Origin of the sequence: Citrobacter braakii (assembly GCF_002075345.1) — a bacterium.
Taxonomy (GTDB): Bacteria; Pseudomonadota; Gammaproteobacteria; order Enterobacterales; family Enterobacteriaceae; genus Citrobacter; species Citrobacter braakii.
In genome coordinates, this window is record NZ_NAEW01000022.1 from 1 (window position 1) to 44,113 (window position 44,113).

Annotated in this window: 40 protein-coding genes; 9 read left to right on the forward strand and 31 right to left on the reverse strand. The window is 53.5% G+C overall.

The genetic code is table 11. The features are described 5' to 3' along the window. Positions 1–74 precede the first annotated feature (74 nt). On the reverse strand, positions 75–1,583 hold the full coding sequence (locus tag BZK42_RS24470; RefSeq protein WP_080860678.1) for a sugar ABC transporter ATP-binding protein: 1,509 nt from the start codon (positions 1,581–1,583) through the stop codon (positions 75–77). Between the two features lie 114 nt (positions 1,584–1,697). Between BZK42_RS24470 and BZK42_RS24480 the strand changes: the two genes are divergently transcribed. Both BZK42_RS24480 and yjdP read left to right on the forward strand, forming a co-directional pair. Then, complete coding sequence (locus tag BZK42_RS24480) at positions 1,698–3,962, forward strand: hybrid sensor histidine kinase/response regulator (protein ID WP_080860679.1); 2,265 nt, start codon at positions 1,698–1,700, stop codon at positions 3,960–3,962. 69 nt (positions 3,963–4,031) lie between these two features. Further along, positions 4,032–4,361 carry a DDRRRQL repeat protein YjdP gene (yjdP, locus tag BZK42_RS24485; protein WP_016155470.1) on the forward strand — a complete coding sequence of 110 codons (330 nt, stop codon included), beginning with the start codon at positions 4,032–4,034 and terminating at the stop codon, positions 4,359–4,361. A 69-nt stretch (positions 4,362–4,430) separates the two neighbouring features. Here the strand turns inward: yjdP and phnP are convergent, their stop codons facing one another. From phnP to BZK42_RS24565, 16 genes are all read right to left on the reverse strand, one after another. Continuing rightward, positions 4,431–5,189, reverse strand: coding sequence for a phosphonate metabolism protein PhnP (gene phnP / locus BZK42_RS24490; protein WP_016155471.1), 759 nt, complete (start codon positions 5,187–5,189; stop codon positions 4,431–4,433). 8 nt (positions 5,190–5,197) lie between these two features. Next, positions 5,198–5,632, reverse strand: coding sequence for an aminoalkylphosphonate N-acetyltransferase (gene phnO / locus BZK42_RS24495; protein WP_016155472.1), 435 nt, complete (start codon positions 5,630–5,632; stop codon positions 5,198–5,200). Continuing rightward, entirely contained in the window at positions 5,619–6,173 is a 555-nt protein-coding gene (phnN, locus tag BZK42_RS24500) for a ribose 1,5-bisphosphokinase (RefSeq protein ID WP_016155392.1), read from the reverse strand. Before phnN ends, phnO begins: the two co-directional genes overlap by 14 nt. A 2-nt stretch (positions 6,174–6,175) precedes the next feature. After that, entirely contained in the window at positions 6,176–7,312 is a 1,137-nt protein-coding gene (gene phnM / locus BZK42_RS24505) for an alpha-D-ribose 1-methylphosphonate 5-triphosphate diphosphatase (protein WP_016155393.1), read from the reverse strand. Further along, positions 7,309–7,995 (reverse strand): phosphonate C-P lyase system protein PhnL, encoded by a 687-nt coding sequence (gene phnL / locus BZK42_RS24510; RefSeq protein WP_016155394.1) that lies wholly within the window; start codon positions 7,993–7,995, stop codon positions 7,309–7,311. The genes phnM and phnL overlap by 4 nt, the downstream gene beginning before the upstream one ends. A gap of 116 nt (positions 7,996–8,111) precedes the next feature. Next, positions 8,112–8,870, reverse strand: a complete 759-nt coding sequence (gene phnK, locus BZK42_RS24515) for a phosphonate C-P lyase system protein PhnK (protein WP_003844769.1) — start codon at positions 8,868–8,870, stop codon at positions 8,112–8,114. Then, entirely contained in the window at positions 8,867–9,658 is a 792-nt protein-coding gene (phnJ, locus tag BZK42_RS24520) for an alpha-D-ribose 1-methylphosphonate 5-phosphate C-P-lyase PhnJ (RefSeq protein ID WP_049259807.1), read from the reverse strand. The genes phnK and phnJ overlap by 4 nt, the downstream gene beginning before the upstream one ends. Before the next feature lie 46 nt (positions 9,659–9,704). Further along, positions 9,705–10,772 carry a carbon-phosphorus lyase complex subunit gene (locus tag BZK42_RS24525; protein WP_080860681.1) on the reverse strand — a complete coding sequence of 356 codons (1,068 nt, stop codon included), beginning with the start codon at positions 10,770–10,772 and terminating at the stop codon, positions 9,705–9,707. After that, positions 10,772–11,356, reverse strand: coding sequence for a phosphonate C-P lyase system protein PhnH (phnH, locus tag BZK42_RS24530; RefSeq protein ID WP_003031824.1), 585 nt, complete (start codon positions 11,354–11,356; stop codon positions 10,772–10,774). The genes BZK42_RS24525 and phnH overlap by 1 nt, the downstream gene beginning before the upstream one ends. After that, positions 11,353–11,805: a phosphonate C-P lyase system protein PhnG gene (gene phnG, locus BZK42_RS24535; RefSeq protein ID WP_019077841.1), complete on the reverse strand. Its 453-nt coding sequence runs from the start codon at positions 11,803–11,805 to the stop codon at positions 11,353–11,355. The genes phnH and phnG overlap by 4 nt, the downstream gene beginning before the upstream one ends. Continuing rightward, on the reverse strand, positions 11,806–12,531 hold the full coding sequence (phnF, locus tag BZK42_RS24540) for a phosphonate metabolism transcriptional regulator PhnF (RefSeq protein WP_016155397.1): 726 nt from the start codon (positions 12,529–12,531) through the stop codon (positions 11,806–11,808). Positions 12,532–12,551: 20 nt separating this feature from the next. Further along, complete coding sequence (gene phnE / locus BZK42_RS24545; protein ID WP_016155398.1) at positions 12,552–13,331, reverse strand: phosphonate ABC transporter, permease protein PhnE; 780 nt, start codon at positions 13,329–13,331, stop codon at positions 12,552–12,554. A gap of 104 nt (positions 13,332–13,435) precedes the next feature. Then, positions 13,436–14,452 carry a phosphonate ABC transporter substrate-binding protein gene (phnD, locus tag BZK42_RS24550; RefSeq protein WP_016155478.1) on the reverse strand — a complete coding sequence of 339 codons (1,017 nt, stop codon included), beginning with the start codon at positions 14,450–14,452 and terminating at the stop codon, positions 13,436–13,438. Positions 14,453–14,532: 80 nt separating this feature from the next. Further along, positions 14,533–15,321 carry a phosphonate ABC transporter ATP-binding protein gene (phnC, locus tag BZK42_RS24555; RefSeq protein WP_016155400.1) on the reverse strand — a complete coding sequence of 263 codons (789 nt, stop codon included), beginning with the start codon at positions 15,319–15,321 and terminating at the stop codon, positions 14,533–14,535. Positions 15,322–15,453: 132 nt separating this feature from the next. After that, a complete protein-coding gene (gene yjdN, locus BZK42_RS24560; RefSeq protein WP_016155401.1) occupies positions 15,454–15,900 on the reverse strand; it encodes a VOC family metalloprotein YjdN in 447 nt (148 codons plus the stop codon). Between the two features lie 141 nt (positions 15,901–16,041). Then, positions 16,042–16,377: a zinc ribbon domain-containing protein YjdM gene (locus tag BZK42_RS24565; protein ID WP_003031835.1), complete on the reverse strand. Its 336-nt coding sequence runs from the start codon at positions 16,375–16,377 to the stop codon at positions 16,042–16,044. 539 nt (positions 16,378–16,916) lie between these two features. On the opposite strand from BZK42_RS24565, the gene crfC reads away from it, so the two are divergent. Beyond that, complete coding sequence (crfC, locus tag BZK42_RS24570) at positions 16,917–19,274, forward strand: clamp-binding protein CrfC (protein ID WP_080860682.1); 2,358 nt, start codon at positions 16,917–16,919, stop codon at positions 19,272–19,274. Continuing rightward, the gene (locus BZK42_RS24575; protein WP_080860683.1) at positions 19,271–20,164 is read left to right on the forward strand and encodes a diguanylate cyclase regulator RdcB family protein; all 894 of its coding nucleotides are present in this window, start codon (positions 19,271–19,273) and stop codon (positions 20,162–20,164) included. Before crfC ends, BZK42_RS24575 begins: the two co-directional genes overlap by 4 nt. 30 nt (positions 20,165–20,194) lie before the next feature. Here BZK42_RS24575 and kdgT read toward each other — a convergent pair whose 3' ends face one another. Further along, entirely contained in the window at positions 20,195–21,193 is a 999-nt protein-coding gene (kdgT, locus tag BZK42_RS24580; protein ID WP_016155482.1) for a 2-keto-3-deoxygluconate transporter, read from the reverse strand. A gap of 699 nt (positions 21,194–21,892) precedes the next feature. Here kdgT and proP point away from each other — a divergent pair. Continuing rightward, positions 21,893–23,395 carry a glycine betaine/L-proline transporter ProP gene (gene proP / locus BZK42_RS24585; RefSeq protein ID WP_016155405.1) on the forward strand — a complete coding sequence of 501 codons (1,503 nt, stop codon included), beginning with the start codon at positions 21,893–21,895 and terminating at the stop codon, positions 23,393–23,395. Between the two features lie 82 nt (positions 23,396–23,477). After that, positions 23,478–23,567 (forward strand): LpxT activity modulator PmrR, encoded by a 90-nt coding sequence (gene pmrR, locus BZK42_RS24590; RefSeq protein ID WP_016155406.1) that lies wholly within the window; start codon positions 23,478–23,480, stop codon positions 23,565–23,567. Here the strand turns inward: pmrR and pmrB are convergent. The 7 genes from pmrB to melR all read right to left on the reverse strand — a co-directional run bounded on the left by pmrB (position 23,561) and on the right by melR (position 33,119). After that, a complete protein-coding gene (pmrB, locus tag BZK42_RS24595) occupies positions 23,561–24,643 on the reverse strand; it encodes a two-component system sensor histidine kinase PmrB (RefSeq protein ID WP_016155407.1) in 1,083 nt (360 codons plus the stop codon). The genes pmrR and pmrB overlap by 7 nt on opposite strands. Then, the gene (pmrA, locus tag BZK42_RS24600) at positions 24,644–25,312 is read right to left on the reverse strand and encodes a two-component system response regulator PmrA (protein WP_016155408.1); all 669 of its coding nucleotides are present in this window, start codon (positions 25,310–25,312) and stop codon (positions 24,644–24,646) included. 4 nt (positions 25,313–25,316) lie between these two features. Further along, the gene (gene eptA, locus BZK42_RS24605) at positions 25,317–26,954 is read right to left on the reverse strand and encodes a phosphoethanolamine transferase EptA (RefSeq protein ID WP_049043178.1); all 1,638 of its coding nucleotides are present in this window, start codon (positions 26,952–26,954) and stop codon (positions 25,317–25,319) included. Positions 26,955–27,099: 145 nt separating this feature from the next. Further along, entirely contained in the window at positions 27,100–28,437 is a 1,338-nt protein-coding gene (gene adiC / locus BZK42_RS24610; RefSeq protein WP_016155410.1) for an arginine/agmatine antiporter, read from the reverse strand. 127 nt (positions 28,438–28,564) lie between these two features. Further along, complete coding sequence (locus BZK42_RS24615) at positions 28,565–29,326, reverse strand: AraC family transcriptional regulator (RefSeq protein WP_080860684.1); 762 nt, start codon at positions 29,324–29,326, stop codon at positions 28,565–28,567. 315 nt (positions 29,327–29,641) lie between these two features. Continuing rightward, a complete protein-coding gene (adiA, locus tag BZK42_RS24620; protein WP_016155412.1) occupies positions 29,642–31,909 on the reverse strand; it encodes an arginine decarboxylase in 2,268 nt (755 codons plus the stop codon). A 277-nt stretch (positions 31,910–32,186) separates the two neighbouring features. Continuing rightward, a complete protein-coding gene (gene melR / locus BZK42_RS24625) occupies positions 32,187–33,119 on the reverse strand; it encodes a transcriptional regulator MelR (RefSeq protein ID WP_016155413.1) in 933 nt (310 codons plus the stop codon). Between the two features lie 269 nt (positions 33,120–33,388). On the opposite strand from melR, the gene melA reads away from it, so the two are divergent. The 3 genes from melA to BZK42_RS24640 all read left to right on the forward strand — a co-directional run bounded on the left by melA (position 33,389) and on the right by BZK42_RS24640 (position 36,524). Next, on the forward strand, positions 33,389–34,744 hold the full coding sequence (melA, locus tag BZK42_RS24630; protein WP_115191088.1) for an alpha-galactosidase: 1,356 nt from the start codon (positions 33,389–33,391) through the stop codon (positions 34,742–34,744). Between the two features lie 92 nt (positions 34,745–34,836). Further along, entirely contained in the window at positions 34,837–36,267 is a 1,431-nt protein-coding gene (gene melB, locus BZK42_RS24635; RefSeq protein ID WP_080860697.1) for a melibiose:sodium transporter MelB, read from the forward strand. Between the two features lie 2 nt (positions 36,268–36,269). Next, complete coding sequence (locus BZK42_RS24640; RefSeq protein WP_016155416.1) at positions 36,270–36,524, forward strand: SemiSWEET transporter; 255 nt, start codon at positions 36,270–36,272, stop codon at positions 36,522–36,524. A 26-nt stretch (positions 36,525–36,550) separates the two neighbouring features. On the opposite strand, the gene BZK42_RS24645 is transcribed toward BZK42_RS24640, so the two are convergent. From BZK42_RS24645 to BZK42_RS24665, 6 genes are all read right to left on the reverse strand, one after another. Further along, positions 36,551–37,168 carry a DUF2238 domain-containing protein gene (locus BZK42_RS24645; protein ID WP_080860699.1) on the reverse strand — a complete coding sequence of 206 codons (618 nt, stop codon included), beginning with the start codon at positions 37,166–37,168 and terminating at the stop codon, positions 36,551–36,553. Positions 37,169–37,315: 147 nt separating this feature from the next. Beyond that, positions 37,316–38,962 carry a class I fumarate hydratase FumA gene (gene fumA / locus BZK42_RS24650; RefSeq protein ID WP_080860701.1) on the reverse strand — a complete coding sequence of 549 codons (1,647 nt, stop codon included), beginning with the start codon at positions 38,960–38,962 and terminating at the stop codon, positions 37,316–37,318. A 96-nt stretch (positions 38,963–39,058) separates the two neighbouring features. Next, entirely contained in the window at positions 39,059–40,399 is a 1,341-nt protein-coding gene (gene dcuB / locus BZK42_RS24655; protein WP_080860704.1) for an anaerobic C4-dicarboxylate transporter DcuB, read from the reverse strand. Positions 40,400–40,517: 118 nt separating this feature from the next. Next, positions 40,518–40,820: a hypothetical protein gene (locus tag BZK42_RS28540; RefSeq protein ID WP_131341598.1), complete on the reverse strand. Its 303-nt coding sequence runs from the start codon at positions 40,818–40,820 to the stop codon at positions 40,518–40,520. Positions 40,821–41,117: 297 nt separating this feature from the next. Further along, complete coding sequence (dcuR, locus tag BZK42_RS24660; RefSeq protein WP_016155419.1) at positions 41,118–41,837, reverse strand: two-component system response regulator DcuR; 720 nt, start codon at positions 41,835–41,837, stop codon at positions 41,118–41,120. After that, positions 41,834–43,465, reverse strand: coding sequence for a sensor histidine kinase (locus BZK42_RS24665; protein WP_080860706.1), 1,632 nt, complete (start codon positions 43,463–43,465; stop codon positions 41,834–41,836). The genes dcuR and BZK42_RS24665 overlap by 4 nt, the downstream gene beginning before the upstream one ends. Positions 43,466–44,113: the final 648 nt, after the last annotated feature.

The following is a 44,113-nucleotide window of genomic DNA, read 5'->3' on the forward strand; positions in this document are numbered from 1 at the left end:
TCTCTGGATGCGGAATGCATCTTTCCTGGGCACTATGATGCCGTAAATCTGAGGGGAGCCACACTTCACTTCTGTTACTCCCCGCTCTGGTTCAACATATGGTGGGAAGTGCTCATCTTATTTTCCTGGGTAATACTTTGCCCGTTCAGCTCACCGGCAATGCTGCCTTCCCGCATGACGTACACGCGATCGCTCATACCGACAACTTCCGGCAATTCGCTGGAGATCATCAGGATCGCCACGCCTTTGCGCGCCATGTCGTTCATGATCCGGTAGATCTCGCTTTTGGCGCCAACATCCACGCCGCGCGTGGGTTCATCGAGGATCAAAATGCGTGGGCCGATCGCGACCCAGCGAGAAATCAGCAGCTTTTGCTGATTACCGCCGGACAGCCCGCCCGCGCGTACCTGGGCGTGCGGAACGCGGATGTTGAGCAATTGGATGGCGTCATCGGAAATAGCCTGCGCCTTTTTGCGATCGAGCATGCCCCAGTTGGCGTCACGTTCCAGCGTCGCCATGGTGATGTTCTCTGCTGCCGCCAGCTCTAAAAACAATCCCTGCTCTTTGCGGTTTTCCGTCAGAAAGCCAATGCCGTGGTCAATCGCCTCGCGAGGGGAGTGGATCACCACCGGTTCACCGTCTACTTCAATCATGCCGCCGATGGCTTTACGCACGCCAAAAATCAGTTGAGCCAGTTCAGAACGCCCGGCGCCGACTAACCCGGCAAGTCCGACGATCTCCCCGGAGCGCACCAGCAAACTGCACGGCTGGACTTTATGGCCGTCGGTCAGGTGGTGGACGTTGAGGCGCGCTTTACCTAAGGGAATATCGCGCTCTTTGTTGAACAAATCGCTTAACGGTCGGCCCACCATCATGCGCACCAGCTCAGAGGCGTTGAGTTTGTCGCGGGTCAGGCTGCCTACATATTGCCCGTCGCGCAGGACGCTGACGCGGTCCGAGAGTTCATACACCTCCGCCATGCGGTGGCTAATGTAGATAATCGCCATCCCCTCATCGCGCAGGCGCATGATCAGTTCAAACAAGCGGTGGGTTTCACGTGAGGAGAGGGCGGCAGTGGGTTCATCCATCACCAGAATGCGGCTGTTACGGTGCAGGGCGCGGGCGATTTCCACCTGCTGCTGTTCGGCGATGGTCAACGTCATCACGCGATCGCTGGCCTTAAACTGGGCGCCGAGCCGGTCGATGACTTTCTGCGACTGCATCACCATCTCTTTACGCTGGACCAGACCGCCGCGCGACAGCTCGCTGCCTAGAAAGATATTTTCCGCCACCGTCAGGTTCGGCGCGAGCTGCATCTCCTGGTAAATCAGCGTGATGCCTGCGCTGAGCGCGTCTTTTGGTCCGCGAATGTGAAACGGCTGACCGTCGATCAGGATCTCACCGCTGGTGGCGGTATACGCGCCCGCGAGGATCTTCATCAGAGTGCTTTTTCCCGCGCCGTTCTCACCCATCAGGGCATGAATCTCACCCGGCCAGACCGTTAAATCGACCCCTTTCAGCGCGTAAAATTTACCAAATGCTTTGGCAATGTTGCGCATCTCCAGAACCGGTGTCCTGCTCATAGCGGATCTCCTGTGGGGTGGCCGATATCAGCAGTCCATCACAGGAATGTAAATGCAAAATGTCAGAAGCCGTTCATATTTGTCATATTGCGATTTTTCTTCACGGAGCGTGATATGCCGCAACCAGGACGTCACTTTTTCGCCAGTGCGCGCGGACGATTGCTGTTCTTCAATCTGCTGGTGGTGACGGTCACGCTGATGGTAAGCGGTGTGGCGGTGCTGGGGTTTCAGCATGCCAGTCAAATCCAGGAACAGGTGCAGCAGCAAACTGTTGACGACATGACCGGCAGCATGAACCTGGCGCGGGATACGGCGAACGTGGCGACGGCGGCGGTGCGGCTGTCGCAGGTGGTCGGCGCGCTGGAATACAAAGGTGAAGCGGAGCGGCTGCAGGAGACGCAACGGGCGCTGAAGCATTCGCTGGAACAGTTGGCCACCGCGCCGTTGGCGCAGCAGGAGCCGGCGCTGGTCGAGCGTATTATCCAGCGCAGCCAGGAGCTACAAAGCAGCGTGGAAGGTATGCTGCAGCGCGGGCAACGGCGACATCTGGAACGTAACGCCCTGCTCAGTTCGCTGTATCAGAATCAAAGTTATTTACGTCATCTGCAAACGCTGACCGGCGCGCAGGATGACGTGCTGCTGGGGCAGATAGACCGCTTAATTGTTGCCGCCATTGAAACACCCACGCCGCGTTCGGTGGTGAAACAACTGGACGGCGTGATGCCCGCGCTGCCTGTGCAAAATAGCAATCCGCTGATTACCAACATCCTCACCGACTTCAACCAGGAGTTGCATAAGCTGGAGCCGCTTTCTTCCGCGCTGGAGCAGAGCGATTTGGCGATCAACTGGTATATGTTTCATATCAAAGCGCTGGTGGCGATCCTCAACAGCGATATCAACCGGTATGCTTCGCAGGTGGCGCTGATCTCCGAACAGCGGGTGGCGCAAAGCCATCAGGAACTGCAATCCGGCGCGTTGTTTATTTTGGTGTTTGCGCTGTTGGCGGTGGTGATCACCGGTTTTGCCGGCTGGTATATCTACCGTAATCTCGGTTCTAACCTGACGGCCATTTCGCGGGCGATGACCCGGCTGGCGCACGGTGAATCGGACGTTAGCGTCCCGGCCCTACAGCGGCGCGATGAGCTGGGCGAGCTGGCCCGCGCCTTTAGCGTCTTCGCCCGTAATACGGCATCGCTGGAGCACACCACCCGACTGCTAAAAGAAAAAACCAGCCAGATGGAAATCGACCGCACCGAGCGCCAGGGGCTGGAGGAAGCGCTGTTGCACAGTCAGAAACTGAAGGCGGTAGGGCAACTGACAGGCGGATTAGCGCACGATTTCAATAACCTGCTGGCAGTCATTATTGGCAGCCTGGATCTGGTGAACCCAGACTCCCCCGATGCGCCACGGGTCAATCGGGCGCTAAAAGCCGCCGAGCGCGGGGCGCTCCTTACCCAGCGGCTGCTGGCCTTTTCGCGCAAACAGTCGTTGCATCCCCATGCGGTGGAGCTGAAAACGCTGCTGGAAAATTTGGGCGAACTGATGCGCCACTCTCTTCCGGCTACGTTGACGCTGGAGATTGAAGCCCAGTCTCCCGCCTGGCCCGCGTGGATTGATGTCAGCCAACTGGAGAACGCCATTATTAATCTGGTGATGAATGCCCGTGACGCCATGGACGGGCAGGCGGGCACGATTAAAATCCGTACCTGGAATCAGCGGGTCACGCGCAGCGATGGGCGTAAGCAGGATATGGTGATGCTGGAAGTTGCCGACCAGGGAAGCGGGATGTCGCAGGAGGTGAAAGCTCAGGTCTTCGAGCCGTTTTTCACCACCAAACAGACCGGCAGCGGCAGTGGGCTGGGGCTGTCTATGGTCTACGGTTTTGTGCGCCAGTCCGGTGGCCGCGTGGAGATTGAAAGCGCTCCTGGGCAGGGAACGACGGTCAGATTGCAGCTTCCTCGCGCGGTTGTGCCGGTGCAGACACCGGTGGAGACAATCGCACAGCACACCCCGACTCGCGGTGAAAAACTGGTGCTGGTTCTCGAAGATGAAGCCGATGTGCGCCAGACGTTATGTGAGCAATTACACCTGCTGGGCTACCTGACGTTAGAGGCCGCCAACGGCGAACAGGCTATGCATATGCTGGCGGCTTCATCCGAGATTGATATTTTTATCAGCGACTTAATGCTGCCCGGCGGTTTAAGCGGTGTGGATGTGATTAATCATGCGCTGGCACATTATCCACAACTGAACATCCTGCTGATTAGCGGCCAGGATTTACGTCCGGCGCATAACCCGGCGCTGCCGGATGTGGCGTTATTGCGTAAGCCCTTCACCCGGGGAGAACTGGCGCAGGCGCTGCGGCATTCGCGTAATTGAGATTCCTCCGCTACCCGCGCAAATACGCTTTGATTACCGTGGGGCGAGTTTCTTGATGAGGCTGGTTTTATGCAACGCTCCGCGACATTCTTACTTTTCACTCTGCTGATGATGACCACCGTATCGGCGCAGGCGGATATTATCGATGACGCCATCGGCAATATTCAGCAGGCAATTAACGACGCCTACAAACCGGACAGCGGGCGGGATTATGACGACTCTCGTGATGAAAGCTGGCAGCGACAGATGAGTGACGATCGTCGCAGGCAGTATGATAATCGCCGCCGCCAGTTTGAAGACCGCCGCCGCCAACTGGATGACCGCCAGCGCCAGCTCGATCAGGAACGGCGTCAGTTAGAAGACGAAGAGCGCAGAATGGAAGAAGATTATGATCGTTAGCGCAATTTTTCGCTGGCAAGGTTATAGGGAGCAGAGACCTGTTAACAAGTGTTTTAGTGCGATGTAAACCTACCTCAGCACAATCTCCATTCCGTCATACCCGGCTTCGAGCCCTGTCGGTAGCGGATTCTCCATCATCCACAAATCAAACTGATGACTGATATGCGTCAGGATCACCCGTGGGCAGCGGATAACCTCGTTCAAGGCGATAACGGTATTTACATCGCTGTGATTGCGCGGCGGCTCGGCGCGCGGGGCGTGGCTGCAGTCGATGATAATCACCTGAGGCTGGTTATTGTGGAGAAACTTCAGCGTCTTGTCGGGAAGTCCGGCGGTATCGGAGAGCCACGCCACGCGGCTGTGCGCGGTCTCCAGCAGATAGCCAAACGTCAGCTTTGAGTGGTTGAGCGGGAGTGGCGTAACCTGCAACCCTTGCAGGTTAAACACCACGAATGGCGCGACGGTATGGCTAAAATCGAGGATGCCAGGGTGCTTAAACAGATCGTCGCATCCCTGTTCATCCGGCGGACCGTACACCGGGATAGTCGCCCCCACGCCCCAGCGCAGCGGAAACAGCCCCTGCACGTGATCCATATGGTAGTGGGTGAGCAGAAACTGCTGGAAGCTGCCTGCTGGCCAGTCGTCCATCAGATGCGGGATCCCCGCGTCCAGCAGCGTCAGCGCATTGTTAAATTTGACCACCCCGCTACAAGGGCGTCGACGGTATTGCGCCTGTAAGCGTGCTCGTTGGCAGGCCGCACAGTCACATCCAAATGCTGGCACCAGTTGCGCGCCGCCGGTTCCCGTCAGCGTAATGGTCAGACTCATGGCTCCCCCTACAACGGTTTGGTGAAGCGAAAATGGCTCATGGTATAGCCTTCGCGCTGGTAAAAGCGGTGCGCGTCAAGGCGTTGGGTACTGGTAGAAAGCTCGGTTATTTCTGCGCCCGCTTCGCGCGCGGTGGCTTCGGCCCAGGTCAGTAACTGACTACCCACTTTTAGTCCTCGCGCCTGTGGCATCACCACCAGTTCCTGGATCTCGCCAATCCAGTTGGCGTGGTGCAGATGAAACTGCAGGTGCAGACCGATCAAGCCGACGACCTGTCCGTCGAGCAGCGCCAGCTGGTAGTGCATATTGGGATCTTGCAGATTTGCGGCGTAGCCGGCGCTAAAGGCCTGCAGGTCGAATTGGCCCTGTTTCAACTCACAGATAAGCGCGTAAACCGCATCGGTATCGTATAGCGTGGCGCGGCGTAATTCACAGACAGACATGTTTCTTCTCCTTGCGTCCCATCAGGGTGAGCAGTGTATCGACAGACTGTAGCAAACTTCCATCATTGTTCAGGACGTGGCAGTCATACGGCGTGTAGCGCGCCGCGCGTTCAAGGCGGGCAGCGATTTCCGTTTCGCTCTCCCGCCCACGTGCCTGCAGGCGCTGGCGTAAAATGGCCGGGGAAACCTGTAAGCAAATGGGAAGTAAAGAAGCGCCGTAACGGGCCTGCGCCTGGGGCAGATGCGCGCGCGAGCCATTGACCACCACATCAAAACCGGCGTGCAGCCAGAGGTCAATCTCTACGCCGACGCCGTAATAGAAGCCGTTGGCATGCCAGCTCAGCGCCAGCAGGTTCTGCCCGGCGCGGGTAAAAAACTCTGGTTCGCTGAGGGCAATATGGTTTTCATTCCCGGCGTTGGCGGCGCGGGTGATGTAACGGTGCGCCACCAGCAGTTGCGCAGGTTCCTGCTGGCGAAGTTCTGCCAGTAGACTGTCCTTACCGGAGCCGGACGGCCCCATCAGCCAGATCAGTTTCCCCATAGTCAGAATACCCTTTTGCCCTGACGCCAGACGTGGTCGATATGGATGTGATCGCCTTTGCGATGCGCCAGCACCAGATCCGCGCGTTTACCTTCGGCTACAACGCCACGATCGTCGAGATTTAATGCCCGCGCCGGATTGCGGGTCACCAGACGAATGGCCTGCGGCAGCGTAAAGCGGTTGGCGTCATCGTCTGCCACGCGAAATGCCGCATCGAGCAGGCTGGCGGGGTAGTAGTCGGAGGAGAGAATATCCAGCAGCCCCAGCTCAGCCAGCTTATGCGCCGCCACGTTGCCGGAGTGAGAACCGCCGCGCACGATGTTGGGCGCGCCCATCAGTACGTTCATACCATGCTGGCGCGAGGCCTCTGCGGCGGCAAAGGTAGTAGGAAATTCGGCAATCACGCTGCCAAGTTGATGCGATTCCAGCACATGATCGCAGGTGGCATCGTCATGGCTCGCCAGCGCTATCTGGCGCTCACGACACATCTGAGCAATCGCTGTGCGGTTGGGTTGCGACCAACGAGCAGCCAGAGCTAACTGTTCTTCTTCGTAGCGGGCCATTTGCTCGTCGGTAAGTGAATACTTGCCCTGATAGTACTCGCGGTACTTCTCGCGATTGGCGAACTGACGCTGGCCGGGGGAGTGGTCCATCAGCGATACCAGCGTCACCGGCTCACGACTGACCAGTTTTTCAAACAGCGGTAGGGTGGTGTGATGCGGCAGCTCGCAGCGCAAATGCAGGCGGTGCTCGGCGCGATTGACCCCGCGCTTTTGCGTCTCTTCCACCGCGTTGATCATCTTCTCCAGATTTTCCAGACGGTCGCCACCGTCGCGCACATCGCCAATCGCCACCGCGTCCAGCACGGTGGTAATGCCGCTGGCCACCATCAGCGCGTCGTGGCTGCTCATCGCCGAGTGGGCGGGCCAGTCTACCTTCGGGCGCGGGGTGAAAAACTTGTCGAGATTGTCGGTATGCAGCTCGATAAGCCCTGGCAGCAGCCAGCCGCCTTCTCCGTCCATCGCTTGGGCCAGTTGGCTCTGACTTTCGGCAAAGGCGCGGATCGTTCCGCCCTCAATTTCCAGCGATCCTTGCACCACTTCATCTTCCAGCACCAGCTTTACATTATTGATAATCATGCTGTTGTTCCCATCAGGTGCAGGCGATCCGCGACGCGGTCGCGCACGGTTTGATCGTGAAAAATGCCGACAATTGCCGCGCCGCGGGCTTTCGCTTCTTCGATCAATGCGACGACGGCGGCGCTGTTTTTGGCGTCCAGCGAGGCGGTGGGCTCATCGAGGAGTAGAATCGGGTAATCGACGATAAACCCTCGGGCGATATTGACGCGCTGCTGTTCGCCCCCGGAAAACGTCGACGGCGCCAGATGCCACAGCCGCTCCGGCACGTTCAGGCGGGTAAGCAGGTTAGCCGCTTTGGCTGCGCACTCCTCGCGCGACACGCCGAGATCCAGCAGCGGCTGCATCACCACATCCAGCGCAGAAATCCTTGGGATCACGCGCAAGAACTGGCTGACCCAGCCGATGGTTGAACGGCGAACTTCCAGCACTTTACGCGCCGGAGCCTGCACCAGATCGACCCATTCGCCGCTGTGGCGGATGTGGATGTGTCCTTCATCCGGCAGGTAGTTGGCGTACAGCGAACGCAGCAACGTGGATTTGCCGCTGCCAGAGTGACCGTGCAGCACCACGCATTCGCCTTTTTTAACTTCCAGCGTGGCGTCTTGCAGCACCGGCAGACGCACGCCGTTTTGCTGATGCAGTACAAAGGTTTTACTGACGTTTTCAACGCGAATCGCGTTCATTTTTAGCCTCTTTAAGCATTTTTGCGTTCGATTGCCTGATGGCGCTTCGCTTATCAGGCCTACAACCGATGCCGATCCGTAGGCCGGGTAGCGAAGCGCCACCCGGCAAGACAAAATCAGTTTTGCAAAACAGATGACACCAGCAACTGGGTATACGGATGATGCGGATCGTCGAGTACGCGGTCGGTTAACCCACTTTCCACCACCTGACCCTGCTTCATCACCAGCAAACGGTCGGCCAGCAGGCGTGCTACGCCCAGATCGTGGGTGACAATAACCACTGCCAGATCCAGTTCCACCACCAGGCCGCGCAGCAGGTCCAGCAGTTTGGCCTGTACGGAAACGTCCAGACCGCCGGTGGGCTCGTCCATAAACACCAGTTTGGGATGGGTGACGAGGTTGCGGGCGATCTGCAGTCGCTGCTGCATGCCGCCGGAAAAGGTGGTTGGCAGGTCGTCGATACGCGAGGCCGGGATCTCCACTTCCTCCAGCCAACGCTGCGCGGTGGCACGAATATCGCCGTAGTGGCGCGCCCCGGTGGCCATCAGGCGTTCGCCGATATTGCCGCCAGCGGAGACCTGACGGCGCAGGCCATCCAGCGGATGCTGATGCACCACGCCCCATTCGGTGCGCAGCAGACGGCGACGGTCGGCCTCGTTCATGCCGTACAGCGAACGGTTCTGATACAAAATCTCACCGCTCTGCGGCGTCAGCCGTGAAGAGATCGATTTCAGCAGCGTGGTTTTGCCGGAACCGGACTCGCCGACGATACCCAGCACTTCACCAGGCCACAGGTCAAAAGAGACATCGCTGAAGCCCTTGCCCGGCGCGTAGAGATGGGTCAGGTTGTTGACTGAAAGCAGCGGTTGCGTCATTTGCTGAGGGCCTCACTCTGTTGGCGGCAGTAGTCGGTGTCGGAGCAGACAAACATGCGTTTGCCGGTGTCATCGAGCACCACTTCATCGAGATAGCTGTGGGTTGAGCCACAGATGGCGCAAGGCTCATCCCAGCTCTGCACGGTAAACGGGTGATCGTCGAAATCGAGGCTTTCCACGCGGGTGTAAGGTGGAACGGCATAGATGCGTTTTTCGCGGCCTGCGCCAAACAGTTGCAGGGCCGGCATCATGTCCATCTTCGGATTGTCGAATTTTGGAATTGGCGACGGGTCCATGACGTAGCGGTCGTTGACCTTCACCGGATAGGCGTAAGTGGTGGCGATATGACCGAAGCGGGCGATATCTTCATACAGTTTCACCTGCATGATGCCGTACTCTTCCAGCGCGTGCATGGTGCGGGTTTCCGTTTCGCGCGGCTCGATAAAGCGCAACGGCTCGGGGATCGGGACCTGGAAGATAATGATCTGGTCTTCCACCAGCGGCGTTTCCGGGATGCGGTGGCGGGTCTGGATCAGCGTCGCGTCTTCCGTGCGCTCGGTGGTGTTCACCCCGGTCACGCGTTTGAAGAAGTTGCGAATCGACACGGCGTTAGTGGTGTCATCCGCGCCCTGGTCAATTACCTTCAGCACGTCCGGCTCGCCAATCACGCTGGCGGTGAGCTGAATGCCGCCGGTTCCCCAGCCGTAGGGCATCGGCATTTCACGTCCGCCAAACGGCACCTGGTAACCGGGGATCGCCACCGCTTTCAGAATCGCGCGGCGGATCATGCGTTTGGTCTGCTCATCAAGATACGCAAAGTTGTAGCCGGAGAGGTTAGTGGTCACGGGGGGCCTCCTGTTGCAGGCGTTTGAGCAGTTCCAGCTCGGCCTGGAAATCGACGTAATGGGGAAGTTTGAGGTGCGAAACAAAACCCGCCGCCTCGACGTTATCCGCATGCGCCAGCACGAACTCTTCGTCCTGCGCCGGTCCCGTGACCGATTCATCGTATTCGGCTGCCTGTAGGGCGCGGTCCACCAGCGCCATCGCCATCGCTTTACGTTCGCTCATGCCGAACACCAGCCCGTAGCCGCGGGTAAAATGGGGGGATTCGTTTTCTGGCGCGACAAAACCGTTGACCATTTCACATTCGGTCATCAGCAATTCACCGACGTTCACCGCAAATCCCAGCTCTTCCGGTACGGTTTCCAGTGCCACATAGCCGCTGCGGATTTCAGCGGCAAACGGGTGATTGCGCCCGTAGCCGCGTTGGGTGGAGTAGGCCAGCGCCAGCAGATATCCCTCATCGCCGCGCATCAGCTGTTGCAGACGTGAAGCGCGTGAACAGGGGTAAACCGGTGGCGTGCGGGTAATGTCGTCGGGCGTGGCACCATCATCCTCTTCACGCTTTGCCAGTCCCTGGTTGGCCAGCAGGGAAAAGACGTGCGGAGAGGCGTCCTGCGCGTCGTCTGCGCTGCGCAGGGGTGGCGTTTCGCCATTGGCCAGCAGGGTAAAATCCAGCAGGCGATGGGTGTAGTCATAAGTGGGACCTAACAACTGCCCGCCGGGAATATCCTTGTAGACCGCAGAGATTCGGCGCTCAAGGCGCATTTCTGCACTGTTAACCGGCTCGCTGACCGCCACCTTTGCCAGCGTAGTGCGGTAGGCGCGGAGCAAAAAGATGGCTTCGACGTTATCGCCGCTGGCCTGCTTCAGCGCCAGCGCGGCCAGTTCGCGGTCGGCGATACCGCCTTCGGTCATCACCCGGTCGACGGCCAGGTTCATCTGTTGTTCGATTTGCGCCACGCTCAGTTCAGCAATGGTCTCATCGCCCCGGCGTCGGTTTTCCTGCAGGGCGTGGGCGTTGGCTATCGCCTTTTCGCCCCCTTTGACGGCGACGTACATCAGCACACCTCCACATGGGTAGTTCGCGGAATAGCCAGCAGGCGTTCGCCGCAGGTGAGGATCAGGTCGACCCCCAGCGGGAAAGGATGCGGGCGTTCGGTGAGTTCGTGAATCAGGCATTCCGGTAGCTGTGGCGCGATCATGCGCTCTTCAGCGATACCGGCACCGGTCAGACGCAGCATGCGTCCACCGCTTAAGCCAGAGACCTGCACAATCAGCGTGGCGCTGGTTTCTGGCGCGACGGCGGAACCGGCGGAGAGGGCGTTAAGCTGTTCGCTGCTGATGCGTTCGTCGGCGACGGCAAAGGCCGCCAACTGCGGCTGATCCACCAGCGGCGCGTTGGTGTGAAAACGCAGATTCTGCCGGGCGATATCGTTATCCATCGACGGCGCCAGCCAGACTGGCGTGTCGCCATCGACCAGGGTCAGTAGCACGCTGGTGGTTGCCAGGCCCAGTGGCTGCCAGCCGTGTTTCAGTTGATGCAGGGCGACGATCACGCCCGGCTCACTCATGGCCTTCAGCAGGCGACGAAAGCTCTGCTGAGCATCCTGAACAGGTAAATTAAAAGCGGTTTGTAAGGTCATGCGTTATCTCCGCGTACCAGCGTGAAGAAGTCGACCCGGCTGGCGTTGACTTCGGCACGGCGTGCGCTAATCAGCGCATCGCGTTCCGCTTCCAGCGGGGCAATTAAGGTTTCCATTAGGCTCTGGAAATGCGTTTGTTCCTGCAGCAGCGCGTCAATGACCGCGCACTGCTCGGCGTGTTGTTTGTTGCGTCCCAGCAGGTAGCTGTAGCCCAGCGTGCCGCTCTTCAGGCGTACCACTGCGCGGGTAAGCGTGGTATCACCGGCAAAGAAGCGGTTGCCGGTGCCGCCCATGCGAGCCTGGAGCTGCATCAGTCCGCTTTCCGGTGCGCGGATAAGTTCATAGTCTGGCGTCAGTTTGAGCGCGTGGATGCGGGCGTTCAGGGCATCGGCATTGCTGTAAGCCAGCGCGCGCATCCAGCGCTGGCGGGTAGCGGTATCGAAATGCATTCAGTGCTCCATAGTGAATTCGATCATGTCGGCGCGGGTCAGGCTAACGGAGTATTCCGCCGCGTGTTCTTCGCCTTCACGGTGGTTCAGGGTGCGCACGCACAGCAGCGGCGCCATATTGGGGATTTCCAGCACTTTGCTCTCTTTAGCCTGTGCGCGGCGGGCGCTGATGCGCGTTTGTGTGCGCAGGAGCGTCAGACCGGACTGTTCGCGCAGGTAGTCGTGCAGTGAGCCGTTGTTAAAGCCCTGCAGCAGCGGCCATAGCGTGAGGTCGGAAAAATAGTGGTCGATCTGGCACAGTGCGATACCGTTTACCCGACGCAGGGTGCGCAGATGAATCACGTTATCGCCCTCGTTAATGCTGAGCGCATCGGCAATGTGGCTGGAGGCCGGGCGCAGCACCGCCAGCAGTTTTTCGCTGGTGGGGTGGCTACCCTGGTCCAGCAGGTTCTGGCTAAAGCGCGCCTGGGCATTAAGCGGGTAATCGAATGGGCGCATCAGCACCAGTACGCCGATGCCCTGGCGACGCTGGACCCAACCACGCTCAACCAACTGGTCAATAGCGCGGCGCAGGGTGTGGCGGTTTACCTCGTAGCGCGCGGCAAGCTGATGCTCGGCGGGCAGATAGTCACCGCAGCGATAATGATGACGAAGCTCCTGCTCAAGTCTCGCGGCAATTTCCTGATAACGCGTTGGATAACTGGTCGGATGTGTAGACAAGTGCATAGCAATCAATGCCTCGCTAATCAGATAAAGTGCTTACGCAAACGCTGGGAAAGGAAATCCAGCAGGCTGACGGTGACGATGATTAACACCATCAGAGCGCAGGTTTGCTGGAACTGAAAGCCGCGAATCGCCTCCCATAAAGTCACGCCAATACCGCCCGCACCCACCATTCCGACCACCGTGGCCGAGCGGACGTTGGATTCAAAGCGATACAGCGAGTAGGAGATAAGCAGCGGCATGACCTGTGGCAGAACGCCGTACAGAATCTCTTCAATTTTGTTGGCCCCAGTGGCGCGAATGCCTTCTACTGGACCTGGCTCAATGGCTTCTACCGCTTCCGAAAGCAGCTTGGAGAGCACCCCGGTGGTGTGGATAAACAGTGCCATTACCCCGGCGAACGGACCTAAACCCACGGCGACCACGAACAGCATGGCGAAGACCATTTCATTGATGGCGCGGCAGGCGTCCATCAGGCGACGCATCGGCTGGTAAATCCACCACGGTACGAGGTTATCGGCGCACATCAGGCCAAAGGGAATCGACAGCACAACGGCGAGGGCGGTGCCCCAGACGGCAATTTGCAGGGTGACGGCCATTTCACCGAGATAGTCCTGCCACTGACTGAAGTCTGGCGGAAAGAAGTCGGCGGCGAAGGTCGCCATATTGCCGGAATCCTGGATCAGCGTGAGCGGAGCCATTTCGGCACCTTTCCACGAGACCACCAGCACGGCGAGAAGAATGGCCCAGCTCAGCAGTGAGAACCAGCTACGTTTGGGCGGGGCGACGGTGATGGTTTGCATGTTTAGCTCCGTGCGTAGGTTATCGCCGGATGGCAGCGCTTGCGCCTTATCCGGCCTACAGAACATCGTCTGCCCGGTAAGCGAAACGCCACCGGGCATTAGGTTTACTGCACCGCTTTAGTCACGCTGGTCATGGCGCCCAGGGCGGCGGTCAAACGGTCAAGGTCGTCGAGCTGCGCTTTCAGCGCCGAGGTTTTGCTGCTTTTCTCTTCCTCGTTCAACCCTTTGTTGCCCTTCACGCCCTGCATCTCTTTAAACAGCGCCAGTTGGCGAATCGGTACCAGTTGCAGGTCGCTGGAGGCACGGAACGGTGCCCATCCCAGGCGTTCCAGTACGGTTTTCTGTTCCGGCGTTTTGCCGTAATTCATAAAGAAGTCGTACACCTTGTCCTTGGTGGTTTCGGAGAGGTTTTTGCGCCAGACGATCGGATCGCCCGGGATCAGCGGTGACTTCCAGATAACCTTCAGCTCTTTCAGTTTTTCCGGCGCGGAGGTTTTCAGCTTGTCGAGGTTTTCGGTGTTGTTGGTGGCGACATCGACCTGTTTGTTGGCGACGGCCAGCGCGTTGGTTTCGTGTCCGGCGTTAACGGTGCGTTTGAAGTCGCTGGCGGAGATGTTGTTTTTGGCGAAGACGTAGTAACCGGGGACGAGGAAGCCTGACGTTGAGTTAGGATCGCCGTTGCCGAATGTCAGATCCTTACGTTTGGCGATCAGATCGTTCAGGTTGTTGATCGGACTGTCTTTGTTAACGATCAACACGCTCCAGTATCCCGGGGAGCCGTCGGCAGCGACGGTTTGGGCAAACACTTGTCCGTTAGCGCGATCCACCGCTTCCATTGCCGAGAGGTTGCCGTACCAGGCGATATCAACTTTGTTAAAACGCATTCCCTGAATGATCCCGGCGTAGTCCGGGGCGAAGAAGGCGTTCACTTTCACGCCCAACGATTTTTCCATGTCCTTCAGGAACGGTTCCCACTGTGGCTTCAGGTTTTGCTGTGATTCGGTCGAAATAATGCCAAAGTTCAGCGCTTTTTCTTGCTCTTCGGCCTGCGCCGGGCTGAACAAGGTGCTGATGCTGAACATGCTGGTAAAGGCCAGCGCGGCAACGGTCTTATAGCTCATGTTGTTTCCTTAATTAGTCTTTGTTCCAGGCTATTTCACTTGCCAGCCTGGCTGCGCCAATAACGCCTGGTTTTTTAGAACTATGCAGCCTGCGCGTTCTGTTCGACGCGGTTCATGCTGCGGTAGAGATGGTCAAAACGATCGTTATCAAAATGCTGGCTGCTGCCATCAAAGAAGACGTTGCCCTGACGAAGCGCGACAATGCGTTCGCAGTAGCGCAGGGCGTAATCCACCTGATGCAGCGTGACGACCACGGTGATGCCGTCGGTCTGGTTAATGTCGCGTAGGGTGTCCATCACGATGCGTGCGGATTCCGGGTCCAGCGAGGCTATCGGCTCGTCGGCAAGGATCACTTTGGCTTGCTGCATCAGCGCGCGGGCAATCGCCACGCGCTGCTGTTGCCCGCCCGAAAGCGTGGAAACGCGCTGGTATGCAAAGTGCGCCATGCCAACGCGGGTCAGCGCCTGTAATGCACGCTGTTTCTGTTCCTGGCTAAACCAGCTAAAACAGGTGCGCCAAAACGGCGTGCTGCCGAGTGCGCCAATCAGGACGTTTTCCAGTACCGTCAGGCGGTTAACCAGATTGAACTGCTGGAAGATGTAGCCGGTGTGGGCGCGGCTTTTGCGGATATCGCGCGCCAGGCGGCCTTCATGTTGAACGGTGCGACCCAGCAGTTCGACGTGGCTACCCGGGGATTTATCACCGACGATCAAACCGCTTAAATGACGTAAAAGGGTGGATTTGCCAGAGCCAGATGGCCCAAGCAGAGCCACCATCTCACCGGAACAGATGTTCAGATCAACCGCATTGAGCGCCTGATGTTGATTGAAGGACTTGGAGAGTTTTTCGACGCGAATAATCGTTTGCATGATGCGGCCTCCCTTAAAAAGTGGCCCCATCGTGGCGGATTAATGTGACGTTTTCGTTAAGGGATGGTTACTTGGTGATGAAGAGTTGAGCGATTTTTGATGACAGTACGGGAGGGCTGGCCTCCCGTTGGATTACTCTGTAGGTTGCTGCTGTTTGACGACGTTGATCATCCACGGTACGCCATACCGATCGCTCACTTTACCGAAACCATGAGCCCAGAAGGTTTCCTGCCAGTCCATTTCGATTTTTCCGTTTGCTGCCAGGTTATCAAACCAGCGTTTGCCTTCGTCGACGTTTTGCGTGTCGAGTACCAGTGTAAAGCCAGAGTAGTGGGCATTTCCGTCGGGGGCGCTATCGCTCATCATGATGTCGCTGCCCGCAACGCGCAGGTTGGCGTGGGCAATGGCGGTATCGGGGAATTTCATGCCTGAAGGGCAACCCTCTTCGCTGTTCTGCGCCGGTTTGGGCATTTCACCGAAGTTGATTTTGTAGAGTAGCTCAGCGCCTAATGTTTTTTGGTAGTAGGCGATAGCATCAGCGCAGTTGCCTGCGAAGGAGATATAGGGACTTAACGGCATAATCTTTACCTCAGGTAAAAGAAACCAGTTAAGTGTAGTTATCGTCTGCAAAAATAAGCCAGGCGGGAAGTATGAGCTTCCCGCCTGGCAGATGAGCTGGCGTCGGCCTGATTGACGTATAGCGCCATCAGGCAATTTGCATCAGTTCTTTTTCACAAACTCAGATTTCAGCTTCATTGGGCCAAAGCCATCGATTTTGCAATCGATGTTGTGGTCGCCTTCAACCAGACGGATGTTCTTCACTTTGGTCCCGATCTTCAACATGGAAGAGCTACCTTTTACCTTCAGGTCTTTCACTACGGTAACGCTGTCGCCGTCAGCCAGCAGGTTGCCGTTGGCATCTTTAACGATCAGTTCGTCGCTGTCCTGAGCCGGTTCAGCATCGTTCCATTCGTGAGCGCATTCCGGGCAGATGAACATGCCGTTATCTTCGTAAGTGTATTCGGAGTTGCATTGTGGGCAGTGTGGTAATGACATGTGGATTTCCTCAAAAGTCAGCAGGGGCAAATGCGCCCAAAAATGGCAGATTGCCGAAAAAGGCCGCAATTATACATAAAATCCCTGCTTTTGTCGGGACTACTGCGTGATTATGCAAAATGATCTGCTGTAAAGACCCTTTGCTTTTACCTCAATGAAAGTATGGCGGAATATTTTTTAAGGGAAATTGCTACGCTTAGGTATTTAAGATAAGGTGAGGCGAAATATCTGATATTCATAGGTAACGTTGCTTACGGATGCCTAAGCCATTGTGATTGAATATCATTGACCCCCTTAATTTTAGTAGGGGGATTACGCGGGTATTTTTTAAAACTGAACTACGCTGTTTATCTTTCTTACTTATTACATAAGTGAGAGGCATCCGGCCAGCGGTTATACACCAAATTTATTTTAATAATATCAGTTGGTTGTTTTGATTTTAATTATTTCTACACGTAATTATAAAAGCCAAAAAATCTATAAATAAAACGATTGGGCTAAATAAAAGTAATGCCATTTGCGTTAAGGAAGAATTTTCCATGCACACACAGACAATATATGAATTAAGTCAGGAAGCGGAACGCTTGCTGATGCTCTCGCTTGAACATCTCAGGCAATTGCAAAAATTGCCTATGACGTCGTTGGATGATGTCGCGCTAAAACAAGGAGAGCATAGCAGACAGGTGGTTCAGCCCCTGCATTTCAGCGCGCGTGGCATGGATGTCCAGCAGGCAACGCTCAATAATGAACTGCGTAAGATTACGCGTCTGGAAATGGTGCTGGCGATTGTCGGTACCATGAAAGCGGGAAAATCGACGACGATTAACGCGATTGTAGGGACCGAAGTTTTACCTAATCGTAATCGTCCCATGACGGCGCTACCAACGCTAATTCGCCATACGCCGGGGCAGAAAGAGCCGGTGTTGCATTTTTCACATGTCACGCCTATCGATGCCTTAATGAAGGTTTTACAGCAGCGCGTACGCGAGTGCGATCGCCAGCGTCTTACGCAGACCCTGGAAATTGATAAGGATATGAATGTCCTGCTGCAGCATATTGAAAACGGCGTGGCATTTGAGCGGTATTATCTTGGCGCACAGCCTATTTTCCATTGCCTTAAAAGTCTGAATGACCTGGTGCGTTTGTCAAAAGCACTGGAAGTGGATTTTCCTTTTGCCGCCTATGCCGCGATTGAGCATATTCCGGTTATCGAGGTCGAATTTGTCCATTTGGGCGGTCAGGCGAGCTATCCTGGGCAATTAACCCTGCTGGATACGCCGGGGCCGAATGAGGCCGGGCAACCGCATCTACAAAAGATGCTGAATGAACAGTTGGCGCGGGCTTCTGCGGTACTGGTGGTGATGGATTACACCCAACTGAAATCGATTTCCGATGAAGAAGTGCGCCACGCTGTCATGGCGGTCGGCAAGTCAGTGCCGCTGTATGCGCTGGTGAACAAATTCGATCAGAAAGACCGCAACAGTGACGATGAAGAGCAGGTGCGGGCATTAATTTCCGGCACGCTGATGCAAGGTGGGATTGCCCCGGAGCGAATCTATCCGGTTTCTTCGATGTGGGGGTATCTGGCGAACAGGGCGCGTCATGAGCTGATGGCTCGCGGGCGGCTGCCGGATCACCAGGTGCAACGTTGGGTACAGGATTTTGCCGAAGCGGCGCTTGGCCGACGCTGGTGCACCAACGATCTTGAGGATACGGAGCACATCCGCCATGCAGCCGATCTGTTGTGGGAGGATTCACTGTTTGAGCAGCCGATCCAGAAAGTGATTCATGCCGCTTACGCCAATGCTTCGCTGTATGCGCTACGCTCAGCGTCGCATAAGTTATTGAACTATGCGCAAAGCGCGCACGAATATCTGGAGTTTCGCGCCCATGGGTTAACGGTTGCCTATGAAAAACTGCGGCTGAACATCACGCATATTGAAGAGGATATGCAGCAGTTAGAAGTGAGTCAGGGGCGGGTGAGTGATGAAGTCAGTCATGAGGTCGAGCTGGCGCTGGAGGCTGCCGCGGCCTATCTCAATGAGCAACAGACTGAGATTCTGTGCGGCATCAACACGTTCTTTATCAAAGAAAACGTCCTGATGATGTCACAACATGGCCAGGGGGCTGGCGTTTCCTCGGCAGAAATGGCCGGAGAAATGCTGGTGTTGCACGATGAGGGGCAGGCGAAAATCGTGCTGGATAAAATGCGCTCGTCCTGTGAAGTTGTCTTGCTGGCAGCGCAGGAAAGCATCAGTCGGGATTTAGCTCTGCGCTTTGAACAGCTTGAGTCGACGCTGTCCCGGGCGCTAAATGACGCCATACGCCCCATTGAGCAGCGGGTGAAAGAGGAGCTGAACCACGCTGGTTTTCGTGCGCGGATCCGTTTTCCGGCGTTTCATGCGGCGATGTTTAACTTCAACACCCGCCAGTTGTTTAACGAGGCCATTGAGCAGGATATTCCGGCGGAAAATGCGCCGTCAACTGGCGGTGTGGTGCGTGATACCTTCTCTCGCTGGTTGAATCAGCCCAACTGGGGATGGAATGAGTACGTCGAAACAAAAACGCGTTATCTCATTGATATGGGCGCACTGCATAAGAACCTTGTGCACTATGTCACCCAGTTTTGCCAACAAATTCGTAAAGCTTTAGCTGCGCAGGTCGATATTTCCGTTACGGCAGGCATGGCCACGTTTTTTGCTGATTTTTCACTGTGTTTGACGCAATTACAGGCGAGCCTGCGTGAGAGTCTGACCCTGCGCCAGCAAAATGAATCTGCGGTGAATGCCTTGAACGAACAACTGCAGCATCGCATTACGACTGCGGCATGGCTTTATGAAGATTCCCGCTTGCTGCGCGACGATATCAATACCCTTTTTGCAACCGAGCACACATGACTAACGTGTTACTGGAAGGCCCCGGGCGGACGCTGGAGTGTGTCTACCCGAAGTTTATGGTCGATCTGGTTCAGGGAGATGAAACCAAACGTTCCGGTGGTTTTCTGCAACAGCAGCAGCGGCTGCGTGCGCGTCTGACGCAGGAGGTGCTATCCCAGACGCAGCTGCGAGCATGGGTGTTGGCAGGTGTGTCCAGCGAGCATCTGGTGATGCGTCTAAAACTGGTGGAAAAACTGGCGGGCATGATCGATCCGGGCCATCTGGCGCTGGTACGGATCGCCGAAGGGTTGATGTTTTTACAACAAACCGAACACCCGCGTGAACTCTCCACGCCTGGTCTTCAGCAGCAGATAAATTCACTCGCTGACTGGTTTACCCAGCGCGGCGCTTATAAAGAGAAGGCGGTAACGCAACGCGGCCTGACGGTGCAAGCGGGCGAACATAGCGAGCAAATTTTTACCCGCTGGCGGGCTGGCGCGTATGACGGCTGGTCGTTACCTGGACGCTGTTTTGTGGCGTTAGAGGAGCTGCGCTGGGGAGCCTTTGGTGACGCCTGCCGGTTAGCAAATGCCGATGTGGTGTCAATGCTAAAAGACAACCTGCGAACGATGGCTGCTCAGGCGCTGGCAGACAGCGTGAATGCGGCCCCCGCCACGCGTCATTACTATCATCATTGGCTCAGCACGCCGGTTGTTGGCGGCTCGGCTGAGCACAACGATATGTTGAGCTGGCTCGGGGACTGGTGCGATGCGCAGCGTCATCCGGTGAGCTGGTCGGTGACGCAGCGTTGGCAAAATGTGGCGTTGGGCATGCCGAGATTGTGTTCGGCGAAGCGGCTGGTTGATGCGATGGTTGAGGAGATTTTTGCACCGTTCCCGCTCATCAATTGAGCAGGAACGGTGAGTGGGATAAAGGCAGGTTTAGTGGTGCAGGGAGTCTGCCGGGGTAGCCGCCGTCTCATTGACTACCGGGTTTTTATTAAAGCGTTTGGCATACAGCGCGGTGATAATCGGCACCAGAATCGCGGTGACTATCACGCTGGCGGCAACCAGCGCCGTAGCGGATGCGGCAACCGGTTCAAATGCCGGGTTAATCTGGGCGATAATCACCGGGTTTGCCACTGCAGCGCCTGCCGCAGAAGAGGCTGCTACGCCTGCCGTACCGTTCCCGCCACCAATAACGCGGTCAGCAATAATCAGCGGAATACCGGTGATGACGATAACCGCGACGCCCAGCAGGATGCCCAGCAGACCCGTATCAACGATGACGCTCAGGTTAATCGTGTTGCCCAGCGCGAAGCCAAAGAACGGGATCAGCACCGGCGTGGCTTTGCTGAAGAAGGAACGCAGATCGTGATCCAGGTTACCCAACGCAAAACCAATCAGGAACGGTAATACCGCGCCGACAAAATGGTGTGGTTCGAAGGAAGCCAGACCCGCGGAGCCGAGGATCACCATGGTCATTAACGGACCGGATTCCAGAGACATCAACACAAATGCGCCAGACTCTTCTTTGGTTCCGTACTGGTTCATCAGGCTGGCGTACAAACCGCCGTTGGTCATGTCCATCGCTGAAACAATTGCCAGTACCGAAAGACCGGCAAAGAACCCGGTTTGAATACCGGTATCAGGAATAAATGAAGCAGCAATCATTGCCACTACCCATGCCACGGCTATTTTAGTTAATACCAGTGTGCCGGATTTGCGTAATACCGTGCCGGTTGCTCGTAAATCAATAGATGCACCGATACAAAAAAACCACACTGCCAGAATCGGCACCGTTCCGCTGATCATTCCTTTGGTAAACGAACCGAAATACGCGCCGGTATCCGGAGCTAACGTATTTAACACTGCGCCTAATAACAGAGGAATCAACATCATTCCGCCAGGGATGCGTTCAATCGTGGCTTTAATTTTCATAAGCGTCCTCATCTCTTGTCGCAGGTAATACACGCGCAAGGAAATAAAAATTAATAAATTCAAATGGTTACTGGTATTTCTTAACAAAGAAAACAGCTATCTCTTTGTTTTATAAAATCTAACGCGGCATACGTTGAGCGTGTTGCTGCTCCCAGGGATATTGCGTCTGGAATTAGTTTGCATTCATAGGAACATTGATTCAATCAAAATAAAACGATGTTTTAGTTATCTTCATCACATATTCCGAGCAAAAGTTCCTGAGTGCTCTGATTATTAAAAAAGCTGTGATCTTTTTGTGAAGAGATTAGGTGGGTTTTTGCCTAGCAGAATAATAGTGACTGTTGTGATTGTTGGTGCAACAAAGCGATTTATTCTTGTATTTAATTGCCAGAAAATCGCAAGCATTACATGTAAAAAAGTTGACTAAGAATGACCTGATTTACGCATGTTGACGAAATGGAAATCTATATGTGAAGTTGATCACAAATTTAAACACTGTTAGGGTAAAGAGGTCATTAACCGCCCAATCAGGCGTCAACAGGTTCGGTTGTACTGCTCGTTTCTCGTCAGTGTAAGTAAACCTGCTACGCTTGTTACAGGGAATGCGTCTGTGCATTCCCCGCTCGGTGATGACCTTGACGCAGGGGCGTTGAGGGACTCGATCTGTAGCGTGACAGGGCTAAGTCTATGAGGACGAGTATGCTAAAAAGGAAAAAAATAAAACCAATTACGCTGCGCGACGTTACCATCATTGATGACGGTAAACTGCGAAAAGCCATTACCGCGGCGTCGTTAGGTAATGCGATGGAGTGGTTTGATTTTGGTGTTTATGGGTTTGTTGCTTACGCATTAGGTAAAGTGTTCTTCCCGGGGGCTGACCCCAGCGTACAGATGGTTGCTGCTCTTGCCACCTTCTCTGTTCCCTTTCTGATTCGACCGCTTGGCGGATTGTTCTTCGGTATGCTTGGCGATAAATACGGTCGTCAGAAGATCCTCGCTATCACCATTGTGATTATGTCGATAAGTACCTTCTGTATCGGTCTCATTCCCTCGTATGCCTCGATTGGTATCTGGGCGCCGATTCTGCTGTTGCTGTGTAAAATGGCGCAGGGGTTCTCGGTCGGCGGAGAGTATACCGGGGCGTCGATTTTTGTCGCAGAGTACTCGCCAGACCGTAAGCGCGGATTTATGGGCAGCTGGCTGGACTTCGGCTCGATTGCCGGGTTTGTGCTGGGTGCGGGCGTGGTAGTCCTGATCTCAACTATCGTCGGCGAAGAAAACTTCCTTGAGTGGGGCTGGCGTATTCCGTTCTTCCTGGCGCTACCGTTAGGGCTTATTGGCCTGTACCTGCGTCATGCACTGGAAGAGACTCCGGCGTTCCAGCAGCACGTGGATAAACTGGAGCAGGGCGATCGTCAGGGACTGCAGGACGGTCCGAAGGTGTCGTTTAAAGAGATTGCGACCAGGCACTGGCGCAGCCTGCTGGCATGTATTGGTCTGGTGATTGCCACCAACGTCACCTACTACATGCTGCTCACCTATATGCCGAGCTACCTGTCGCATAACCTGCATTACTCTGAAGACCACGGCGTGCTGATTATTATCGCCATCATGATTGGTATGCTGTTTGTGCAGCCGGTGATGGGTCTGCTCAGCGACCGCTTCGGACGCCGTCCGTTTGTGATTATGGGCAGTATTGCGCTGTTTGTGCTGGCTATTCCGGCATTTATTCTGATTAACAGTAACGTCATCGGCCTGATTTTCGCCGGGTTGCTGATGCTGGCGGTGATCCTCAACTGCTTTACCGGGGTGATGGCGTCAACGTTACCAGCGATGTTCCCGACGCATATTCGCTACAGTGCCTTGGCTGCAGCGTTTAATATCTCGGTATTGGTCGCCGGTCTGACACCGACGTTGGCCGCATGGCTGGTGGAAAGCTCTCAGAATCTGATGATGCCTGCTTATTATCTGATGGTGATTGCGGTGATAGGTTTAATTACCGGCGTGACCATGAAAGAGACGGCTAATCAGCCGCTGAAGGGGGCTACGCCTGCCGCTTCGGATATTCATGAAGCGAAAGAGCTCCTCGGCGAGCACTACGATAATATTGAGCATAAAATCGAAGATATCGATCAGGAAATTGCTGAGCTGCAGCTTAAGCGTACGCGCCTGGTGCAGCAGCATCCGCGGATTGATGAGTAATCATGTGATTTATCATATCCACTTAAGGTTGGCTTAATCTGCGTCAGGCAAACTCTCCTCCAGAGTATCGGAGGAGAGTGTCATGAAAAACCGCATTTATGAAAGTTTGACCACCGTGTGCAGCGTGCTGATCGTCAGCAGCTTTTTGTACGTTTGGGTGAGTTCTTACTGACCTTTCGCTAATTCCACCCAAGCGCGAGTGCCGGTGGTTCCCTGACGATTTTGCAAATAGAAATGCCCGTGATGTAACTGGGTGATACGACTGACAATGCTCAGCCCCAGCCCAATCCCGCCAAAACGGCTGTCCATACGCACAAACGCTTTACTCAGCTCCCCGCATTTACTCTCATCAATGCCTGGGCCTTCATCTTCGACGGCGATAACGGCATCATGCTCTGTATTCAGGCTAATCGTAATATGGGTGCCTTCCGGGCTGTAACGATGCGCGTTCTCCACCAGATTTCGCAGCAGCATTCGTAATAGCGTCGCATCGCCACGTACGACAACGTCCGCCGTGCTTTGCGGTAGGAGCAGCGTCTGCTGACGCTGGTCCAGCATGGTGCTGAGTTCATCGTAGGAGGGCAAAATCACGTCCTCCAGCAGTTTGACGTGCTGGTAGCTCCCGGCCGAGAACGACTGTCCTACGCGGGCGAGTTGCAGCAGTTGCGACACGCTGTCCATCATTTGGTCAAGGCGGGCAATTAACGGTGAAACGTCGACCTTATGGGTTTTGGACAGTAATTCCAGATGCAGGCGAACGCCTGACAACGGGGTGCGCAGTTCGTGGGCGACATCGGCGGTAAATAAGCGTTCGTTTTCAATGGTGCTCGTCAGCCGCGTCACCAGCTCGTTGAGCGCTGAGACGACCGCCTGGATCTCAACGGTTGAACTGTGAACTTCAATCGGAGCAAGGTTATCGGCTGCCCGCGTTTCTAACTCTTTTTGCAGATCCGCCAGCGGGCGAGTAATACGCCGCACTGCCTGGTAGCAAATCAGCAGCGTCAGGCTGACCATAAAAATACCGGGGACGATCAGGCTGGCGATGGCCTCGCGGATTTCATGCAGGATGTGGCGATCGTTGTTACGATTTTCGCGTAACGCCTGCTCAAATAGCTGTATTTGTTCGGTGCTTTCGTGCCACAACCAGAAGGTGCTAATCAACTGGAAGACCAGCAGAATAAGACCGATGGTCAGCATCAGGCGATGACGCAGCGGGAGCGGTTTTTTTAGATATTGCAGTAGCTTCACTTAGCTTTCCTCAGTGGCAACCAGCATATAGCCAAATCCCCTGACTGTGCGGATACGTGATTTACCCACTTTGTCCCGCAGGTTGTGAATGTGCACTTCCAGCGTATTGGTCGACGGTTCGTTATCCCAGCTGTAGATGTCGTTATACAGGATCTCCCGGTGTACCGGGCTGCCCGCTTTAAGCATCAGGCGCGACAGGAGTGCGTATTCTTTCGGCGTTAAGATAACCTCTTGTCCATCCATCCACACCTGGCGACGACCGATATTCAGCGTCAGGTTACTGACAATGAGTTCACTTTCACCCTGATTGTTATGACGACGCAGCAGCGCCCGGATGCGGGCATGCAGTTCTTCCAGTGCGAACGGTTTGACCAGATAGTCATCGGCGCCAACGTCCAGCCCGCTGACTCGGTCTTTCACTGTATCGCGGGCGGTGAGGATAAGCACCGGCACGGTGTATTTTTTCTGTCTGATGCGGTTCAGGAAGTGCAGGCCGTCTTCATCCGGTAAGCCCAGGTCCAGAACCACCAGACTGTAATGGCCGGTCTCCAGACACTGCTCCGCGGCACGGGCCGTTGATACGCCGTCGCAGGCATAGCCTTCTGTTTGCGCGGCGAGTATCAGTCCCTGTAATAACAACGTATCGTCTTCAACAATCAGAATTTTCATTCGTTTAGCCTCCCCGGCAGGGTTGCAGAATATCATCTGCCGCCTGATATTTCTGTGTTTGCACGCCTGTTAATCCCAGCAGGGTTGAGAAGAGATTATCCTGTGAGAAGTCCTCTGAGCCTGCCCGTTTTTGCAAACATGTCTGAGAGACTTGATAGCGTTGCTGATAATCTTCTGAGAGCCACAGCAGCATCGGCACATGTTTTTGCGTATCTGGCGCAATCGAATATGGCAGGCCGTGTAAATAGATGCCATTTTCCCCTAAGGATTCACCGTGATCGGAAAGGTAGACCAGGCTGGTGGTGAAATTATCTTGATGCTCTTTCAGTATATTGATTGCTTTATCAACAATATAGTCGACGTAAAGAATGGTGTTGTCATAGGTATTGACCAACTGTTGCTGTGAACACGTCTGGATTTCGTTGGTGTCACAGGTTGGCGTAAATTTCTTGAACTGCGCAGGATAGCGGTTGTAATAGGTCGGACCGTGGCTGCCGATGGTGTGCAGCACAATCACGCCGTCGCCTTGCAGGTTATTAATGTACTCTTCCAGCCCGTGGAACAGCACGTCATCGTAGCATTCCCCGTCAATACACTGCCCTGGCAGGTTCAGCTTAGTCATATTCTGGTGCGGTACCCGGTCACATGCCCCTTTGCAGCCGCCGTCGTTATCGTTCCACAGAACGTTAATTCCCGCCCGCTGAATAATGTCGAGCACGCCTTCCTGATGCTGCGCCAGTTCTTCATCGTAGTGCGCGCGTGGCATACCCGAGAACATGCAGGGGACAGATACTGCCGTTGCCGTTCCGCAGGATGTGGTGCGGGGGAAATAGACCACATCATCTTTTTCCAGCAACGGGTTGGTCTGGCGCGAATAGCCTGACAGCGAGAAGTTATCGCCGCGTGAGGTCTCGCCGAGCACCACAATCGTCAGGTTCTTACGCTTTTCTTTCACCATCAACGGATTGCGATGGGCGTCTTCACCAATGCGTACCAGCGGCAGGTGGGCCAGCCTCTGGTGTGAATACCAGGAAGAGGTCGCCACAATGCTGTTGGATGGGCTGAGGGATTTCACCAGTTCTTTATTGTTGCGAAACAGTGAGGCGTAATCTTTGTAGAAGAACGCGGCGACCAGCACGATCAGCAGCGCGGAGATCAGAATATTCGCGCCACGGAACAGTACGCTGCGCATGGCCGGGGCGATCGGTTTGATTCTTATCCAGCAGGCAATGAGCGCGGCGAGAATGCCGCTCACTCCGAGCGTGATGAGCATTTGCGGCGTCAGCAAAGCAAAGGTTTCGGCGGGTGTGGTGTCCATCATATTGGCGATCATCGAGCGGTCAATGATGATGCCGTAGGTCATGATGAAATATTGGGCCGATGCGCCAACCAGAATGAAAACGCAGGCCACCAGGCGATTAAGCCACAGGAATGAGGCCAGCGTCAGCACAATGTTCATGACGCTGAAAGCGACGACCGGCATCGACAAAAACACCAGCAGGTTGCGCACGGAATCCAGGGGCAGTTCTTGCAGCACTTGTTTATAGAACGCAATGTTCAGGAAAGTCGCAAGATAAAATGAGATCAGGAGAAGCCAGCTGATTAGCCCGAGAGTGGGTCTTTTAAACAGGTGCTTTAACATTAAGGGGGTTCCATCGACTAAGTGGTACAAATCCTCTCAAAGTAAAATTAAGCCAACCTTAAGTTCTTAATGTTGATTTCAGGAATCGCGGGGGGCGGCGTTGGCCCGATGGCCTTACACCATCGGGCAACGACGACTGTTTGCGTTAGTTATTGTTTACCGGAGCATCCAATGGATATGGGTTTTTATGGATCCGATTGTAGTTCAGTGCATACAGCGCGGTGATGATCATCAGCGTGACGAATGACCACATCACCTCTTTGGCACCGGAACCGACAACCGCCCAAATGCAGTAAACAAAAGCGATAAAGGTCACCAGTAAGTACATCGGACGCGCTTTACCAAAGTGACCATGGCCGAGCAGCAGCAGCGCGGCGCAGGTGTACAGATACGGCACCAGCGTGAAGATAACGGAGACCGAAGAGACCAGACCAAACTCTTTCGCAGCGTTTGGCGACATGCTGCTGAACTGGAAGATGGTCATCAGAACGCCGACGATAATTAACCCGGCTACCGGCGTACCGGCTTTGTTAACGCGGGCAAAAATCGGTGGGAACAGGCCGTCATCGGCTGCCGCTTTGGCGGTTTGCCCGGCAAGCAGCGTCCAGCCGCCCAAGGAACCCAGGCACCCGGCCGCGGCACAGAAGGAGACAATCGCCCCTGCGGTGTCACCCAGCGCCATGCGTGCGGCATCACCGAACGGGGAGGCTGAAACACGCAGCGCCGCGTTAGGGATCATACCCATAATCGCCGTGGTGGAGAGCACATAGCAAACGGCGGCAATCAGCACGCCGCCCATGGTGGCGATAGGCACGTTACGTTTGGGATTTTTAACCACACCTGCCGCGACGGAGGCGCTTTCCACGCCGATAAATGACCACAAAGTTACGTTCAGAGTGCTTTGAATCGCACCGAAGGTGTTCATGCCGCTGACGTTCCATGCCGCCATATAGGTTTCACCCCGGAACCAGAACCAGCCGAAGACGGCAATACCGACAATTGGCACCAGCGCCAGTACCGTTGCGACGGCCTGTACACGGGTGATCATTTTCGGTCCGACAATGTTCAGCAACACGAAGATCCACAGCACCACGACGCAGGTCAGCGTCAGGACCAGCGGATCTTTTAAGATGGGGAAGAAGTAGCTCAGGTAACCGACGCCAATAACCACCATGGCAATGTTACCAATCCAGCAAGCCAGCCAGTACAGGACGTTGGTCTGGTAGCCCAAAAAAGGACCGAAACAGCGGCGGGCATAAGCGTAAGAACCACCGGGACTGGAGTCTAAGGACGACATTTTCGCGTACACCATCGACAGCGCCAAAGCACCGATAATAGTGACCAACCATCCGTAGATTGCAATCCCGCCAGTTGACGCAAGGTTTGCGGGTAGCAGGAATACACCGGAACCCATAATATTCCCCGACACCATAAGGGTGACGGGGATTAAGCCCACTTTGTGAGCATCAGCATCCGTCGACATATTTAGTAACTCCTGATAAGGATAAATGACGTCTTATCATACCTCTTCAGAAGACTATTTTATGATGGCGGACTGGGGGTATCGCTAATGCTGATATTATTATGGCTTATAGCTAACTGATTAAAAATCAGGCAGCGGATGGCTCCCTATGTTGACTGACATAATGCAGAGGCGTCATCCCATAGAACTCTTTGAATACGGAAATAAAGTACGAGGTACTGTTATATCCGCACAGTTGAGAGACCTGGGAAATGTTTTTGCCGTCCATCAATAATTGATTGACGGCATAACGCATGCGACACGTGGTAATTATTTGGCTGTAACTTGTATTTTCACTTTTGAGCTTTTTCTTTAACAAACTGGGGCTCAGGCATAAGCAACTGGCAACCATGCTTAAATTCCAGTCTTTATGTATATCGCTCTCAATAATGTGATAAACGCTGTCGCTGATACGACTGCGTAGTATATGCATGAGCAGAGAAATAAACTTTTTGCTGCCGAGAAAGCGTGATAACACCGTGAACAGTAGCGAGCGCGTGCGCACACTTTCACCTTCGTCCATTGTGTCCATTACGCTATATTGGGCAGCCACCCGGAAGACATCCGGCGTCAGACAGACGGCGGTCATCACTGGGTTGGCACTGCGTTGCCAGAGTGGGATCTGTGAAAGGTCTTTATTTAAAAAACGTAGATAGTCTTTAATGATATCACGGCTGATATGTATGACCAGTGCGTTATTAAGTGATGAGAAATCGATAATATTATTATCGCATGCTACCAGCGCCATATGATTAGCTTTTAAGCTGATGGCTTCTTTACCGTTAATCCTTAACCAAACATCCTTCTCCGTTAATACAACAACACAAGCTGCTCTGCTGCAAACCCTCATACCCAAACTCCAGGAATATGAACATAAAACACCGTAGCTCACCATCAGATGAACCATATCGGCTAAATTGAAATTGTATGATGAATCCAGGACCGCATTAAAATAACGTGTCTGAAATTAATTACAATGTTTGGTGGGAATTTTCTTATGTACACTTTTTTTTACGCAAGTGGAAACGTGATATTTGCGTATAAAAAAAGCGCGGGGTGGTCCCGCGCAAAAAGGTATGACAATGTTATTGTTTTGCAGCAATACTCAGGAATTACTCAAGCATGACATGTCTACCTTAAAAATCGGACTATCTATAAAATGACATTATGCTTTCACGCACATGACGTGATATACACCGTCAATAATTTCCGTTCCTTCGGTTTCATGTTCAAATCCAGGGAAGTGGTGGTCCCAGGACTGCAACGAACGTAGATAACTAATCTGCGGGCTATTGGCGTCGCCAAAGTTTTCCCCGGACAGCAGCATTGGAATTCCCGGTGGGTAAGGAATCACGGAATTCGCAGCTATACGACCCGGCAGATTTTCAATGGCCACCATCTCAACGTTATCGCTGACTATCGCGTTATAGGCTTCACGCGGGGTGATTTCAGCAACAGGCAGGCCGGAGTAGGCCGCGTTGAGTCGGCTGCCAGGGTTGTTCTCTTTCAGCCAGGCAAACATGGTGTCGCCCAGATCGTGAATGCCCATGTTGGCGTAAGTGTCAGGATGTTCCTCAACCAGTTCTGGCATCACCTGCGCCAGCGGTGTATTGGCATCGTAATGGTGTTTGAATGAGCACAGGGTATTGATCAGCGTGCCCCATTTCCCACGGGTAATCCCCATTGAGAACAGGAACATAATCTGGAAATCGGTGGTACGGGTCGGCACGATACCGTGGCGGCCAAGCCAGGCGGTGACCAGCGCTGCCGGTACGCCGCTCTCTTCCAGTTCGCCATCATCGCCCATCCCCGGCGCCAGAATACTGACTTTGATTGGGTCCAGCATGCTCCAGTTATCCGGCAGGTCTTTAAACCCGTGCCAGGATTCACCCGGACGCATCACCCAGCAGTTCTGGTCAGTGGTCAGGAGTTGAGTTGGCGCATCGGCAAAGTCATAGGTTTTGCCGGTTTGCGGGTCAGTCACCACTTCTTTGTTCCACGGTTTGAAGAACCAGTCGCCTTCGGCGGAAAATTCTTTGTACAAACGCGCCATAGCCTGACGGAAATCGACCGCTTCGTCGATCACTTCCTGGGTGAGCGACAGACCGCTGTTGCCGTCCATCATGGAGACCGCCACGTCGTTTGATGCGCAGATGGCATACAGCGGAGAGGTGGTGGCGTGCATCATGTACGCCTGGTTAAAGCGGGAGAAGTTCACGGCCCCACGACCTTCACGGACGTGAATGTAAGACGCCTGAGAGAGCGCGTTCAGCAGTTTGTGGGTCGAGTGGGTCGCAAAAACGGTAGGACCGTTATGATCGCCGGGCGCGCCACGCATGGCGTAGTGATCGGCATAAATTGGGTTAAAGCGGGCATAACCGTACCAGGCCTCATCGAAGTGGATGCGATCGCTGGTTTGCGCGAGCAGGTCCTGGGCCTCTTTGGCGTTGTAGCAAACACCGTCATAAGTACAGTTGGTCACAACGCTGTAAGACGGTTTTTGCCCGGCCTTGCCTTTGGTCAGCGGGCTTTCGCTGATTTTTTTCTGCAATGTTTCAGGTTGCATTTCTTGCGGGTAGATAGGGCCGATAATGCCGTACCGGTTGCGACTTGGCACCATGTACACCGGTTTTGCGCCGGTGAGGATCAACCCCTGCTCGATAGATTTGTGGCAGTTACGATCCAGCACCACGACGTCGTTGTCGGTCATACAAGCCTGCATGATGGTGCGGTTAGAGCCGGAAGTCCCGACCACTACGGACCAGGAGCGGTCAGCGCCAAACACGCGGGCGGCATATTTTTCGCTCTCGCCAAATGCGCCGGTATGATCCAGCAGTGAGCCGAGCGATGCGCGTTCAATACCCATGTCGCTACGGAATAAGTTTTCACCGTAGTAATCATGGTAAAAACGACCCGCCGGCGTTTTGGTAAATCCGACACCGCCCTGGTGACCAGGCGCCGCCCAGGAGTATTCATGGATGTCGCCGTACTTCATCAGCGCGCTGAACAGTGGCGGCAGAAGCTGCTGGCGGTAACGGGTCATCGCCGCAACGGCACGTCCGGCGATAAAGTCTGCGGTATCTTCCATAATCCAGGCGAATTCATCGACAAGCTCCAGCAGGTCGCGATCCAGCGATGCGGTGGCTTTTTCGCGATCGCCCAGCAGGAAAACGGGAACGTTTTGCTGGCGCTCGTGGAGCTTGCCGATCAATTGCCTGACGTTCAGGTGCTCGTCTTGTTGTTCCATTTGATAGCTGAACATCAGGCAATCAATGGCTTCATTAGCGGCGAGGATTGCGTAACCATCGTCGAATGAGGTGGACTTAATGACGGTAACATTTTGGCGGCTTAATGCGTCAGCCAGACGTTCGACAGCGCTACCGACCCAGGTGTCCTGATGCAGAAACTCACTTTCAACAATTAATACTTTCATCATCTTTTACCCGGTTGTGGAAAGGTTGCAATTTATGGATTGCAGACACACCGTATGAATGTGACGCAGGCAAGTATTATCCTGACAAAATGGGCTGTAAAGCGGGTGATAAATAGTCTGATTTGTGTTTAATTTGTTTTTAAACAAATGGTTATGTTTGCTTATTGGCGATTTTTCACCGCTGTTTATCGACAGGGGGAATATTTTTTTGGCTGATACTGATATCGGCGAACGATAGGGATCGTAGGCCGGGGTAACGCCGGTGGTTTCTGGCTGCTCAGCCAGCCATTGTTTGCCGGCGCTGCTGGCTCAGTTTGCGGTACTGCTGCGGCGACATGCCGACAAACTTGCTGAAGGTGTCATAAAAACGGCTGCTGGATCGGAATCCGGCGGTCAACGCGACGTCAAGAATGGTTTTATCGGTATCGCTAAGCAATGCGCGGACGTGATTGATCCGCATTGCGGTGATGTACTGCTTCATGGTGAGTTGCATCACGCGCTGGAAAATCCCCATCGCGTAGTTGGCGTTGAGCTTCACGTGTTCCGCGACGTCGTTGATAGTGAGCACCTGATCGTAGTTATCGGCAATAAAACTCAGCATCTGGCTTACGTAAAACTGGGCGTGCCGCGAAACGCTGTTTTTGTGCGTCCGCGAAGTTTTATTGACCAGGATTGGCTGCCAGCCGGAAAGGCTAAACCGCTTGAGCATCAGACCAATTTCATCAATGGCGAGCTGGCGAATTTGCTCGTTCGGGTTGCTCAGCTCCTGTTGCCAGCGCTGAACTTCAAAGGTGCTCAGCTGCTGCGACGCCAGCGATTTGATGACCATGCCATGGGTAACGTGGTTGATCAGTTCGCGATCCAGCGGCCAGGAAAGGAAAAGGTGCATCGGTAAATTGAAGATAGCCATGCTTTGGCAACTGCCCGGACGCGTGAGCTGATGCGGCGTACAGGCCCAGAAAAGCGTAATGTGTCCCTGTTTTATCTGCACCACTTCGTTGTTGATGAGGTACTCAACGTCGCCATCAAACGGCACATTAATCTCCACCTGCCCATGCCAGTGGCTGGCAGGCATAGCATGCGGTGAGCGCAGCTCAATATCCATCCGTTGATATTCTGAGTACAGCGACAATGGGCTGCGGGTTTGCTCTTCATCGCTGCTGCACATGTGCGGATCGGGGGGAAGAGGCGATGTCGGTAATGTACTCATGGTTGCTCCATTTCCTGAATTATCAGAATCATGTCATTTGCTGCGCATTAAGGCTGAGAATCAGGACACAAATCGGACCGATATCATTGAGCATAGTGAGATTTTGGGGCCGCATACTCTGCTTTTTGTGCAATTTTGTCCCATAAACTCAGATCCAGTATGGGACAAAGAGGCGATCTGAGTTTATGGGAATGCTCGCCAGGGAAGTCGGAAGTTTTCATCAATGCGCTGTGCCACCATGACTGTGTTCACTAATGTTCTGGAGAGTCATGATGTCTGCACCCAAAATTACCTTTATCGGCGCCGGTTCCACGATTTTCGTCAAAAATATCCTCGGGGACGTCTTTCATCGCGATGCGCTGAAATCTGCGCATATCGCCTTGATGGACGTCAATCCTACTCGGCTGGAAGAGTCACACATTGTGGTGCGTAAGTTGATGGACTCAGCGGGCGCATCCGGGCGTATCACCTGCTATACCGATCAAAAAGCGGCATTGCAGGATGCTGATTTTGTGGTGGTCGCTTTCCAGATTGGTGGCTATGAACCTTGTACCGTTACCGATTTTGCGGTGTGTAAACGTCATGGTCTGGAGCAGACGATTGCCGATACGTTGGGGCCAGGCGGCATTATGCGCGCGCTGCGCACTATTCCGCATTTATGGCAGATTTGTGAGGATATGACCGACGTCTGCCCGCAGGCCACCATGCTTAACTACGTTAACCCGATGGCGATGAACACCTGGGCAATGTATGCGCGCTATCCGCATATTAAGCAGGTTGGATTGTGTCACTCGGTGCAAGGGACAGCGGAGGAGCTGGCCCGCGATTTGAACATCGACCCGGCCTCTTTGCGCTATCGCTGCGCCGGGATCAACCATATGGCGTTTTATCTGGAACTTGAGCGTAAAACGGCTGACGGTGCTTATGTGAATCTCTATCCGGAGCTGCTGGCGGCCTATGAATCTGGTCAGGCGCCGAAACCGAATCTTCACGGTAATACCCGTTGTCAGAACATTGTGCGCTATGAAATGTTCAAAAAGCTGGGCTATTTCGTCACTGAGTCGTCGGAGCATTTCGCGGAATATACGCCGTGGTTTATCAAACCAGGGCGTGAGGATCTGATTGAGCGCTATAAGGTTCCACTGGATGAGTATCCAAAACGCTGTGTGGAACAGCTGGCGAACTGGAACAAAGAGCTGGAAGAGTACAAAACGGCGGCGCGGATCGAGATTAAACCGTCACGTGAATATGCCAGCACTATCATGAACGCTATCTGGACCGGTGAACCGAGCGTGGTGTATGGCAACGTTCGCAATGACCATCTGATCGATAACCTGCCGCAAGGCTGTTGCGTGGAGGTGGCTTGCCTGGTCGATGCGAATGGTATCCAGCCAACGAAGGTGGGTACTCTCCCGTCACATTTGGCGGCCATGATGCAAACCAATATCAATGTTCAGACCCTGCTAACGGAAGCCATTCTGACGGAAAATCGCGATCGCGTTTATCACGCGGCGATGATGGATCCGCATACCGCCGCGGTATTGGGGATTGAGGAGATTTATGCGCTGGTGGACGACCTGATCGCGTCTCATGGCGACTGGCTGCCGGCCTGGTTACACCGTTAACACACCATTACGCCGGGCAGAGCATCCGGCGTTTAACCTCTGACGTTTCCTCTAACAGAAGGCGGGCGCTGGTAACGGCGACCCGATACCCTATGAGCATCTCTCTGAAAACAAAACTCAGTTACGGATTTGGAGCGTTTGGTAAGGATTTCGCCATCGGTATTGTGTACATGTACCTGATGTATTACTACACCGACGTGGTGGGATTATCGGTGGGGCTGGTCGGAACGTTGTTCCTGGCGGCAAGGGTCTGGGATGCGGTAAACGATCCCATCATGGGCTGGATTGTGAACGCCACCCGGTCGCGGTGGGGAAAATTTAAACCCTGGATCTTACTCGGTACGCTGGCGAACTCATTGGTGCTGTTTTTGCTTTTTAGCGCACATTTGTTTGAGGGCACTGCGCAAGTCGTATTTGTCTGCGTGACGTATATATTATGGGGAATGACCTACACCATTATGGATATTCCATTCTGGTCGCTGGTGCCAACTATTACGCTGGATAAACGCGAGCGTGAACAACTGGTGCCGTTCCCTCGTTTCTTCGCAAGCCTGGCTGGGTTTGTCACCGCGGAGGTGACGCTGCCCTTTGTGAGCTATGTTGGCGGGGCCGATCGCGGCTTTGGTTTCCAGATGTTTACGCTGGTGCTGATTGCATTCTTTATCGTTTCTACCGTTGTTACGCTGCGTAATGTGCATGAGGTTTATTCGTCAGATAGCGAGGCAACGGCGGACAGCAGTCGTCTTGGGCTGAAAGCGATCGTTGGGCTCATCTATAAAAACGACCAGTTATCCTGCCTGCTAGGCATGGCGCTGGCTTACAATATTGCCGCCAATATCATTGCTGGCTTTGCCATTTACTATTTTACTTATGTGATTGGCGATGCAAGCCTCTTCCCGTACTACATGTCTTACGCAGGAGCGGCAAACCTGCTGACGCTGATTTTCTTTCCTCGATTGGTAAAAGCGTTGTCACGACGGATCCTGTGGGCTGGGGCATCAGTGCTGCCGGTGCTCAGCTGTATCGTGTTGCTGGTGATGGCGTTAGCCGGTTTTCATAACATCTTATTCATTGTTAGTGCTGGTATTTTACTGAATATTGGTTCGGCGCTTTTCTGGGTGTTGCAGGTCATTATGGTGGCGGATACCGTTGATTACGGCGAATACAAACTGAATGTACGTTGTGAAAGTATCGCTTATTCAGTGCAGACGATGGTGGTAAAAGGAGGGTCAGCGTTTGCCGCTTTCTTTATCGCAGTGATACTTGGGGTGATTAGTTACGCGCCGAATGTCGCGCAGTCTGCAGAAACCATTGTTGGTATGCAATTCATTATGATCGCGCTACCAGCACTCTTTTTTGTGGTGACCTTAGTCCTTTACTTCCGCTTTTACCGACTGAACGGCGACACGCTGCGCAGGGTCCAGATTCATTTGTTGGATAAGTACCGTAAGGTGCCGCAGCACCATGAGCAACCGGATATCCCGGCTATTGCGATAGTCACCCCAGGTGATGTGAAGGCGTAGCTATGGAATGGCATTCGTGGATTGGGTATTTGGCGGCTAGCCTGACGACGCTCTCATTCTTACCGCAAGCGATTAAGGTCATTACCACCCGCAACACGCAGGGTATCTCCGGTTTAATGTATGTAATGTTTGTGTGTGGGCTGGTGTTGTGGCTGATTTATGGATTATTGATTGAAGATACTGCCGTCAGCATGGCGAATTTTCTGACACTCCTGTTCGCCTTGCCGATTCTGGTTATCAAGTCTCGCAATGGGTAGGGCAGATTGCCGGATAAGCGTCAGCGCTATCCGGCAGTTTTTAACTGTCTGTTGTGCCAGCCCGCTAACCCGAGCACCGTGGTTAGCGCACCGAGCAGGGCGCAGAACATATCCGACTGGGTATCCCACGGGTCGCCCTGCGTCCCGAGAAAATCATCCGCTCCCTGACCCATCGCCAGCGCTGCCCACCATTCGATCAGCTCATACATCGCGCTAATCGCCAGCGCCACGCAGCAGACCAAAAATGCCAGCATTTTGCGGCCACGAACTATATTACCGCGCACTAAAATCTCTCTTGCCGTCAGGGCGGGCACCAGACCCTGGAAGAAGTGACCCAGCTTGTCATAGGGGTTACGACTGAGATCCAGCCACTCCTGAACCTGAAAACCGACAGGGACTTTAGCGTAGGTATACATACCGCCGACCATCAGAATGATGGCGTGCAAGAAAATGAGCGTGTAGAGCAATGGCGTCAGCGGGTAGCGCTTCACGGTCGCCAGCAACAGTGGGACGACAATAATGACCGGCGTAACTTCCATCAGCCAGGTGATTTTCTCCGTGGCAGAGACACCGGTGTAGATAAGTATTAGCGCCAGGAGCAGCGCGCCAGAGTGCAAGATTGTGGAGTTCAGTGTGCGGAGCATGGCGAATTCACAAGTAATGGAAAAGGTTACTATTCCCTGTGAGCGGCAAAAATTCAACGCCAGTAAATGGGGGGATAAAGTTGGCCCGGGGGGATCACTGGACTGACGCCAAAAATCTGTTGTCAGTCCAGTGCCGGGCCGAATGGGTTACTTCGCGCAGTTAGCGCATTGTTTGCTGACGATTTGCTGGAAGAAATCGTTGCCTTTGTCATCGACCAGAATGAAAGCCGGGAAATCTTCGACTTCGATTTTCCAGATAGCTTCCATACCCAGCTCAGGGTATTCCACGCATTCCAGATGTTTAATACTCTGCTGCGCAAGTACCGCTGCCGGGCCACCAATGCTACCTAAATAGAAGCCGCCGTGTTTATGGCAGGCGTCTGTCACCTGCTGGCTACGGTTACCTTTTGCCAGCATGATCATGCTGCCGCCGTGAGACTGTAACAGGTCAACATAGGAGTCCATACGACCCGCAGTGGTTGGTCCTAAAGAGCCTGACGGATAACCCGCAGGTGTTTTGGCCGGACCCGCGTAGTAGATAGGGTGATCTTTCACGTACTGCGGCAGACCTTCACCGGACTCAATACGTTCTTTTAGCTTCGCGTGGGCAATATCGCGGCCGACAATGATGGTGCCGCTCAGCGACAGACGGGTAGAAACCGGATACTGAGAAAGCTGAGCGAGGATCTCTTTCATTGGGCGGTTAAGGTCAACTTTAACCACTTCACCTTCGCCTGCCTGGCGCAGCGACTCCGGAATGTACTGGGCTGGGTTATGTTCCAGTTTTTCGATCCAGATCCCTTCGCGGTTAATCTTGGCCTTGATGTTACGGTCTGCGGAGCAAGACACACCCATACCAACCGGGCAGGATGCGCCGTGGCGAGGCAGGCGGATCACGCGGATATCGTGCGCGAAGTATTTCCCGCCAAACTGGGCGCCGAGGCCGAGTTTCTGCGCTTCTTCCAGCAGTTCCTGTTCCAGTTGCAGATCGCGGAACGCCTGGCCGTGCGCATTACCTTCAGTCGGCAGTGCGTCATAGTAGTGTGTGCTGGCCAGCTTCACCGTTTTCAGGGTGCTTTCCGCTGACGTGCCGCCAATGACGAATGCAATGTGGTACGGCGGGCATGCTGCGGTACCCAGCGTGCGCATTTTCTCAACCAGGAAGTTTTTCAGTTTGCCGGGGGTGAGCAGCGCTTTGGTTTCCTGATACAGATAGGTTTTGTTCGCTGAACCGCCGCCTTTGGCCACGCACAGGAATTTGTATTCGTCACCATCCACGCTGTACAGGTCGATTTGTGCGGGCAGGTTGGTGCTGGTATTCACTTCTTTGTACATATCCAGCGCCGCGTTTTGCGAGTAGCGCAGGTTATCTTCAATATAGGTATTAAATACGCCCTTGGAGAGTGCCGCTTCGTCGCCGCCACCGGTCCAGACGCGCTGACCTTTTTTACCCATGATAATTGCCGTACCGGTGTCCTGGCAGGTTGGCAATACGCCTTTAGCCGCGATTTCGGAGTTTCTCAGGAACTGCAGCGCTACGTATTTATCGTTTTCGCTGGCTTCGGGATCATGGAGAATTGAGGCGACTTGCTGTTGGTGTTCAGGGCGGAGCATGAAGGAGGCATCGTGGAAGGCTTGTTGGGCCAGTAGCGTAAGTGCTTCAGGGGCTACTTTCAGGATTGTTTCGCCTTCAAACTCGCCGACGCTGACGTGATCGGAGGTCAGCAGGTAGTACTCAGTTTTGTCTTCCCCCAGTGGGAAAGCCGCCTGATAAGTGAATTCAACTTTTGACATTTGCTTCCAGCCTTTTCATTTTTCTCAGGAATTTTAAAATTCTCTGTGTCTTGACGGTGGCGTGCCGTTCCAAAGCGGACGGCACGCGCACTGTAATTACAGGAAACCGTACATTGCAGCGAAGATCCAACCAAAGACACAGGATACGCTCACGCCGATCAACCCAGGTAGAATGAAGCTGTGGTTGATAACGAAACGGCCAATGTGGGTGGTGCCGGAACGGTCAAACTGAATAGCCGCCAGATCGCTCGGGTAAGTCGGCAGAATGTAGTAACCGTAACATGCCGGAGCGGAAGCAACGATGTACGCTGGATCAACCCCAATTGCCAGTGCGACCGGAACAATCGCCGCCAGCGCCGCAGCCTGGGAGTTTACAAATTTGGAAACCAACAGCAGAACAATTGCATAGGCCCACGGATACTCTTTCACCATATTGCCCAGCACACCTTCGATTTCCGTCATGTGCGCGCCGAACATTGTTTCGGCCATCCAGGCAATACCGTACACCGCCACAATCGCGATCATACCGGAACGGAAGACTTCGTTTTTAGATATTGAAGCGGGATTGGTCTTCGTCAGGATAATAATCAGCGCACCGGTCAGCAGCATGAACATCTGGATAACCAGTACCATTGACAGCGGTTTGCCGCTGAAGGTAGGGCGCAGCTCAGAGAACGCGCCGAGCACGGCAACAACGGCGATAGCGGCAAGGAAGATCCACATGGCCAGCCAGTTGCTTTTTGGCAGCTTTTTGTCTAACAGTGTGGCGGTATCGCCATAAACGTAGTTGTAGTTTTCAGGGACGGAAATAAACTTCTGGAACTCTTCATCTTTATCCAGATCTTTACCGCGGAACCAACTGAAGATACCGATCGCCAGGATACCCAACAGGGTAGACGGGATAGTGATGCTGAGCAGGTCGAGGAATTCAAGATGCTTGCCTTCAAACGTTACGTTACCCAGCATTGCGACCAGTGATACAACGGCCACGGACACCGGGCTGGCGATAATCCCCATCTGCGCACCGATAGAACTCGCCGCCATCGGACGTTCCGGGCGAATATTGTTCTTAATGGCAACGTCATAAATGATTGGCAGGATGGTGTAGACCACGTGGCCTGTACCGCAGAGAATCGTCAGGGTGCAGGTAACGAACGGGGCGACGATGGAAACGTATTTTGGGTTACGGCGCAGCAGCTTTTCAGCGATTTGCAGCATAACGTCAAGGCCGCCGGAGGCTTGCAAGGTTGCCGATGCGGCCACCACGGCAATAATAACCAGCATTACATCTACAGGTGGTTTACCCGGCTGGAGATGGAAAACGAAAACCAGAATGACCAGGCCGATACCGCCTAATAAACCCAGCGCGATACCGCCCTTTCTGGCACCATAAAACAAACATATTAATATTATAAGAAGTTGTATACTAAATAACATTTTATTTACCCTCGCGAAAAAACCAGTCAATTTTTTGAAAAATGGATCTGTGCCACATTCTTTTTTGCCGGAATAGGCATCAAAAAATGGTCAGTATTCGATATGTCCGTATTTGCGATTAATGTTCAAATGTCTTGCTAGAATGTTTTTTTAACGTTATGGCGATATTTAGCTTTTTTCTGTGGCTTTGATCAGAGGAGAGAATCCTCAGGCGATGGGAAGCAGAGCTGGACATGGAGAGCTGCGGTTGACGCTGTAATTTATCTGTTTTGCGTTTTCCGCTATTTCGTGAACCACCGACAGAATGGGTGAGTAGGTTATTTGTGTGATCACGCTCACGCCATTTCATAATGTGATGAGGTTGGCGTGCGGATACTTTTATTTGCTCACAAAAATGTACGGTGTCCATGGTACGTAGCATGGTCTCCATTGCTACCAGTCTAGATTTTGTATGTCTGGTTAATTTCAGACTAATCCTTTATGGGTAAAAATACACACTCTGCGAGCTAGATAATACTTAATTAACTTTTGTTAGCGATTTTGAAATTAAAAACAGTGTGACGTTAATCAATATTAAAATAATACATTTAACATGCTGGATACAAATATATTTGATCTAACGCAAATTTATAATTCTGCAACATGATTCAGAAAAGAAGGGATTTTTCATTATTTTAATAATTGTTACTTTCAAATAACAAATAATCCCAAATTGTTTTTATTGGCAATATTGTTTTAGTAATGAGTAATGTTCAGCCTGAACGCGGTAACGATAGACCGGTCTACCGGTTACGCCATAATGGATGCTGGTAAATAGGATGTGACAATTGACGAGCCAGATAAGATATTTACGGCAAGAAACGCGCGAGATATTGACCTCGTTGGCCAGTTCATCGGTGGAGAATTCCTGATCCTGATGCTCATCAATCCACTGGCACAGCGTGCGTAACGTTTGTGGCGTTAATCCTTTAGGTAAGCGCCGCGCTTCCTGTTCATTGGAGGAGCTGCCGTGAATCAACTGGTCAAGCTCAGACTGTTCATAGTACTGATGCTTTTCCATCTCGGTTTTCTTTTGTAGCCAGCCGGTCAGCGCCTCTTCAAAACGGGACGCCTGGAACGGTTTGATCAGGTAGTCAACGACACCATAGTGGAGAGAGTCTTTGATGGTGGTCGCGTCAGCGGCGGAAGAGATGACAATGACATCACACTTGCAACCTTCGCTGTGCAATACGGGCAACAGATCCAGACCGTTTTCTTTTTGCATATAAATATCAAGCAAAATCAAATCGATATGATTACCGCTATGAAAGATTATCTCTTTTGCTTTCTCCAGCGTGGAGGCTGTGCCGCAGCAATGAAAACCGGAGAGTTGCGCGACATAACGGCGGTTTAATTCCGCTACCATTGCATCGTCATCGACAATTAAGACATTGATCATCTGCTGGCCCTCTCACCATTCCACGGTAACTGTACAAAAAATTGGGTGAAGATCCCAGGTTCTGACTCGACGGAAATATTGCCGCCAACGTTTTCAACCTGTTGTTTAACAAGCGCTAAACCAACGCCCCGTTCGGTTCCTTTTGACGAAACGCCCTTCTCAAAGATGTGCTCAATGTGTTCGGGGGCAATCCCCGGACCATCGTCATTCACTTCGCAATGCAACCAGCCGTGTCGATAATGCAAGGATACGCTGATCTCGCCACCAGGTTCTTGACCTAGCGCCTCCAGGGCGTTTTCAATCAAATTCCCCAGAACGGTAATCAGCACAGCCACCTGATCTTCGTTGCTGTTTTCCGGCAACTGGCTTTCATTGCTGATCACCAGGCTATGGCCTAAATCAGATGTGCGATTAATCTTACTGAGTAAAAATCCTGCGATCACCGGGGATTTTATTTTTCCTAACAGTGAGCCAATCTCTTCCTGATAACTGTTGGCGGTCTTCAGGATGTAATTTTCAAGCTGCTTATAACTTTTCAGATGCAATAATCCCAGAATCACGTGCAATTTATTCATGAATTCGTGGGATCGTTCACGAAGTGCGTCGGCATAGTTGACCATGCCGTCCAGTCGTTGCATTAGTTTTCGGACTTCAGTCTTATCTCTGAATGTTGAAATGGCCCCGATGATTTTACCGTTGCTGAGTACCGGAACCGTGTTAATTAAGAGTAGCCGATCCTTCACCATGATCTCTTCATCGCGACGCGGCGTTCCGTCATGCAGTACCTGTGAAAAATCGACCACTTTTGACCATGCGTGGCTGAGCGTGGAGAGCTGGGCATCGTCTTGCGATTTGTGGTAATCCAGCAACTCTTGTGCCGCCTGGTTTATCAGCGTCACTTCACCGCACTCGTCAACGGCAATGACGCCTTCCTTTATAGAGTGCAGCATCGCCTGGCGTTGTTCGAACAGATTGGAGATTTCATAAGGCTCCAGACCAAACAGAATACGCTTGAGGACTTTGACAAATACCCATGTGCCGAGCAGCCCAACCAGCACGCCAAATAAGATGGACCAAAAGATGCTGCCACGGCTGTTATTGATCTGCTCAGTCACCCTGCTTAGCTCAAGGCCGATCGACACGACGCCTATCTGCCGGTGATGCTCGTCATAAATAGGGGTAAATACGCGCAGGGCTTGCGCCAGAAATCCGCGATTAATGGCGACATTCTCTTTCCCTTGCAGGGCCAGCAAAATGTCATCGCCTTTAAACGGCTGACCGATTCGCTGCGCTTCGGGATGGGAGTAACGAATGCTTTGCATATCGGTGACGACGATGAACAAAAAATCGTTGCTCTTATTCACCGCCTGGGCAATCGCCTGAATACCGCTTTCCTCGGGCTTTTTCATTAGCCCCTGGCGGATCTCCGGGGAGTTTGCCAGCGTTCGTGCGACCGCAAGCGCTTTACCCGCTAATTCATCGCGCGTCATGTTGCTGATTTGCGAGAAATAAATCAGATGAACGACAAGCAGTACGGAGAAGAGTACCGCACTGACCATGAGGATCACGGTAGTGCCGAGCTTCATCGGGCGTTTGCGTATAGCAGTACGTTGCAGAGAGTGTCTCATCACGGTCCTGGAATCACGGTTTGTATGGGTATTATCGCCTGATGGGATGCGTAATTCAAAGGTGGTAGGGATGATGGGGCATGGGCTGCCTGGGCTTTTCTTCTATATATAACGTAGAGCGAGTCTCTTTTTATATAGAGATTTCCTTATCTGCTTTCACTTCTTTCAGGGAGGCTGACCACTATTTTGCTTACGATTGTGGATAACTCTGTGTGTAAATGGGTATAAGGCGGGGTTTTGCTGTGGAATGCAGCGGTCAGTCATTTTTCTGCAATTTAAGGGTTGCGGGCCGCGGGAAACTCCCTATAATGCGCCTCCATCGACACGGCGGATGTGAATCACTTCACACAAACAGCCGGTTCGGTTGAAGAGAAAAACCTGAAAATGAGGGTTGACTCTGAAAGAGGAAAGCGTAATATACGCCACCTCGCGACAGAGCGCTAAAGTGCGTCGCAACTGCTCTTTAACAATTTATCAGACAATCTGTGTGGGCACTCGAAGATACGGATTCTTAACGTCGCAAGACGAAAAATGAATACCAAGTCTCTGAGTGAACACGTAATTCATTACGAAGTTTAATTCACGAGCATCAAACTTAAATTGAAGAGTTTGATCATGGCTCAGATTGAACGCTGGCGGCAGGCCTAA

Coding starts and splice junctions, on each gene's coding strand:
- BZK42_RS24470 (WP_080860678.1), bottom strand. CDS start 1,583: ATGAGCAGGACACCGGTTCTGGAGATGCGCAACATTGCCAAAGCATTT.
- BZK42_RS24480 (WP_080860679.1), top strand. CDS start 1,698: ATGCCGCAACCAGGACGTCACTTTTTCGCCAGTGCGCGCGGACGATTG.
- yjdP (WP_016155470.1), top strand. CDS start 4,032: ATGCAACGCTCCGCGACATTCTTACTTTTCACTCTGCTGATGATGACC.
- phnP (WP_016155471.1), bottom strand. CDS start 5,189: ATGAGTCTGACCATTACGCTGACGGGAACCGGCGGCGCGCAACTGGTG.
- phnO (WP_016155472.1), bottom strand. CDS start 5,632: ATGTCTGTCTGTGAATTACGCCGCGCCACGCTATACGATACCGATGCG.
- phnN (WP_016155392.1), bottom strand. CDS start 6,173: ATGGGGAAACTGATCTGGCTGATGGGGCCGTCCGGCTCCGGTAAGGAC.
- phnM (WP_016155393.1), bottom strand. CDS start 7,312: ATGATTATCAATAATGTAAAGCTGGTGCTGGAAGATGAAGTGGTGCAA.
- phnL (WP_016155394.1), bottom strand. CDS start 7,995: ATGAACGCGATTCGCGTTGAAAACGTCAGTAAAACCTTTGTACTGCAT.
- phnK (WP_003844769.1), bottom strand. CDS start 8,870: ATGACGCAACCGCTGCTTTCAGTCAACAACCTGACCCATCTCTACGCG.
- phnJ (WP_049259807.1), bottom strand. CDS start 9,658: ATGATCCGCCGCGCGATTCTGAAAGCGGTGGCGATCCCCGGTTACCAG.
- BZK42_RS24525 (WP_080860681.1), bottom strand. CDS start 10,772: ATGTACGTCGCCGTCAAAGGGGGCGAAAAGGCGATAGCCAACGCCCAC.
- phnH (WP_003031824.1), bottom strand. CDS start 11,356: ATGACCTTACAAACCGCTTTTAATTTACCTGTTCAGGATGCTCAGCAG.
- phnG (WP_019077841.1), bottom strand. CDS start 11,805: ATGCATTTCGATACCGCTACCCGCCAGCGCTGGATGCGCGCGCTGGCT.
- phnF (WP_016155397.1), bottom strand. CDS start 12,531: ATGCACTTGTCTACACATCCGACCAGTTATCCAACGCGTTATCAGGAA.
- phnE (WP_016155398.1), bottom strand. CDS start 13,331: ATGCAAACCATCACCGTCGCCCCGCCCAAACGTAGCTGGTTCTCACTG.
- phnD (WP_016155478.1), bottom strand. CDS start 14,452: ATGAGCTATAAGACCGTTGCCGCGCTGGCCTTTACCAGCATGTTCAGC.
- phnC (WP_016155400.1), bottom strand. CDS start 15,321: ATGCAAACGATTATTCGCGTCGAAAAACTCTCCAAGTCCTTCAATCAA.
- yjdN (WP_016155401.1), bottom strand. CDS start 15,900: ATGCCGTTAAGTCCCTATATCTCCTTCGCAGGCAACTGCGCTGATGCT.
- BZK42_RS24565 (WP_003031835.1), bottom strand. CDS start 16,377: ATGTCATTACCACACTGCCCACAATGCAACTCCGAATACACTTACGAA.
- crfC (WP_080860682.1), top strand. CDS start 16,917: ATGCACACACAGACAATATATGAATTAAGTCAGGAAGCGGAACGCTTG.
- BZK42_RS24575 (WP_080860683.1), top strand. CDS start 19,271: ATGACTAACGTGTTACTGGAAGGCCCCGGGCGGACGCTGGAGTGTGTC.
- kdgT (WP_016155482.1), bottom strand. CDS start 21,193: ATGAAAATTAAAGCCACGATTGAACGCATCCCTGGCGGAATGATGTTG.
- proP (WP_016155405.1), top strand. CDS start 21,893: ATGCTAAAAAGGAAAAAAATAAAACCAATTACGCTGCGCGACGTTACC.
- pmrR (WP_016155406.1), top strand. CDS start 23,478: ATGAAAAACCGCATTTATGAAAGTTTGACCACCGTGTGCAGCGTGCTG.
- pmrA (WP_016155408.1), bottom strand. CDS start 25,312: ATGAAAATTCTGATTGTTGAAGACGATACGTTGTTATTACAGGGACTG.
- eptA (WP_049043178.1), bottom strand. CDS start 26,954: ATGTTAAAGCACCTGTTTAAAAGACCCACTCTCGGGCTAATCAGCTGG.
- adiC (WP_016155410.1), bottom strand. CDS start 28,437: ATGTCGACGGATGCTGATGCTCACAAAGTGGGCTTAATCCCCGTCACC.
- BZK42_RS24615 (WP_080860684.1), bottom strand. CDS start 29,326: ATGAGGGTTTGCAGCAGAGCAGCTTGTGTTGTTGTATTAACGGAGAAG.
- adiA (WP_016155412.1), bottom strand. CDS start 31,909: ATGAAAGTATTAATTGTTGAAAGTGAGTTTCTGCATCAGGACACCTGG.
- melR (WP_016155413.1), bottom strand. CDS start 33,119: ATGAGTACATTACCGACATCGCCTCTTCCCCCCGATCCGCACATGTGC.
- melA (WP_115191088.1), top strand. CDS start 33,389: ATGATGTCTGCACCCAAAATTACCTTTATCGGCGCCGGTTCCACGATT.
- melB (WP_080860697.1), top strand. CDS start 34,837: ATGAGCATCTCTCTGAAAACAAAACTCAGTTACGGATTTGGAGCGTTT.
- BZK42_RS24640 (WP_016155416.1), top strand. CDS start 36,270: ATGGAATGGCATTCGTGGATTGGGTATTTGGCGGCTAGCCTGACGACG.
- BZK42_RS24645 (WP_080860699.1), bottom strand. CDS start 37,168: ATGCTCCGCACACTGAACTCCACAATCTTGCACTCTGGCGCGCTGCTC.
- fumA (WP_080860701.1), bottom strand. CDS start 38,962: ATGTCAAAAGTTGAATTCACTTATCAGGCGGCTTTCCCACTGGGGGAA.
- dcuB (WP_080860704.1), bottom strand. CDS start 40,399: ATGTTATTTAGTATACAACTTCTTATAATATTAATATGTTTGTTTTAT.
- BZK42_RS28540 (WP_131341598.1), bottom strand. CDS start 40,820: ATGCTACGTACCATGGACACCGTACATTTTTGTGAGCAAATAAAAGTA.
- dcuR (WP_016155419.1), bottom strand. CDS start 41,837: ATGATCAATGTCTTAATTGTCGATGACGATGCAATGGTAGCGGAATTA.
- BZK42_RS24665 (WP_080860706.1), bottom strand. CDS start 43,465: ATGAGACACTCTCTGCAACGTACTGCTATACGCAAACGCCCGATGAAG.